Genomic DNA, 40,755 nt, shown 5'->3' with positions numbered 1-40,755 from the left:
GACAACACCTCCCCCACACCAAACTTGTCCGCCGCCACACCCAACCCAACCGGCGCCAGACGCAACACCCCCGACACCGGAAAACCCGGACCACGGAGCGAGAAATGCGTCCACAGCCGCCACCCGCCCGCGGGCAGAAGTACGGTTTCAGACATGGCTGGACTACCTCCCAGGTAAGAACGTCGGAGAGCACACCGGCGACTCGGTGACCGGTGGTGTGTCGGATCGCGCCGGGCGATCCGGGACGGCGGACGCGGGACGTGGTGGCGGATCAGCCGGCCGGAATGCCGGCCGTGCACCACTCCAGGACCGCGCGGGCGCTGTGGTACTTGTTCTCGGCCTGCCGGAACGCGATGCTCGCGGGTCCGTCGAGGACCTCCGCGGTGACCTCCTCGCCCCGGTGGGCGGGCAGGTCGTGCATGAACAGCGCGTCGGGGTTGGCGGCCATCACGGCCGGGCCGACCTGGAAGGGAGCGAACAGGCGCCGCCAGTCGGGGTCGGGCTTGGCGGTGCCGGTGGTCTGCCAGCGGGTGGTGTAGACGACATCGGCGGGCGGCAGCCCGTCCATGTCGTGCCGCTGCTCGACCCGGGCGCCGGTGGTCTTGGCGTTGACGGCGGCGCGTTCGAGATAGCGTCCGGCCACCCCGTATCCGGGCGGTGTGCGCAGATACAGCTCGGTGTCCCGGTAGCGGGAGAGCGCCAGGGTGAGCGCGGACGCCGTGTTGTTGCCCTCCCCGATGTAGAGCACCCGCAGGCCCTCGACGCGGCCGAACGTGCCCAGGAGGGTGGTGAGATCGGTGAGCGCCTGGGTGGGGTGCTCGTCGGCGCTCATCGCGTTCACGACGGCCATCCGGCGCTGGTCGGCGTAGGCGCGGAGCTCGGCCTCGCTCCCGGCGGTACGGGCGACCAGTACGTCGATCATCCTGGACAGCACGGCGGCGGTGTCCTCGACGCTCTCCCCGGTGTTCTCCTGGAGGTCGCCGGGGCCATAGGTGATCAGCCGCCCGCCCAGCCGCAGGGTGCCCGCCGAGAAGGCGGTACGGGTACGGGTGGAGGTCTTGCGGAACAGGACGCCGACGACGGCGTCGTGCAGCGGGCGCGCGTCCTCCAGCTCCCCGTCCGCGTACTGGACACCGCGCCGGACGATACGGTCCAGCTCCTCGGTGCTGAGATCGTCGATGGAGATGATGTGACGGCGGGTCGGGTGACTCATCGGGTCCTCCCTGGTCTGCGGTGGTTGGCGCGTTCGCGATGTGTGACGGGTCTCGGTACCTGACGGGTGCCGGTACGTGACGGGGGCGCGGCGGGTGGCGTACAGCGGTGGGTAAGACCGCCGTTCCGCCTCACCGCACGCGCAGCCCTTCGTGCAGCACCGCCAGACCGAGGTCGAGCCGGTCGGCGTCGATGGTCAGCGGGGGCATGACCTTGATGACCTCGTCATGGCGTCCGCACAGCTCGACGATGAGGCCGTGCTCGAAGGCGTACCGCTGCGCGGAGCGGGCCCGCTCGGGACCCCCGGCGCCGCCGGTGTCGATCCCGAGGACCATGCCCCGGCCGCGTACGGCCAAGGCCGGGTCGAGCGCGGTGAGTTCGGCGCGGAACCGGCCCAGGCGCCGCGCCGCGCGGGCCACACCCGCCTGGAACGGGCCGTGCTGCCACAGCTCGCAGCCGGCGGTCGCGGCGACGAAGGCGAGCTGGTTGCCGCGGAACGTACCGGTGTGCTCACCGGGCTCCCACACATCGAGTTCGCGCCGGAAGAGGGTCAGCGAGAGCGGAAGCCCGTAGCCGCCGATGGACTTGGAGACGGTCACGATGTCGGGGACGATCCCGGCGTCCTCGAAGCCGAAGAACGTGCCGGTACGCCCGCAGCCCGCCTGGATCTCGTCCAGGATCAGCAGAATGCCGTGGCGCTCGGTGAGCGCGCGCAGCCGCCGCAGCCACTCCCTGCTCGCCGGGTAGACGCCGCCCTCCATCTGTGTCGGCTCGACGATCACCGCGGCGGGCAGGTCCGTACCGGACGACGGGTCCGCGAGCAGCCGCTCGATGAAGCCGATGGAGTCGAACGGGCCGAGGGGCCCGTCCTCGTACGGTACGAAGGTCACGTCCTGGCCGCTGACCCCGCCGGCCCGGCGGGCGCGGCGGCTGCCGGTCACCGCGAGGGAGCCCCGGGACATACCGTGGTACGCGCCGGAGAAGGCGATGAGTCCGGTGCGTCCGGTCGCCTTGCGGGCCAGTTTGAGCGCGGCCTCCACGGCGTCGGTGCCGGTGGGCCCCGCGAACTGCACCTTGTAGTCGAGACCGCGCGGGCGCAGGACGAGCTCGGCGAAGCGGGCCAGGAACTCGCGCTTGGCGACGGTGTGCATGTCCAGGCCGTGCATGATGCCGTCGGAGGCGAGGTAGTCGGTCAGCCGACGCTTGATGAAGTCGTTGTTGTGTCCGTAGTTCAGACTGCCCGCGCCGCAGAAGAAGTCGATGAAGGTGCGGCCGTCCTCGGTGTGCAGTTCCGCTCCCTTGGCCCGCGAGAAGACCACGGGGAAGGTGCGGCAGTACAGCCGGACCTCCGACTCCAGGTCCTCGAAGACGGAGATGTCGGGGGACACGGGACGGTCGGTGTGGTCGAGGGGCTGGTGGAGGGGGACGGTGGTCGTCATGTGGGTCCTCTCGGCTTCGGATGGTGCGGCCGGCCCCCAGGGTGTGTCCGGCGGCGGGTCGTGGGGTCGGTCAGCGGCCCGCCCTGCGCCGGGCGGTGAGCACCGGCGCGGTACGGCCGGCCGGCACCCGGGGGTAGCCGTCCAGGGCCGCGGCGAGGGCGGCGACGGTCGTGTGGTCGAACAGGGCCCGCACGGGGACGTCGATACCCAGCTCACCCCGCAGCCGTACGGAGACCCGGGTGGCGAGCAGGGAGTGCCCGCCGAGCCGGAAGAAGTCGTCGTGGGCGCCGACCTCCGGCGTCCCGAGGACCGTCCGCCAGACATCGGCGATGGTCTTCTCCTCGGGGGTGCGCGGCGGCAGATGCCCGAGTTCCGTGTCAGGCAGCGTGGGTGACGGTGCGTCAGGCAGGGGGAGCGCCTTGCGGTCGATCTTTCCGGTGACGGTGGTGGGCAGTTCGTCGAGGACCATGAAGGACGTCGGGACCATGTAGTCGGGCAGGGTCGTCAGCAGCCGCTCGCGCAGCTCGTCGTGGCCGGGGGCCGGATGGCCGTCGCGGGTGACCAGATAGGCGGTGAGCCGCGGCTCGCCGGAGGCGTCCGGGGTCGGGTGGACGACGGCCGCGCGGATCGCGGTGAGGGACAGCAGGGCGGCCTCGATCTCACCGGGTTCCATCCGGTGGCCGTGGATCTTCACCTGGTGGTCGGCGCGGCCGAGGATCTCCAGTGATCCGTCGGGCCGCAGCCGCCCCAGGTCCCCGGTGGCGTAGAGCCGGCCGCCGGGCCCGGTGGCGTGCGGGTCGGGCAGGAACACCTCCGCCGTCTGCTCCGGCCGGTCGTGATAGCCCCATCCGACGGACGCGCCACCGATATGGATCTGACCCGTCCCGCCGGCCGGTACCGGCTCCAGTCGCTCGTCGAGGAGCCGTACGGTGCAGTTGTCCAGGGGGGCCCAGTCCCGTACCCGTTCGCCGGGGCCCAGCCGCGCCATGGTCGCCCATACGGTGGTCTCCGTCGGCCCGTACAGATCCCGGACGCGGGCGCCGCGCGCGGTGAGTGACCGGACGAGGCCGGGAAGGATCTTCTCGCCGCCGGAGAGCACGGTCAGCGCGGGCGGCGGCGCCCAGCCGGTGTCGGTCAGCATCCGCAGGACGACGGGGGTGGCCTGGAGCACGGCGGGGCATACGGAGTCCATCAGACGGATCAGCCGCTGCGGGTCCCTGGCCTGCTCCGGGTCCGCCATCACCAGCTGCGCGCCGGTGATCAGCGGCAGGCACAGCTCCAGCAGGGACGGGTCGAAGGAGAGGGTGGTCACGGCCATGACCGGCATCCCGGGCCTCAGACCGAGCCGGTGCGGCAGCGACAGCAGGAAGTTGGTCAGCGCGCGGTGCGCGATCATGACGCCCTTGGGCGTACCGGTGGAGCCCGAGGTATGGAAGATGTACGCCTGCTCGTGCGGCCGGGCCGGCCGGGCGGGGCGCGTGGCAGGCTTGGTGTCGATCTCCTGACGGTCCCGGTCCCCGTCCAGCAGTACGGTCCGTACGCCCGTGCCGGCCAGCCGGCCGGCGAGCGCCCGCTCGGTGATCACCAGCGGGGCGCCGGTGTCGGCGATGAGCCGGGCCAGCCGCGTGTCCGGGTGCAGGGGGTCGAGCGGCTGGTACACCGCGCCCGCCTTGAAGACGGCGAGCAGCGCCACGGCGAGTCCGGCGCCCCGCGCGAGATGGACACCGACGGGAGTGCCGGGACCGGCGCCCCGCTCCCTGAGCAGATGCGCGAGCCGGTTGGCCCGTGCGTCGAGCGCGGCATAGGTCAGCTGGGCGTCCGCCGCGCGCACGGCGGGCGCGTCGGGCGTGGCCGCGGCCTGGCGCTCGAACAGTCCCGCCATGGTCAGTTCCGGTACGGGCCGTACGTCCCCCGCGCCCTGGGCGAGCAGCCGGCGCCGCTCCTTGGCGGGCAGCGGGGAGATGCTCCGGGTGGTCTCGGCCAGCGGCGCGTCGGGGGCGGCGAGGAGACCGCGCAGCAACTCCTCGTAGCCGTCGGCGAGATGCCGCATCGTGTCGGCGTCGAAGAGCGCGGTGGCGTACTGCATCCGTCCGGAGAGATGTCCCTCGGGGCTTCCGATGAGATCCAGCACCAGGTCGAAGGGGGTACCGCCGGCGGGGGTGGAGACCAGCTCCGTCTCCAGGCCGGGCAGTTCGGGCCGCTCCGCCTCGCCCCCGAGGAGCAGGAAGGAGACCTGGAAGAGGGGGTTGCGGGACAGATCGCGTTCCGGGGTGAGTTCGGCGACGATGTGCTCGAACGGGGCGTCGGCGTGCGAGAAGTCCGCGAGCGTGGTGTCCCGCACCCGGCGCACCAGCTCGCCGAAGGTCGGGCGTCCCGACAGATCGGTGCGGAGCACCACCGTGTTGACGAAGAGCCCGATCAGCCCCTGGAGTCCGGGTGCGCCCCGGCCGGCGACCGGGGTGCCGACGGCGAGATCGGTCTGGCCCGTGTACCGGCCGAGCAGCGCCTGGAAGGCCGCGAGCAGCACCATGAACCGGGTGGCGCGCCGGGACCGGGCGAACGCGTCGACCGCGCTGACCAGTTCGGCGGGGAGCCGGAACCGGGTGATCCCGGCGTCGCCCCGCCAGACCTCGGGACGGGGGCGGTCGGTGGGCAGTTCCAGCGGCGTGAGGCCGTCGAGCCGGGCGCGCCAGTAGTCGGTACGGCCGGACAGGCTCTGTCCGGAGAGCAGTTCGCGCTGGCGGGCCGCGAAGTCGGCGTACTGGAAGGGAGGTTCCGGCAGCGCGGCGGGCTCGCCGGAGGTGCGCTCCCGGTAGTACGCGGCGAGTTCCCCGGTGAGAACGCCCCAGGAGGTGAAGTCGAAGGCGATGTGGTGCACCACCACCAGGAGGAGATGGTCGCCGGGTGCCATGCGGGCCAGGGTGAGCCGCAGCGCGGGCGCCGTCGACAGGTCGAGCGGGCGGCGCAGTTCACCCTCGACGAGCGAGCGGAGCCGCTCCTCCCGGTCCTCGTCGGGGACCTCGGTGAGATCGACGCGGCCGAGCGGGACCGCCGTCCCGGCGACGACCTCGGGCACGGGCTCCCCGTCGGCGGGGAGATAGCGGGTGCGCAGTATCTCGTGGCGGCGGACGACATCGGCGAAGGCGCCGGTGAGGGCGGGGATGTCCAGCTCGCCGCGGAGCCGCAGGGCCAGCGGGAGGAGATGGTCCGCGGAGCCGGGCCGGAGCTGGTCGAGGAACCACAGCCGCTGCTGCGAGAACGATGTGGTCCGGGACGTGGTCCGGGTGCCGTCGGCTGAGCGGCTGTCAGCGTGGTCCACCGGCTGCCTCCATGGGTCGGGGTGTCTGCCACGTCCGTCATGGCCGTGGTGGCACAGCGAGAGCTTGCTTGCCGCGCCGGGCACGGCAACAGGGAAGGAGTGGCAGCGGTCCGCCGCCGGGCTTGCTGCGCTTATGTCTCTGTGCGCCGGGGGCGCGGAGCGGGCACGCTCGGCCGCGCGGGACGCACCGCCTGACGCACCGCCGGAGGCGCCCCCAGAGGCACCGCCCGGACACACCGCCGGACGCACCATCGGACGCACCGCCCGGACGGCCGGTCCGCGGGTCCCGGCCGGCCGGCCCGCCGGAGCGGACCGGCTCAGATCAGACCGGTGCGGACGCCGTACGCCACCGCGTGGGCCCTGGTGCGTACCTGGAGCCGGGCCATCAGGTCGTAGATGACGTTCTTCACCGTGTGCTGCGAGCAGGCGAGGCTCCGGGCGATGGCCGCGTTGCCGTGTCCTTCCGCCACCAGCGCGAGCACCCTCGTCTGACGCACCGTCAGAGGCGGTACGACGACGGGATCCCCCGGTTCGGGCGGGTACTGCTCGGCGCCACCGCCGCTGAGCAGCCGTACCAGCACGCCGGACGGCAGCCGGCCCTCGCCGTGGTACGCGGAGCGCACCCCGGCCGCCAGCCGGGCCGGGGTCGCCTCCGACGACTGGAGCATGGCCACGGCCCCGGCCCGTACGCCACGCAGCACACCGGCGGCCGTGAAGGTGTCGGCGACGACCAGCAGACGGCGGTGTGCCGCGTGGCGGTCCGGGGCCGGGCCCGCGTCGAGCGCCTCGTCGACCGTGCGCGCGGCGGCCACCAGGACCGTCTCCGGGGAGGGCGCCGTGGCGCGCTCGATCCCGGCCCGGCGCAGTGCCGCGGCGACCGGTTCGCCCAGGGCGGGACCCGGCGCGCAGAGATAGACGCGGAGCCGGTCCCGGTGGAGCGGCGGCGGCAGGGGCACCGGGACGCCGGGGGCCGGTATGTCCCGCAGGAGCAGGCGCAGTTCGGCGGCGAGCGGCGCGGGGGCCACCGTGGGGGCGCTCACAGCAGACCCGCCCGCAGCGCGTAGGCCACCGCGTGGGCGCGGTTGCGGAGCCGGAACCGCTGGGTGATGTCCCGCATCACCGTCGTCACGGTCCGGGTCGAGTAGCTCAGCTCCTTGGCGATCTCCCCCGTCTCGCGGCCGTCCGCGACCAACCGCAGCACCGCGCGTTCCCGGTCGTCGAGACCCCAGCCCGCGATATGCGGACGGGCGGGTCTCCCGCCGGACGCGTCGGCGCTCTGCTCCAGCAGCCGGTCGAGAAGATCGGGCGGCACCGTGCTGTCGCCGCCGGCGGCGGTGAGGACGGTACGCACCAGACGGTCGGCGCTCGCCTCGCGGCGGCGCAGCAGTCCACGGGCGCCCGCGGCGATGGCGTGCAGGGCCTCGGCCGGGGTGAGATCGGTGGCCACCAGCACCACTTCGGGCCGGTGCGGCTCGCTCCGGACGGCCCGGACCATGTCCATCGTCTGGTGGGCCACCTGGTCCACCATCAGAACGGTCACCTGGGCCGCTTCCCGCGACAGCACCAGGGCGACATCCGGGCTGCTGTGCAGGGCGCTCCTGGCGCCCGCCTCCAGCACCGGGTCCAGTGCGACCACACTGACAGGCATCGGTTCACCCATGGGGTACTCCTCGTCTCCGTACGGTGGGTGGCTCGAAACGTAGCTTCGGCGCGGGAGGCGGCCCGTCACATCGGTGGCGGTCCCCCGCATTCACGGGAATGCCGGGACACGGCCCCGGAAAGGCGCCGCGACCGGCACCTCACCCGGTGTGGCCGGGGGACGGTCCGTACGCGCCGGGACACGGCCCCGGGGTACGGGAGCCGCCCGCGCGCGGACCGGTGGGCGGCCCGTTCCCGGGCCTGGCGCGGCGGGTGGGGGAAGCGGGGCGAAGAGTGGGTAGCCGAGGCGCGGAATATAGGGGATCCGCCCCCATGCCGCCCGGGTGCGGTTCTGTCAGGGTTGCCGATGTGACCTCCTCCGCCCCCCTCTCCGCCGCCGCCCCGGGACTCCCCCGCCGCTGGTGGGCGTACGGCCTGACGCTGCGCGAGCGGCTGGCCCTGCCGCACGCTCCCGTCCCCGCCGGACCCGGCGGGACGGACGGGCACCATGCCCTGACGGACGGGCACCGCGCGCTGTCGGAACTGGAGCAGGCGTGCTGGAGCACACGGCTGGGCGTCCTGGGGATCGGCCCGGACCTGGCCGCCGCCCTCGCGGGGGAATCGGCGGAGCGGCTGGGCGCACGGGCGGACGAGCCGGACTGGGCACTGTTCATCGAGAAGGCCCTCGCCTCGGCGCCGGACACACCGCACACGGACACACCGCGCGCCGAGGGCTCCGACGTGTTCGTCCCGCTCTTCCGTCCGCTGGTCGACGCGGCGGTCCACGCGATGACCGGGAAGCGCGGCCCCCTGGACCGCGCCGTGGCCGACACCGCCGCGCTGACGGAGGGGTTCGCGGACCGGCTCGGACAGCAGCTCGCCCGCCGGGCCGCCCGTACGCTCGCCGCCGAACTCGCCGCCGCGCGCAAGGCGGGACTGCTGACGGGCACCCGCCCCGAGGACCGCTTCGCCGACTTCCTGCGGCGGACGGGCGGCGCCCGGGGACTGGCCCGGCTCTTCGCCGGCTATCCGGTGCTCGCCCGGCTGCTCGCCCAGACCTGCCAGTTCGCCGCCGACGCCGTCGCGGAGCTGCTGACCCGGTTCGCCGCCGACCGTACGACGATCGTCGCGGAGCTGCTCGACGGATCCGACCCCGGACCGCTGCTGGCCCTGGACCTGGGGCTCGGGGACACCCATGAGCGTGGCCGGTCGGTGGCCCTCCTGCGCTTCGCGGACGGCTCCACCGTGGTCTACAAGCCGCGCCCGCTCAACCAGTACGCCTTCCTCGACCGGATGGTGGAGTGGCTCAACGGCAAGGTGCCGGGGCTCGGCCTGCGGACCGCCGCGACGCTCGCGCGGGACGGCTACGGCTGGCTCCAGTACATCGGCCATCTCTCCTGCTCGTCCGTCGCGGACATCCACCGGTTCTACCGGCGCCAGGGCGCGCTCCTGGCCCTGGTGTACGCGGTCGAGGGTTCCGATCTGCACTACGACAACCTGGTGGCGCACGGGGACCAGCCGGTGCTGGTGGATGTCGAGACGCTGCTGCACGCCACCCTGGCCGAGCCGACGACCGCCGGACCCGATCCGGCCTCGGCCGCGCTCGCCGCCTCGGTGCACCGGACCTGTCTGCTGCCCCAGCTCATGGTCGGCGAGCTGGGCGCCGTCGACATCTCGGCCGTGGGCGGTGCGCCGGACGACAGCGGCCCGCACGCGGAGATCGCCTGGGAGGGCGCGGGAACGGACACGATGCGCCTGGTGCGCCGTCCCGTCCCGTTCACCGGTGGGCGCAACCGGCCGCTGCTGGCGGGCAAGGACGTCGCGGCGGGCGAGTACGGAGCCGCTCTGCTCGGCGGCTTCCGCGCGGGCTACGACGCGATCGTCGCCCACCGGGACGAACTGCGCGCCCCGGACGGGCCGTTGACACGCGAGGGCGCCGCCGGGCCCGGCCGGCTGATCGTACGGCCGACCCAGCTCTACGCGACACTGCTGAAGGAGTCGCTCCACCCGGACGTCCTGCGCGACGCGCTGGACAGGGACGCGCTGCTGTCCCTGCTGTGGGCGGAGTCGTCGGACGACCCGGCCGGACAGCGGGTGATCGAGGACGAGATAGCCGATCTGTGGTGCGGGGACATTCCCGTCTTCTTCCACCGGCCGACGGGTCCCGAGGTGTGGACGTCCCGGGGCACCAGGATCTCCGGTGTGCTGGACACCTCGGGCATCGCCGCCGCCCTGGGGAAGATCGGGGCGATGGGCGAGGTCGACCGCCACGACCAGGAGTGGATCATCTCCGCCTCGCTGGCCACCGCGGGGCCGTCGTCGGGCAGCCGGCACAGACCGGCCGGGGCGCCGGCGAGGACCACACCCGCCGCCGTGCCGGAGCCGTCGGTACTCCTCGCCGCCGCGTCCGGGATCGCCGACGAGATCGTGGCCCGTGCCGTGCACGGACCGGGCCCCACGGATCCCCGGTCCGGACACGGAGGGCCGGACCGGGGACAGGACCAGGCACGGGAACAGGGACGGGACCAGGGGCGGGCCAACTGGATCGGTCTGGAACTGGTCGACGACGCCCACTGGGCCGTACTGCCGATGGGCGCGAGCCTGGCGCAGGGGTACTGCGGAGTGTCGCTGTTCCTCGCCCAGCTCGGCCGGCTGACCGGCTCGTCCCGCTACACCGACCTGGCGCGGAAGGCGCTCGCCCCGGTGTCCGCGCTGGTCGCCGCGCTCGCCTCGGACCCCGGACTCAGCAGGACGGTGGGACCGGGCGCGTTCCACGGTCTCGGCGGAATCTGTTACGCCGTCGCCCGGCTGACCACCCTGCTCGGCGAGAGCGACAGCGACAGCAAGGGCGGGAGCGAAGACAGGGGCGAAGGCAAGGGCGAGGGCGAGGGCGGGGGAACGGACGAGCGGAAGACGGGCAACGGGGAAACGGGCGCCACTCTGCGTACCGCCGTGGCCGCGCTCGCCCTGTCGGTCGACGACACCCCCGGCGCCGAGGTGTCCCTCGATGTCTCGACCGGTCTCGCGGGTGCGCTGGCCGCCCTGCTCGCCGTACACGAGGAACGCGGGACGCCCGAGGCCGCCGCCCACGCGGACCGGATCGCGGAGCTGCTGCTCTCGCACACGGACCATGGGCGCCGTGGTACCGGCACACCCGGATTCGCCTTCGGCGACGCGGGGATCGGCTGGTCCCTGCTGCGCTACGCCGCCGACGGTGACGGTGACGGTGACCGCCGGGCGTACGCCGAGGCGGGGCGGCGGCTGCTGGACTCCGCGCTCGCCGCCGCCGAACGGAACGCCGCCGAGAACGTCCCGGAGGATCTGAGCTGGTGCTCGGGGCTCTCGGGCACGGTCCTCGCGGCGGCCTCCTTCGAGGAGAGGTCCTCGGCCCGTCTCGACGCGGCGGTGCGCGTGCTCGGCGCGCAGGTGCCGCTCACCGACCACAGCCTCTGTCACGGCGATCTCGGCACGGTCGAACCGCTCGCCGTGCTCGCCGCGCGGGGCCATCCGGAGGCCGGAACGGCCCTGGCGCGCCGCGCGGGACTCACCGTGGGCGCCTTCCAGTACGGCGGCCATCTGTGCGGCACTCCCGGCCGGGTCCACTCCCCCGGTCTGCTCACCGGGCTGTCCGGCATCGGATACGCCCTGCTCCGCCTGGGGTTCGCCGACCGCGTGCCGTCGGTCCTGCTGCTCGGCCCCACACCGTCCCCGCTCCCCGTCACGCCGGGCAACGACACCCCGGCCGTGTGACCCACCACCAGAACGGCTCAGTGACCACCCGCACCGTCCTCATGCCACAGAAGGGATCCATCATCATGACCACGTCACCGCAGGACACCCGGCACCCCGCCGAGGCCGGCTCCGTAGCGCCCGAGCACTCCCCGGAGCCGGCCGACACGATCAGCCTGGCCCGCAGGAACCTGGCCTGCGCCCGGGTCCGGGTCCTGGCCGGACTGACCCTCGGCAGCGGCATCGTGATCACCCTGAGCGGTTTCCACACCAGCGTCTCCAGCCCCGGCTGACAGGCCCCGTGGCGGGATCCGCCCGCCAGTACGCCCCCTTCGCCCGCCAGGACGCCCTCTTACGGAAGCGGCCCGACCGCTACGATCCTTACCCATGCATGCGCGTGCAGCCGAAGTCGTAGGTCGTGACAGTGAACTCACGCTCATCGAGGAGTCGTTGCTCAGCAGCCGGCAAGGGCGCGGCCGTGCCCTGTTCCTCGTCGGTGAAGGAGGAATAGGGAAGTCCCGGCTGGTCGCCGAGGCGACGGGCGCGGCCCTCGGGGCCACCATGCGGGTTCTGCGCGGGCGGAGCGGCACCATCGGACCGATGGTGCCGCTCCGCCCGCTCACCGAGGCGCTGATGCCGCTGTCCCGGGCCGGTGAGCCGCTGGACAAGGCGGCGCTCGGTCCCTACCGGGCGGTGCTCGGCCGGCTCATTCCGGACTGGCGGGGCGACACCCAGCCGGACCAGAGCTCGATGGTCGTGCTCGGCGAGGCGGTGCTGCGGCTGCTCGTGGCCGTCGGCGGGGGCAGCGGCAGCGTGCTGATCCTGGAGGATCTCCATGACGCCGACACCGAGACCCTCGCCGTCGTGGAGTATCTGATCGACAATCTGGAGCAGTTGCCGGTCGTGCTGCTGGCGACCGTCAGGGCCGAACCGAGCGACGCGCTGGGGCTGGCGAACTCCGCGGAGCGGCGCGGGACGGGGACCCTGCTCCGGCTGCCGCCGCTGTCCAGACCCGATGTCACCCGGCTGATCGCCTCGTGCCTGGACGCCGATCCCGAGCGGATACCGGCCGATGTGCTGGAGCTGGTCTGGCGCGACAGCGCCGGCAATCCCTTCCTCGCCGAGGAGCTGCTCCAGGGGATCATCGGCGACGGCTCGCTGGTACGGGACGGCGAGGACTGGCGGCTGACCGGCGATCTGCGCCGTACCGTACCGAGCGCCCTGGTCCAGGGCGTCATCCACCGTACGGACCGGCTGGGCACCGAGGGGCGGATGCTGATGTCCGCCGCGGCCGTGCTGGGACGGCGGTTCCCGCTGTCGGTGCTCCAGCGGATGACCGGTACCGACGACCGGAGCCTGCTCAGCCATCTCCACGCCGGGGTGGCCGCGCAGTTGGTCGTACCCGACGAGCCCGCGCCCGACTGGTACGCGTTCCGCCATCCGCTGACCGCGGAGGCCCTGCTGACCCAGCTCACACCCACCGGCCGGGCCGGTCTCTGCGAGCGCGCGGCGGACGCGGTCGAGACACTGCACCCCGGTCTTGAGGGCGACTGGTGCCCGCTGGCCGCGTCGCTGCGCTCGGACGCCGGGGACGCGCCGCGCGCCGGACGGCTCTTCGCCGAGGCGGGGCGCCGCGCGCTGGCGGACGGCGCGGTCGGCTCCGCGGTGGCGCTGCTCGACCGGGCCGAGCGGCTGCTCGCCACGGGCCCCGACACCCTGGCCCGCGCGGAGGCGCTGGAGGCACTGCTGCCCGCCCTCGCCGAGACCGGCGATGTGGAGAGGGCGCTGAGCCTCGCGGACAGTCTGCGGGAACTGGTCGGCGGCGGACTCGGCGCCGCCCGGCTCGCGGCCCTGCACACCCGGCTGGCCCAGGTCGCGCATGTGGCGGGCCGGTGGGCCGACGGCAACGACCAGATCGCCAGGGCCCGTTCACTCCTCGGCCCGGAGCCGGACGAGGTGTACGCCGCGCAGATCGATGTGGTGGCGGCGCATCTCACCCTCGACACACCGGGACCGAACCGTATCCAGCGCGCGGGAAAACTGGTCAGCCGGGCGATCGACGCGGCGGAGCGGCACGATCTGCCCCTGGTCGCCTGCCAGGCCTGGGAGCTGCTCGGCGTACTGGCCAGGGAGCGGGATCTGAGCGAGGCCTCGGCCTGTCTGCAACAGGTGCTGGAGACGGCCGACCGGCACGGTCTGCCACTCCAGCGGATGTACGCGCTCACCCGTCTCGGCGGTATCCACTGGCTGGCCGCGGGGGACACCAGGACGCTGGCCGAGGCCAGGGAGGAGGCCCAGCGGCTCGGCGCCGTCCCGGTCGTCTACGCGATCGACGGGATCCTCGTCCTGAACGGTGTGCTGCTCGGCGAGTTCGCCGGGGCACGGGAGCTGAGCGAGGAGTGCCTGACCATGGCGACCCGGCTGAGGCTGACGCCGGTGGCCCGCTATGTGCTGATGGCCAGAGCCGCGCTCGCCGCGCACCAGGGCGACCGCGCCGCGATGGACCGGACCGTGGCCGAGTTCCGGCGTATGGGCGGCACCGGCTCCCAGGAGGAACCCCTGCTCCTCGGTCTCGCCGGGGTGTTCTGCGCGCTGCTGGAGGAGGACCGGCCGCGGGCCGTCCGGGAGTTGACCGAGGTACGCACCCTGACGGCGGAGAATCCGACCACCTTCCATCTGGACGGCCGCCATGGGGTCGGGCTGCTGCTGGACGTACTGGCCGGGACGGCCGGCCGGGAGCGGTTCCGTGAGGTGGCGCGCGCCTCGGCCGCGCAGATGCGCTGGAACCGTCACTTCGTCCTGCTCGCCGACGCCGTGCTCCTCGGCCGGGAGGGCGAACCCTCGGCCGCGACGGAGGCCGCCCAGGAGGCGCGGGAGACCGCCGCCGCCCATCCCAACGCGCTCCACCTCGGGCTCCGCCTGGTCGCGGAGGCGGCCCACACCGATGGCTGGGGCGAGCCGGAGGCCTGGCTGCGCGAGGCGGAGCACCACTTCCAGCAGGCCTCGATACCGGCGGTCGCGGGCGCCTGCCGCGCGCTGCTGCGCCAGATCGGCGCTCCGGTCCGTCAGCACCGGGCCGGCAGCAGCCGGATCCCGGCCCCTCTGCGTACCCGGGGGGTCACGGTCAGGGAGTACGAGGTCTTCCAGCTCCTGGCGGAGCGGCTGAGCAACAAGGCCATCGCCACCCGTCTCTACATCTCGCCGCGCACGGTCGAGAAGCACATCGCCAGCCTGATCACCAAGACCGACCAGCCGAACCGCTCGGCGCTCTGCGAGCTGTCGGCCTCGCAGTAGGTCCTCCCGGCTCGCAGTAGGTCCTCCCGGACAGGGCGCTCAGCCGGCGGAGGGGCGGGGCCGCTCCCGCCCGCCCCTCTCCGGTACGTCCCGCTCCCGCCCGTCCCTCTCCGGTACGTCCCGCCGCTGTACGTCCCCCTCGGGCGCCGTCCAGCTCGCGAGCAGCCGGAGGGCCTGCTCGGAGGGTGAGCCGGGTTCCGCGGTGTGGAGGCCGAGTGTCTGCTCGGGGTCGGCGGCGGGGGTGAGGGCCTCGTACTCCAGATCGAGATCGCCGACCACGGGGTGGTGGTAGCGCTTGGTGCCATGGGTACGGCGCAGGACGTCATGGTCGGCCCACCAGCGGCGGAAGTCCTGGTCCCGGAGGGAGAGTTCACCGATCAGCTCGGCGAGGAGGGGATCGTCGGGATGGCGTCCGGCGTACAGGTGCAGGCTCGCGACGGAGCCCCTGGCCGAGGACTCCCAGTCGAGGTAGAGCTCGCGGGCGCTCTCGTCGAGGAACAGGTAGCGGACCATGTTCCGCTCCCGGTGCGGCAGCGCGTCGAAGTCGGTGAACAGGGCCCGCGCCAGCCGGTTGGTGGCCAGGACGTCCATACGGCGGCCGAGGACCATCGCCGGGGCGTCGCCGACGGTCTCCAGCACCCGGTACAGCCCCGGCCGTACCCGCTGCGGCGGCAGCGGACGGCGGCGTGCGCGGGTGGGCCTGGCCACGGCGTAGAGATGGCCGCGCTCCGTGTCGTCCAGCCGCAGCGCGCGGGCGACGGCGTCGAGCACGCTCTCGGAGACGTTCGTCGTACGCCCGCGCTCCAGACGTACGTAGTAGTCGACGCTCACCCCGGCGAGCTGGGCGACCTCCTCCCGGCGCAGCCCCGGCACCCGGCGGGTACCGGGCTGCGGGGAGAGCCCGGCCTCCTCGGGGGTGATCCTGGCCCGCCGGGAGCGCAGGAACTCCCGCAGTTCCGTATTGCCCCCGGCACCGGCACCGCTGGAGAAGTCGCTCATGCCTCCAGGCTAGGACGCTGCGGGCCCGTGGCCGGGGCCGAGAGGGGTACTGCCGGGCCCCCGGTCGGCCGGGGGCCCGGCAGCCCCGCGTGCGGGGTCGTACGGTCGGTGATCGGTCGGTGACCGGTCGGTGACCGGTCGGTGACCGGTCGGTCATCGGTCAGAGATACGCCCGCTCGGCGAGGGCCGTGCGGAGGCGTGCATGTGTGTGCGCGCGTGCGGGGGCACCGGCCGTGCCCCGGGTGGTGTGTCCCGTGTGCCGCGCCGGGGTCACCAGCCGCGACGGTAGTAGGGGGCCGAGCGGGCCGGGGCCGGGGTGTACTCACTGCGCAGGCGTGCCACCAGGTCCCGTCGCAGATCGCGGTCCTCGTCCGTCTCGACGGCCATGTCCAGCTGGACGATGTCCACCCCGGCGGCCCGCAGCCAGCCGATACGCTCCGCCACGCTCTGTGGTGAACCGATGAACGCGGCGGCGAGTGAGCGGCGGACATACGCGGTCACCTGCTCCGCTCCCCGGCGGGGATCCGAGCGGCCGCGTTCCAGATCCCTGTCCAACTGGACCGCCCGCTGCCAGCGGGCGCTGTCCGGGCCCGTCGTCAGCCGGATGGCGTCCCGGCCGATGGACCGCGCCCGCTCCGCCGCCTCCTCGTCCGTCGCGGCCAGCACCAGTGTGATGTGACGCCAGATCCGCAGGGACCGGCCGTGCGCCGCCGCCGCCGACTTCGCCCCGGCGATCCGTCTGCGGGTCACCGACAGCGGGCCGGGGGCGACCGCGTACACCTCGGCGAACCGCGCGGCGAGTTCCACGCCCTCGGGTGACGAGCCGCCGAAGGAGAGCAGTTCGGCGCGCGGTCGCGGCCAGAGACCGGATCCCGCGTCCCGCACCGAGTAGAACTCGCCCTCGAAATCGAAGCGCTGACGCTCCGTCAAAGTCCTGGAGAACAGCTCCAGATACTCCCCCGCCCGCCGGTAGCGCTCCGTCTTGGCCAGGCCGTCGCCGTCCCGGGCGACATCCGCGTCGCTGGATCCGACGATCACATGGGCCGAGGCCCGCCCGCCGGAGAGCCGGTCCAGCGTGGCGAGGGCGCGGGCCGCGGCGGTGGGGGCCGTCGTACCGGCCCGGTGCGCCACGGCTATCCGTAACCTGCTGGTGGCCGCCAGCGCCCAGCCGGCCACCAGCCAGGGATCCGGCCAGGAACTCGACTGGGTCACCAGGGCGCTGTTGAGTCCGTCCTCCTCGTTCTCCCGGGCGGCACGCGCCACATGGCCCGGGTCGGCGTCGCGCTCCGGCGGGTCCGGTGCGAAGCGCAGCGCCTGTCTCTCACGAGGAGTACCACCAAGGACCGGGGCGGCTCTTACACCGCCCCGCAGATCGAGTTCCATACGAATTCCTCCCCCATCTCGCCGGAAGCGTCCAGGGCGCGAGGCGCCCGGTGCTCAGCGGCCGACCGGGCCGAGCCGGGCCAGCGTGTCCAGCAGCCTGGCCCTGCTCACGAACACCTCGGGCGGCAGCGACACATAGAGCTGAATCGTGGTCACACCCGGCCGACTGTAGCGCAGGATGCGCTCACGGCACTCCTCAGGAGAGCCGCTGATGAACAGCCCGTCGACCACCTCGTCCGGGAGCGCCTTCTGCGCCGTCTCGGGGTCTCCCGCCGCCCAGGCCTGGTGCGATGCCCGAAGCAGCTCACCGTGGCCGAGCCATTCGTGGAACTTCCGGTACGGCTCCCGGTTGAGGATCCAGGCGAGGAACGGCCGGGTGGCGCGGTGCGCGTAATCGGTGTCCTCGGTTGGACACACGAACACCTTCACCACCAGTTCCTTGCCGGGCGGCTGCGGTCCGACCGCGTCCAGCACCTTCGGGACGTCCTCGGGGAAGAGCAGATTGGAGATGGCCCCGTCACCCTCGGTGAACCCCAGCCGCAGCATGCCGGGCCTGAGCGCGCCGAGGATCACCTTGACCGGTTCCGCCGGCGGATGCGGCAGCCGGTAGCCGGTGATGGAGAAGGTGTCGAAGTCCCCGGCGATGTGTTCCCCGCGCAGCGCCCGGGTGACGAACCGCAGAACGTCCCGGGTGCGTTTGAAGGGTTCGTCGAACGGGATGCCGTTGATGTCGGTGACATGGGCGGGCACCGAGGCGCCGAGCCCCAGCAGCAGCCGCCCGGGGGCGAGTTGGGCCAGGGTCGCGGCGGTCTGGGCGAGGACGGCCGGCCCGCGGGTGTGCACCGGTACGATCCCGGTCGCGATCCGCAGGGACGGTGACCACGCGGCGGTCGCCGCCAGCGGGGTGAACGCGTCGGTGCCGCCGCCCTCCGCGCTCCACACGTCCGTGTAGCCGAGGTCGGGCAGCCGCTCCACCAGGAAGCGGTGCCGGTCGATGGTCAGTCCCGGCAGGGGCAGGGTGATGCCCCATTTGGCCGGCGGGGCCACAACGGGATGGTGGTGGGGTGACTGCTGGTGGAGTGGCTGCTCGGCGGTCATGGAACCGGCCGTCCTTTCATGCCGTACGGGGGTCGCTTGCCGTGCCGTACGGGGGTTACTTGCCGACCCGTACCGTGGTGAGGTCCAGGAACCAGGACTGCGGCTGCACCAGTCCGCGGACGGTGGGCGCGAGTGCCCGCGGATTGCGGTCATTGACGACGAAGAGCCAGGGCGCGTCCTCGGTCACCTCGGCGAGGGCCCGCCGGTAGTCGGCCTGCCGCCTGTCCTGATCGGGTGAGCCTGCCGCCGAGGCGAGCAGCGCGTCCACCTCGGGATCGCTGTAGTGGCCGGTCCAGAACGGGCTCCCGCTGCCGATGAACAGCGGGAGCAGCGCCTCGGACTGGAAGAGCGTGGTGGACTGGGCGATGGCGTCGGAGCCGAGCGCCACCTCGCCCTTCGCCTCCGCGCCGATCAGCGTCGACCAGTCGGTGGTACGCAGCTCCACCTCGATGCCCACGGCGGCCAGATCCCGTTGCAGCGCCTCGGCGATCGGCACCGGCAGCAGATTGCCCGATCCCCCGGTGGGAACGGTCACGGAGGTGCGGAACCCGTCCGCGTATCCGGCCTCCGCGAGCAGCCCCTCGGCCTTCGCCGGGTCGTAGGAGTAGGTGTCGCCGGACTTGTCGTACGCGAGCGTCGCCCGGGGGGCGGCCTGGTAGGCAGGGTCGGCGGTGCCGTGCAGCAGTTTCTCCGCGATCGCCTCGCGGTTGATGGCGTAGTTGGCCGCCTGCCGGACCCTGACGTCCTTCCAGGGACCCTTCGCCGTGTCGAGGATCCAGTACCAGAGGTGGTCGTAGCTGTTGGTGACCACCTTCACCCCGTCGGCCTCCAGGCTCTCGATGTCGTCCGGGTTGGGGTACTCGATCCAGTTGACGGAGCCCGAGCGCAGCGCGGCGGTACGGGCGGCGGCGTCCGGCAGCGCCTTGACGATCAGCTTGTCGAGCTTGGGGGCGCCCCGCCAGTACGTCTTGTTGGCGACGAGTTCGATCTGCTCGCCCGGCTTCTGGGACTTGAAGGCGAAGGGACCGGTTCCGACGGGGTGGCGGGAGAAGTCGGCCGAACCGGTGGCCCGGACCGCGGTGGGGCTCGCGATCAGCACATGGGCGAGGTCCTCGGGGAAGTGCCCGTTGGGCTCCTTGGTGACCAACTCGATCCGGTCGGCGCCGAGTTCGCGGTAGGCGGTGATCCCGCCCGCGTACTCGCCGGCCGCGGCGCCCAGGGCGTCGGTGTAGTACTCGCTCTTCTTGTCGAGATAGCGGTCGAGGTTGAAGACGACCGCGTCGGCGTCGAACGGTGTGCCGTCCTGGAAGGTCACGCCCTTGCGCAGGGTGAAGGTCCAGGTCTTCCTGTCGGCCGCGACCTTCCAGGAGGTGGCGAGCGCGCCGGTGACGGGCGGCGGCCCGTCCGTGGTGGACAGGTCGTAGCGGGTGAGGCCCTCGTAGAGCTGGAAGCTGACCAGCCGCTTGCCCTCGAACCCGGCGCCGCCGATCACGGTGTCGGTGTTCGGCAGCTTTCCGGTCGCGCCGATGACCAGGGTGCCGCCCCGTCCGGAGGCTCCCGTACCGCTTCCGGACCCGGAGCCGGGCGCGCAGCCGGAGACGGTGATCAGCAGGGCACCGGCGGAGAGCAGGGCTCCGGTGGACAGGGCCGTTCTCGTCCGGGCGCGGTGGTGGTGAGGATGGCGGTGCGTCATATCGGTCCTCTGTGTGCGGGATTCCGTGGATCGGGGTCGTGGGTCGGCGGGGTCGATGGATCGGCGGGGTCGTGGGTCGGCGGATCGGCGCGTGATCGGCGTGGGCCGGTCAGAGCGGCGCGGAGGGTTCGACGGCGGCGTCGAAGGGGGTGCCGGAAGTGGTGTCGGAGGGGGCGGAGCCGGAGATGGTGGAGCCGAGGGCGGCTGGGCCGGGGGCGGCGGCCGTGCCCGCGGCAGCCGTATCGGACGGGACCGCCGCCACGGTGGCGGCGGCGAGCAGCGCCCGGGTGTACGGATGGCGGGGCGCCGCCCAGAGGTCCGCCGCCGGGCCCTCCTCCACCACCCGGCCCCGCCTCAGCACCACCACCCGGTGGGCCAGCCGGCGGACCACGGCCAGATCGTGGGAGATGAAGAGATACGCGAGCCCCCGGCTCTCCTGGAGCTCGACGAGCAGATCCAGCACCTGGGCCTGGACGCGGAGATCGAGCGCCGAGGTCGGTTCGTCGCAGACCACCAGGTCGGGGCCGGTCGCCAGCGCGCGGGCCACCGCCACCCGCTGGAGCTGCCCCCCGGACAGCTCTCGCGGATAGCGCAGCGCCAGCGCCGGATCGAGCCCGACCCGGCGGAACAGCTCGGCGGTCCGGTCGGAGCGTTCGCGCCGGGGTGTGCCCTGGGTCCGCAGGGCGAAGGCCACCGCCTCACCCGCCCGCAGGGCCGGGTTCAGGGAGCCGCGCGGATGCTGCGGTACGAACTGGAGCCGGGCGCGTACGGGCCGGGCGGACCGGCCGCGCAGCCGGTACGGATCGTGCCCGGCGAACCGTACGGTGCCCGAGGTCGGCGCGAGCAGACCGAGGCTCAGCCGGGCGAGGGTGGACTTCCCCGAGCCGGACTCGCCGACCAGTCCGACCGTCTCGCCCGGAGCGACGGTCAGCGAGACCCGGTCCAGGGCGGGCCGGGCGTCGGCGCGCTCGCCGCCCGCGGCACGCTCGGCCGCTCCGGTGCCCGGGTAGTGCTTGGTCACTCCGGTGAGGGAGAGCAGGGCCTCGGTCATCGGCGGTCTCCCTCCCCCGGCACGGCGGCGGCTCCCGCCCCGGCGGCCACCAGTTCGGCCGCGTAGGGGTGCCGTGGGCGGGAGAGCACCTGGTCCGCCTCCCCCGACTCGACGATCCGGCCGCCGCGCATGACGGCGACCCGGCCGCCGATCCGCCGTGCCGCAGTGAGGTCATGGGTGACCATCAGCAGAGCGATCCCGTGTACGGCGCGCAGGGACGCGAACAGATCGAGGATCTGCGACCGGACCACCGCGTCCAGGGCGGTGGTGGGCTCGTCGGCCACCAGGAGTCCCGGGGCACAGGACACGGCCAGGGCGATCGCCGCCCGCTGGCGCAGTCCCCCGGACAGTTCGTGGGGGTAGCTCCGGGCGATCCGGTCCGGTTCGCCGATCCCGGCCCGTTCGAGCAGACCGGGCACGGCCGCGCGGGCGGCTCCGCGCCCGGTGGCGATGCCGTGGCGCAGCAGTACCTCGGTGAGCTGGGAGCCGATCCGGCGCAGGGGGTCCAGCGAGCCCGTCGGGTCCTGCGGTACGTATCCGATGCGCCGGCCGCGTATCCGGGACAGGGCGCGCTCGTCCAGCGGGCGCAGATCGGTGCCGTCGAGCTCTACGCGCCCGGTGACCTCGGCCCCGTGGCCGGGCAGTCCGAGGACCGTTCTGGCGACGGTGGTCTTGCCGCTGCCCGATTCACCGACGAGGACCAGCGCGCCGCCCGGTTCGACGGTGAGGGAGACACGGTCGACGGCGAGGACAGGACCGGCCGGTCCCGGGTAGCGGACGGTCAGTTCCGTGACGGAGAGCGCCGGCGCGCTCGCCGGGAAGAGGCTCATCGGACGGCCTCCGGGCGCAGCGCCCGGCTGTCGCCGGTCCGGGCGCGCAGGGCGTCGCCGAGGGTGTTGAAGACCACCGAGACGGCCAGGATGGTGACGGCGGGCAGGACCGCGACGCCGGGGTGGGTCAGCAGGGCGGGCCGTGATTCGTCGAGCATCGCGCCCCATTCGGGGTCGGGGGGTGCCACCCCCAGTCCGAGGAAGGAGAGGCCGGCCGCGTAGACGATGGCCAGGCCGACGAGCGACGAGCAGTAGACCAGTACGACGGGGGCGACGACCGGGGCGACCTGACGGAGCACCACGGCGGTCCGGCCCGCGCCGCTCACCAGGGCCGCCTCCAGATACTCGGCGGTGCGGATGCGCCGTACCTCGGTGAAGGAGACCCGGGCCACCGCCGGGGTGAGCACGAAGGACAGGGAGATCACGGTGGTGCTCAGTCCGGGTTCCAGCAGGGAGGCGACGGCGATGGCGAGCAGTACCCCGGGGAACGCGTAGAGCACGTCGAGCGTACGGAGGAGGACCTGCTCGGTGACCCGTCCGGCGAGACCGGCGACCGCGCCCAGGAGTGTGCCCGCCACGGCCGCGACGGCCACCGGCAGCAGCCCGCCGATCAGGGACGGGCGTACGGCCACGATCAGCCGGCTCAGCATGTCGCGGCCCTGGGTGTCGGTGCCCAGCGGATGGCCGGGTGTCCAGAGACCGAGCAGCCGGTCGTCCAGGGATCCGGCGGCCGGGTCCTGAGGGGCGAGCCAGGGCCCGGCGACGGCCAGCAGCAGAAGAACGGCGGCGAGCCCCGCGGGCACCAGCAGCCCCGGCCCGTACCGTCCTGGCGGTGTCCTCTTCCCTGCCTTCCGCGCCCCTCGTGCCTCCCGGGCCTTCTCCGGCCGCTGTTCCTTCGGTGCCTTCCGTGTTGTTCCCCGCGCTGTCCGCGCCGTCGCGGTTACCGGTGTCATCGCGCGCTCCTGACCCGGGGGTCGATGAGCGCGTGCGCCGCGTCGACCAGGATGTTGATACCGACGAACGCGACCGCGACCAGCAATACCCCGCCCTGGACGAGCGGGAGGTCCCGCGCGGTGAGCGCGTCGTACAGCAGCCGCCCGACTCCGGGCCAGGCGAAGAGGGTCTCCACGAAGACCACCCCCTCCAGCAGATAGGCGAGCTGGAGCCCGCCGATGGTGAGCAGGGCGGGAGAGGCGTTGTGGACGCAGTGCCGCAGAACAGCGGTCCTGCTGAGACCGCGGGCCCGCAGGCTGTCCGCGAGATCCGAGGTGAGCACGGAGCCGAGCGCGGTACGGAACACCCGGGCGGTGAGGCCCAGGGGGACGAGCGCGGCGGCGGTCGCGGGCAGCACGAGATGGCGTACGAGATCGAACGGGCCGCCGCCGCCGAAGACATCGTGGGTGCCGCCCGCGGGCAGCCAGCGCAGCCATACGGCGAAGACGGCGATCAGCAGCAGCGCCACCGAGTACTGGGGGGCGGACACCGCGAGCGTGTTGAGCGCGGAGGACAGCCGTCCCAGCGCTCCGCGGGGGCGCAGGGCCCCGAGCGCGCCGAGCACGGTCCCTCCGGTGACGACCAGCGTGAACGCGACGGCGGTGAGCAGCAGGGTCTGGCCGAGCGCGGGCAGCAGCACTTCCGCCACCGGGCGCTGGGCGGAGATGGAGACACCGAGGTCGAGATGGAGGGCGTGCCAGAGCCAGTTGGCGTACTGGACCGGCACCGGCTCACCGAGGCCGAGCCGTTCCGTCAGCTCCCGCCGGGACTCCGGCGGGGCGCCGGGCCCCAGCAGGGCGCCGACCGGGTCGCCCGGGATCAGGGCGACCGTCAGGAAGACCACGACCGTGACACCGAGCAGGGTGGGCACGGCCAGCAGCAGCCGGCGCAGCAGGAAGCGCCTCACCCGTCGGCCCGCCGGGCGAGGACACCGGGGCTGCCGGCGGCGGGCGGGCGTGGGTGGCCAGACATGAGCGGTCCTTCCAGGAGATCGGGGTGGCGGCGCGGCACGGGTTCGGTGGCACGGTCCCGGGGTGGCCGGTACGGCACCGCCGTCAGGGCCGGTGCGGAACCGCCGCCGGTGCCCGTCCGGAAGGTCCGTTCGCGTGGAACGGCTACGGAACGGCCACGGAACGGCCCGGTGCGGCCGTGGTGCGGCCACGGTCGTCGGAGCCCCTCGGCCGCGGGGGTTCGGTCGGAGGGATGGACCGGCACGGGGCCGTCAGGCCCGTTGAGGCCGGACCGGGCCGCCGTGTCGAAGAATGAGGGATGTCAACACCGTCAGCCAGGCAGCGGTTCATGCTGATACCGGAGGTCATAGGATCCGGCGGACCCGGTACACGCCTGAGTGTGACCGGTGCTGCCCTGGCCGATATTGACCCACAGCAAGCCCCTTACTAGGCTGTAAATATGGCTATTCCGCGCACCGACTTCACCTTGGTCGGTATCGGCGGCTCATGGCACCGCAGGTGCTTCGACGAGCTGTGTAGCGCCCTCGTACGGCGCTGACCTTCGGCTCTTCCCCGAACAGCGGCGCCCTCTCCTCCTCCTGCCGGGCCCCTTCCGTCCCTCAGCCCAGGTCACCGCCGACCTGATGGCAGGCCGCCGACCTGATGGCAGGCCAGGGATACGCGGAGAACTCCGGCGTCACCGTCGTATCCGAGGGGAACGCAGCGCGATGCCATGCCACTTCCGAGAACGTGCTCCCAGAACGACCGCCTCCCGCCGCCCGAGGGGTGGCCCGTCATGGAACTCCTGACCGAGGCGGACCCCGGCGCCGGGTGCGGCCGGCGGCAGTCGGCGCGCCGGGCGTCCCGCGCGCTGCTCGGGCGGACGGGTCCCGAGGCGCTGCACAGCGAGATCGACAATCCGCTCGATCTGATCGCGGGCCATCAGATGCTCGCCGAGCCGGAGGACCGCAGACCGGGCCCGGCGGTCCCGCCCCGGCTGAATCCGGCGCCCGCGGGCTGCACCTGCGGACATCCGCTGTGCGCGGAGTCCGCCCATCGCGAGACGCTGCCCACCCGGGTGTTCCTGGTGGAACGTCATCCGGTGGCGTGCGCGGGACTGCGCAGCGTGCTGGGGCCGGTGCCCGACATGGCGGTGGTCGGCAGCTCGGGCAACCCTGACCGCGCGCTGGAGGCCGTACGCCGGATCCGTCCCGATGTCATCCTGCTCGGCGGCGGTGACACGCTGGGCGACGATCTGTCCGCGGTGGTCCGGCTGCGCGGTCCCGAGGGCTTCCCGGGCGCGCGGATCCTGCTGCTGCGGCGGGCCGAGAGCACCACGGAGGCCAGCCGGATGCTGCTCGCGGGGGCGAGCGGCTGCTTCCCGCTCGAACTGGCCGAGGACCGGATCATCAGCACGGTGTCGATGGCGGCGGCCGGGGCGACGGTCTTCCTGCCGGCGCCCCCGCCGGTCCAGGTCCATCCGGCCAGTCTGGCGGGCCACGCGGGCGAACCGCTGCCGCAGCACTGCGGGCTGACGGGGCGTGAGCGCCAGGTGCTCGCACAGCTCGCCCGGGGTCTGAGCAACGCGGAGATCGGCCGCGAACTCGCCCTCGCGGAGGCGACGGTGAAGAAGCACCTCACCCAGGCGATGCGCAAGACGGGCCAGTCGGACCGCCTGCGCGCGGCGCTCTACGCCCACCGCCACGGCCTGGAGGGCTGACCCGGCCCCGGGACCGGTGCGGTGACCGGTCCCGGGTCACGGTCCCCGTGCCGCCGCCGCACACCCGCCGCACACCTGGCGCGCGGCCTCTTCCCGTGTCCGGACGCGTACCGCAGCGCGAACGCGCGCCCGCCGGGGCGAGAACACATACGGCACGCACGGCACGTACGGCACCCCATGCGACCGGCACCCCCCTCGGAGGGACCCAACTCCCCGGCGACGGGCGACCTTTGGAGCATGCCGCGTGGGCTGATCGTCGCCGTTACCGACTCCGTTCGGGGCTTCTGGGCGCCCCGGCGCCGTACCTAGCGTTACGGGCGGACCAGGAGCTTCCCGGTCCTCACCCCACGCCTGGCCAAGGAGATCCCGATGAGCGACGCGGCCGAAGGAGGCATCGCCCGCGCCGGTTCGCGCGACACCGCCGCGCACGGTGCCGGTACGCCGCCCGAGACGGAATCCGCCGACAGCGCACGCGCCCGGACGACGGTCCTGCCGGACCCCGGCACATCCGGCGCCGAGGGCGCTACCGGCGCCGTACGACCCGAGAAGTCCCGCAATCCGTACCGCTCGATGCCCGACGCCGAGCGTTCCGCCCTGTGGCGGCAGCGGCTCCACGAGGCCGAGGCCGGTCTGACCGGACTGCTCGCCTCGCTCGGCGACGAGGTCCATCTCACCGACTGGTTCGCCCTCCAGGCCGAACTCTTCGCCGATCTGCCGGACGCCCGCACCGCCCCGGCCGCCGAATGGCAGCGTGTCTTCTTCCGGGGCCAAGCCCTGATGGAACGTTTCCTCGTGGCCCGCTACGGCGAGGCGATCCTCGCCGACTGGGCCCGCGCCAACGCCGGGGTGCACCGCCAGGTGGAACCCGATCACGGCCGGGGCGCCGGCGATCCCGTCCACCGGATCGCCCGTCAGGCCGAACTCTACGGTTCCGACTACGAGTTCGACGACGAGTTCGGTGACGGGTCCCACGACGGCACCGCGCCGACGACCCCCGCGCACGCCGCGCTCACCATCACCCACTGCGCCATCTGGGACTACCGCGAACAGGCCCGCCGCAACGGGGTACGGCTCACGCTGGCCTCCCCCTGCACGTACTGCACCGAGGCCCTGAGCGCCAATATCCGCGCCAAGGGCTATGTGCCCGCGCACCAGTTGCGCACCGGCCCCACGGGACACGGCTGCCGCTGGGAGGCCACCGCGCCTTCCGCCGCCGCTGCCGCGCCCTCCCCCACCGACGAACTCCAGGAGCCCTGATGTGCGGAGTCACCGGCTGGATCGACTGGGAAACCGATCTCCGGAACGAGGAGGCGACGCTCCGGGCGATGACCGGGACGCTCGCCTGCCGCGGTCCCGACGACTCCGGCGTCCTGCTCTCCCGGCACGCCGCCCTCGGCCACCGCAGGCTCGCCGTCATCGCGCCCGACGACGGCGCCCAGCCCATGGGCACGACCGCGGGCGACGGACCGCGCACCGTGCTCACCTACAACGGCGAGCTGTACAACTACCCCGAGCTGCGCCGGGAGTTGCGCGCGCTCGGCCATGAGTTCCGTACCCGCTCCGACACGGAGGTCGTCCTGCGGGCCCATCTCCAGTGGGGAGCCGACGCGCCCCGCCGCTTCAACGGCATCTTCGCGTACGCGCTGTGGGACGACCGCCGCCAGGAACTCCTCCTGGTCCGCGACCACTTGGGCGTCAAGCCGCTGTACTGGCATCCGCACGCCTCCGGGGTGCTCTTCGGCTCCGAGCCCAAGGCCGTACTGGCCCACCCGCTCTTCCACGCCGAACTCGACGCCGAGGGCATCGCGGAACTGTTCGCCCTGCCCGCCGCGCCGACCGCGGGCCACGGCGTCTTCCGGGGACTGCACGAGGTGCTCCCCGGCCAGACCGTCACCGTACGGCGCGGCGCGACCCGTACCGCCCTCTACTGGCGGCCCACCGCCCGCGCGCACCCCGACGACCCCGCGACCACCCGTGAGACCGTACGGGCGCTGCTCGCCGACACCGTCGAACGCCAGCTCCTCAGCGATGTCCCGCTCTGCACCCTGCTCTCCGGCGGTGTCGACTCCAGCGCCGTCACCGCACTCGCGGCGGCGGCCCGGGAACGCGCGGGCCACTCCAAGGTGACCAGCTTCTCGGTGGACTTCCCCGGCAGCGCCGACCGCGCCCCGGACGCCTGGCGCACCAGCGCGGACGCGCCCTTCGTCCAGGCCGCCGCCGAGCACATCGGCACCCTCCACACCTCCGTGCTCATCCCGGACGACGATCTGCTGGACGCCCGTGACGCCGTACTGCGCGCCCGGGACCGGCCCGGCTGGGGCGAGATGGACGCGTCACTGCATCTCCTCTTCCGCGAGGTGCGCAGACGTTCCACGGTGGCCCTGTCCGGCGAGGCCGCCGACGAGATCTTCGGCGGCTACCCCTACTTCCACGATCCCGCGGCGCTCGCCGCGGACACCTTCCCCTGGCTGCACGGCCGCACGACCCCGGCCGCGCTGCTCCGGCCCGAGGTGGCCGCGGAGGTCAGACCCGAGGAGTACACCGCCGAGCAGTACCGCCGCTCGCTGGCCGACGTACCGCGGCTGGAGGGCGAGGAGGGCGCCGACCGCCGGATCCGCGAGATCTTCCATCTCGCGCTCACCCGCTGGCTGCCGCCGCTCCTGGAACGGGTGGACCGGGTCAGCATGTCCGTCGGTCTGGAGGTCCGGGTGCCGTTCTGCGACCACCGGCTGGTGGACTACGTGGCGAACGTGCCCTGGGCGGTCAAGACGCCCGGCGGCCGGTCGAAGGGCCTGCTGCGGGACGCCGTCCGCGATCTGCTGCCCCAGCAGGTCGCGGACCGGCCCAAGAGCGGCTATCCCTCCACACCCGCCGTGCGCTACACGGAGGTGCTCACCGCCCGCGCGCACGAGCTGCTCGCCGACACCCAGGCGCCGGTCTTCGACCTGGTCGACCGGGAGACCGTACGCCGCGCGCTCGCCGAGGGCCGCCCCCTGCCCAGCCCGCGCACCGCCCCCAATCCGGTCGGCGGACTCGACCATCTCGTCCAGGTCGACGAGTGGCTGCGCGCGTACCGGGTGAGGCTGCGGTGAGCCCCGCCCGCCGGCCCGCCCGGAGCGCCGAGGCGGAGGCGTACCGGGGCGCCTCACGGCGCTGGACCACCGGGGTCGCCGTACTCACCGCGCGCTCGGGCGAGGACGTCTTCGCCAAGACGGTCTCCTCGCTCTGCACGCTCTCCCTGGAGCCGCTGCTGATCAGTGTGGCGGTCGACGCCCGCAGTCCGCTGGCCGCGGCGGTACGCGCCAGCGCCCGGTACGCCGTGTCCGTACTGGGCGCGGCCCAGGAGCCGCTCGCCCGGCGGTTCGCCGCTCCCGGCGCCGGTCACGCGCTCGGTTTCTTCACCCATGCCCCGATGCGCGAGGACACCGGGGCGCCCGTCCTGGAGGACAGCCTGGCCTGGTTCGACTGCCGGCTGCACAGTGTCCTGCCCGGCGGCGACCACGCCATTCTCGTCGGCCGGGTGGTCGCGGCGGACGTCGGTCAGGGCGAGCCGCTGCTGTACCACGACGGCCGGTACCGCACCCTCCACCACCAACCGATGACGTCGACAGGAGCCCGCGCATGACCCGACTGGACACCTCGGCGCCGGGGAGGGGTCTGCTCACCGGCGACCGCTACCGGGCCGAGCTGAACGACGGCCGCGAACTGTATCTGGACGGCACGCGCGTCACCGACCCCGCGGCGCACCCCGCCTTCGGGCCCGCGGTCGACGAGCTCGCCCGGCTGCTGGACCTCCAGCACGATCCCGCCCATCACGAGCTGCTGACCTGGAAGGACCCGGACACCGGAGCGCGGCTCGCCCGTGGCTACCAGCCGCCGCGCACCCTGGAGGAGCTGCGCGTACAGCGGCGCAGCGCCGAGTTCTGGCACGCCGAGTCCCTGGGGCAGCACGGCCGTTCGCCCGCCTTCATGGCGTCCATCGCGGTCGGCGTGCACGACTTCCGCCATCAGCTGGAGCAGGCGCGTCCGGGGTTCGGCGCCAACGCCGAGGCGTGGTACCGCCATTGCGCGGCCAACGACCTGGTGCTCTCGCACGCCCTCGGCGATCCGCAGATCGACCGCTCCACCGATCCGGTCGACGACCCCGATCTCGCCCTGCGGGTGCTGGAGGAGAACGACCGGGGCATCGTCGTGCGCGGGGCCAAGCAGCTCACCACGCTCGCGCCCCTCGCCCACGAGGTGCTCGTCTATCTGTCGGCGTCCTTCACCCAGCGCCGCGGTGAGCAGTTCGTGGTCTGGTTCGCCCTGCCGCTCAACACCCCCGGTCTGGTGACCCTGTGCCGCGAACCGCTCGGCGGCAGCGCCTGGGGGCACGCGCATCCGCTGGGCGCGCGCTTCGACGAGCAGGACGCCATGCTGTTCTTCGACGATGTGACCGTGCCCTGGGACCGGGTGTTCCTGCTGCGCGACGGTGAGCTGGCCCGGCGCGGACTGGGCCGGATCAACGCCTGGAGCGCCTATATCGGCCATGTCCGCTACCGGGAGCGGCTGCGTACCCTGCTGGCCACGGCCACCCTCGTCGCCGAGAGCATCGGTGTGGACGGCTTCCGCAACATCCAGGAGGACCTGGGGCGGCTGGCCGGGTACGCCGAACTCACCGAGCTCTTCCTGGACGCGGCCGAGGCGCGGGCCACCGTCACCGACAGCGGTCTGCTGGCTCCCGGGGACACCGCGGCCAGCCGGGTCTGGTCCGCGGAGGTCGCCGAGAGCGCGGTCGCCATCGTGCGCGGGATCGGCGCCTCGGGACTGCTGATGCAGCCCACCGAGAACGATCTCGCGCACCCCCGGCTGCGCCCCCATCTCGACCGGTACATGCGCGGACGCGGTATCGACGCGGACCGCAAGTCCCGGCTGTTCCGGCTCGCCTGGGAACTGACCGGCGACGCCTTCGGACAGCGCCAGCATCTGTACGAGTACGTCCACCGGGGCGATCTGGCACGCAACCGCATCAATCTCTACAAGCGGTACGACCAGAGCTCCGTCCGGGAACGGCTCGAACGGCTCATCGACGAACCCGCCCCGTCCGCCGCTCCTCAGGAGGTCAGTCCGTGACCGCGTCCGCCACCGAGATCCAGGCCCGTACCCTCGCCGGTTACGCGCACGCCAGCGCGCTGCGGCAGGTCCATGACCGCGACTGGGTGCTCGACCGGGTGACCGGCGAGCCCGAGGTGCTGCTCGATCTCGGCAGCGGCATCGGCCAGTTGCTGCACGAGGCACTGGGGCGGCATCCGTCCCTGCGGCTGGCCGTCGGCCTGGAGCGTTCCGAGCACCGTATCGCCGAGGCCGCGGAACGGCTGCGGGCGCACGGCGACCGGGTCCGGCTGCACCAGGCCGATCTGACGGCGCCGCCCGAACTGCCCGACCGCGCGGACGTGGTGACCATGACGTCGGTGCTGCACTGGCTGTACCCGGACGAGGAGCGCACGCTCGACTGGATCAGCCGGCAACTCACCCCGGACGGGGTCTTCCTGCTGACCACCTACCATCCGGACCGGGACGCGCACGGACTGGGCGGCGAGGACGACATCGTCCGGGACGCGCTCGTCGCCCTCGGCGCCGAACGGGACGCGGTGCCCTCGCTCTTCTCCGGCGGCGGGGTGCTGCCCATCGCGACCAGGACCCGTACGGGCGCCGATCTGGGCGCGCTGCTGGAGCGGTTCTTCCACGTCGACTCCTATCTGGAGCGCGACGCGGTGGTCACCGTCGAGAGCGAGGGCCAGTACGAGCACTTCCACGCGGCGACCTTCGGCGACTACTACGCCCGGCTCGTCGAACCGGCCCGGCGGGCCGCGTTCTTCACCGCGGTCGGCGAGAGCGCCTGGCGGCGCCAGCGCGAGCGGGGCCGGGTCAGCGGGATGCCCGTACGGCTCTGGCGGCTCGCTCCGCGCCGGTGAGCGTCCGACTACGCTGAGCGGGCGGGCACTTCGACGGGCCCGCCGACACGCCGTCCCGTCCGGCCGAGGAGCCACGATGTCAACTCCCCTCCCCAGCGCGAAACTCGGCGCGTTCCTCCGAGCCCACCGAGAGCTGCTCAAGCCCGCCGACGTCGGGCTGGTGGCCACCGCCCGCAGGCGCACCCCCGGGCTGCGCAGGGAGGAGGTGGCCTCGCTCTCGGGGGTGGGGCTGGCCTGGTACACCTGGCTGGAACAGGGCCGGGTGACCGCTTCCCGGCAGGTGCTGGGGGCGGTCACCCGGGCGCTGCGGCTCGACGCGGCGGGGCAGCGGCACGCGATGCGGCTGGCGGGGTATCACGATCCCGCGCTCTCCGCCGACGAGGACGGCGGCAGCGGTGAGCTGGCCGCCGCCGTCCAGCCGGTGCTGGACTCCTGGACGGCCAGTCCGGCCGTCCTGCTGGACCGGTACTTCGATCTGCTGGGCTGGAACGCCGCGTGGGGAGCGCTGTGGGGCAGCCCGGAGACCGTCCCCGCGGACCGCCGCAACCTGATGTGGCTGATGGTGGCCGACCAGCGGCTGCGGACGGTGCTGCGGGACTGGGAGCCGCTGGCCATGAATGTCTTCCAGCACTTCCGCGCGCAGGCGGGACCCGCGCTGGAGGACCCCCGGACCGACGAGGTCTACCGGCGTCTGGACGAGGACGCGCCGGAGCTCCGCCACTGGTGGGGATGCCACTCGGTGGCGGAGCTGACGGCCCGTACGGTCGTCGTGGAGCCGGCCGGGATCGGCGGGATCGAGCTGTCGCTCTCCTCCTTCCACCCGGTGGACGACCCCAGCGCGCTGGTGCTTCTCTTCACACCGGCGTCCGCCACGGACCGCGCCCGGATGGGGGCCCTCACCGAGCGGCCCCTCCGGTCCGTCGATCCGGGCGCGGGAGCGGGGCGTCAGGCCGGCTGATCCTGTCCGGGGATCGGATCCGCCGGTTCGTCCCGCCGTACGGACTTGCGCGCACCCGCGCCGACGGTGAGCGCGCCCAGCGCCGCGAGGAGCGCCAGACCGGTGCCGATGACCAGCGTGCCCGTGGCGACCTCGGTGAACGAACCCACGGCCCAGGCGCCGATACCGGTGCCCGCGTACATGGTCGAGGTCAGCCAGGCGCTGGAGGTGGCGCGCAGCTCCGGGTTGACGGTGCCCGCCAGCGTCTGCTGGTCGGTGACGAAGCCGCCGCTGGCCACGAACCACAGGGTCACCCCGGCGAGCGCGAGCACCAGTCCGGGACCCCACGCCGACAGGGTGATGCCCGCCGCCATCAGGACTCCCCACAGGGGCAGCAGCGGCACCTGGCTGCCCCCGGCGGCGCGGGCCCGGTCGCCCAGCCGGCCGCCGAGCAGGGAGCCGGCCACACTGCCCGCCCCGACCAGGATGCCGACGAGTCCGAGTTCCGAGACGGACAGGTCGAAGCGGTCGACGAGCAGGGCGCCCAGGAAGGTGTAGGCGCCCAGATTGGCCGCGTGGAAGACCGTGTTGACGGTGAGCGCCTTGCGGAGCGTCGGATCGCTCCAGCCGGCGAGCACGGCCCTGACCGCGCCGACCTCGGCCGGGCGGCTGGCACTCGCGGGGAGCTGGCGCAGCAGCAGCGGCAGCGCGAGGGCGGTGGCCACGGCCATGGCGAGGAACGCCGAGCGCCAGCCCGCCCATCCGGCGAGCACCGCGCCGAGCGGTACGCCGATCACCTGGCCGCAGGAGAAGAGCGCCATACCGAGGCCGAGGGCCCGGCCGCGTACCCGGTCGGGCGCGGTCTCGGCGATATGGGCCCAGATCGCGGGCCCCGCGGCGGCGGCGGCGAGACCGGCGACGGCGCGGGAGACGACCAGCAGCGCCAGCCCGGTGGAGAGCGCGGCGATGGCGTTGGACACGAGGAAGAGCGCGGCACCGGCCACCAGGGTCCGCCGCCGTCCGAACCGGTCGCTGAGCAGGCCGAGGAACGGCGCGCAGATCGCGTACACGAGGACGTACGCGGTGACGCTGGAGGCCGCGGCGGCCTCGCTGACGTCGATGTCGTCCGCGATGGTGGGCAGGAGGGGAGAGACCAGGAAGGTCTCCGTGCCGAAGAGGAAGAGCAGGGCGAAGACCCCGGCGTACCGCAGTCGGTCGAAGGTCTCGGATGCGGTGTCGGGGTCGTGCGCGTCCGGGGGACCGCTCAAGGGGATCACTGCCTTTCGGGCGTCTGTGGGGAGTCCCGGCGGCCTGCGGGGGGCCGTACGGGAAAGCCACGCGCGGCTCCGGTGGCGGCAGGGACCGTCCGGCCCCGCCATGCTGCTCGGGACGCACGGTCTCAACCAGGCAGGCGTTCATCCTGTGACCCCGGGTCACAGTCACGGTCGGCCGCGTCCGAGGAGAGCGGTAATCGGTTCGGTCCGTGGCGGAGAGCGGTTGAGGGCGGTGGAGGGCGAGGCCCCCCACCGTTGTTCTCACGTCCGGACGTCGGGTCGGGAAGTCAGCCGAGAGGCGCCGCGCCGGCGGCGCTCGCTCCGGCGGGCACGGGTGAGGCGAGAGGCTCGGACGGGGTGACGGGCTCGGGCAGGGTCATGAGCTCGGGCGGGACGAGGGGCTGGTGCGGGACGAGGGGCTGGTGCGGGGTGACGGTCCGGTGCGGGGTGATGGCCATGACCGTCTCGGTGACCGCGATACGGCCGCCCAGTCGCGGCGGTTCCAGCCGGCCGGGATCGCCCGTCAGAAGCAGACGTACCGCGGCCCACGGGAGGTTCACTCCGGCGAAGGCGGTCTGGAAGAGCCCGGCGGAGGCCCGTGGATTGGCTTCCAGCAGGACCGGCCGGCCGTGCCAGTGGCGCAGTTGCACATTGGAGAGATAGGCGAGCCGGAAATGGCTCACCAGGCGCTGGGCGATGGCGGTCAGGGCGGGGGCGTCGAGCAGATGGCGGTAGCGCCCGTCCTTGGACCGGGCGACACAGGTGACCATGGCGCCGCCCGGGGCCGAGAGGCAGTCGATGCTCACCTCCGGATCGTCCAGGTAGGGCATCACGATGAACTCGGGGACCTTCTCGCCCTGGTCCGCCGCCCGGTCGAGGGCGTCGGCCACGGCGCCGACGGAGGCGACGGGCCGCGCCGGTGCCAGCAGGTCCTTCATATGCAGGGGTTCGTCGTCGAGAATGCGGAAGCCGAACGCCGAGAACTCCCCGGCGGGTTTGATACAGGCAGTGCTGCCCGCCTCGGCTATCTGCCGTGCCGCCGCGCGGAGTTGCTCGCCGTCGGAGACGATCCACCAGGGCGGTACGGGGACGCCGATCGCCTGGGCGGCCTCGTAGGTCAGACTCTTGCTGGTCAGTGTGTCGACCGCGGCGGCCGGTGAGCACATGAGCTTGGTGCCGGCCGCGGCGAAGGCGTCGGCGTAGGGCGCGAGCGCGTCCAGGCGCCGGGGCGGTATCAGTACGTCGATGGAGTGCCGGCGGCAGAAGTCGAGGGCGAACTCGGCGTAGGCCGCGTTGCTCACCCGGTGGGGTTCGACTTCGCTGACGTCGCAGGCCGCGAGCGCGGGAGCGTGCCGGCTGATGTTGGTGCCGTAGACAAGGACATCGGTGGCGTCGGGGTTCTCACGCAACATCCGCGCCACCTCGGTGGCGGCGACCCCCGCGCTGCTGAGCCAGATGCGAAGTGCTATCGGGGACGCTCCCCTCGGACAGGGCGACATGGCCACGCGGCACGGGTGACCAGGCCGGGGGAAGTCCCCCGGTGCCGGAGATCCACGGCCTGCGCGGCGGTGCGCAATCGGGTGTGTAGAGCGGATGATAGCCCGGATGGGCTGCGGTTTTGCGCGTACGCGGATTGGCGGGAGAACCGCGCGGCCCCGCATGATCCACTCCGGCGGGGCCACGCGTCCACGCTGCCCCCCGCGATGGTCGCCAACCGGTCGTCGAACCGCGGAACCGCTGATGAGTGGGATGATTCACGGTGTCACCGGAGCGACGGAAGCCCGTGGTCCGGTTTCGGCGCGGTGCCGGGTGCCGAGGAGGCAGGGAGGAGTCGCTGATGCTGTTCCGTCAGTTGGAGTACTTCGTGGCGGTGGCCAGGGAGAGACACTTCGCGCGGGCGGCCGAGTCCTGCTACGTGTCACAGCCCGCGCTCTCGGCGGCGATCGCCAAGCTCGAACGCGAGCTGAACGTCACGCTGATCAACCGGGGACACAACTACGAGGGCCTCACCCCGGAGGGCGAGCGGCTCGTCGTCTGGGCCAAGCGGATCCTCGCCGAGCAGGACGCGTTCAAGGCCGAGGTGGCCGCCGTGCAGTCGGGCATCACCGGGACGCTGCGACTGGGCACGGAGCCCACGGCCTCGACGACCCTGGCGCTCCCGGTCGCCGCGTTCTGCGGGGCGCACCCGCTGGCCAAGGTCCAGGTCCGCTCCCGGCTGTCCGCGAGGGAACTCCACCGCCAGCTGCGGGAGTTCGAGCTGGACGCGGCGATCGCGCACTTCGCCCCCGAGGACCGCGAGAGCCTGCAAGTGGTGCCGCTGTACCAGGAGAGATATGTGCTGCTGGCGTCGGGCGACCAGCTGATGCCCCAGACCAACACCATGACCTGGGCGGACGCGGCCCAGCTGCCGCTCGCGCTGCTGACGCCCGACATGCGTATCCGCCAGCTCATCGACAACGTGTTCGCGGACAGCGGGGTCGTGGTGACCCCTCAGGTGGAGACGGACTCGGTCGCTTCCCTGTACGCGCATGTGGGCGTCGGCGACTGGGCGAGCATCGTGCCGCACACCTGGCTGCGCGCCATGCCGGTGATCGGCAGACCGAGGGCCGTCCGCCTGGTCGCCCCGGACGCCAGGGCGCAGGTCTCGGTCGCGATCCACGCGGCGACCCCGGGATCGATCGCCGCCCGCGCGTTCGTGAACGCGGCGACGGGTCTGTCACTGGACGAGTTCTTCGACCAGCCGCTCCCGGCCGAGCACCGCGTCAGATAGAGCCGGACGCGCCGGGGGATCGGGGCCGGTCCCGAAGGCCGGTCCCGGCACCGGGGAACCGCCCGGCCGGGCGGAGCGGACCAGCGGCACACTCGCGGCCGAGAACCCGGCCCCGGACCGTCAGCCGGGGGCCTGCCCGCCCCTGGTCGCCCCCGGCCACGGCCCCACGGCGAAAGAACCGTACCGGTGCCGCGGAACGGCCCGTCCGGCCCGACCGACCGTCCGGCCCGACCGACCGTCCGCGCCGACCGGACAGAGCGGGCCAACCGTCCGGGCCGAGAGCACCCGCGACCGAAGGCCCCGCGCCCCCGGTCGCCGACCGGCTCCCCGCGCTGTCATTTCGCTCGCGCGTAGAGGTTCTCCACCGCCCGCCGGTCCAGTCCGCCCTTCGCCGTGTGGGGCAGCGTCCCGACGATCTGGAGCCGGTCGGGCACCTCGGTGGCCGACAGCCGGTCGCGGCAGTACTGGAGGATCTGCCCGGACCCGAGCATCTCGCCCTCGCGTACGACCACGACGGCGCCGGTCCGCTGCCCGTAGTGCGCGTCCGGGATGGGGAACACGGCCGCCTCCGCCACACCGGGACAGCCGGCGAGCACGTCCTCGACATGCTCGGGCGAGATCTTCTCGCCGCCGCGGTTGATGAGGTTCTTGATGTGCCCCGTGAGGAACAGATACCCGTCCTCGTCCAGCGAGCCCAGATCACCCGTGCGGAACCAGCCGTCGGTGAAGCTCTCCGCCGTCTCCTCCTGGTCACCCAGATAGCCGCGGGTGACGGTGGGACCCTGCACCCACACCTCGCCCTGGGTGCCGACCGGGCACGTACGCCCGTTCCGGTCGACGACACGCAGGCCCACTCCGGTCGTACGCCCGACGGATCCCTGTTTGAGGGGTCCCCGCTCGGGCAGGGGCTCGCTGGTCGTCTGGTGCGTGGTCTCGGTCATACCGTACGCGGAGAGCAGCGGCGCCCCGAGCGTGCGCTCCAGCGCCCGCTGCGTCGCCGCGTTGAGCGGGGCGCTGCAACTGCGGACGAATCTCAGCGGCGCGATCTCCGGGCCCGGGTACTCCGCCGCCGACCGGTCCAGGAGGATCTCGTGGATGGTCGGGACCGCGGTGAACCAGGTGGCGCCCGCGGCCCGTACGTCGTCCCAGAACGTGTGGGCCGAGAACCGCCCCCGCTCCGGCAGCAGCACACATCCCCCGCTGGCCAGGGTGGCCAGCAGGGCCGCGAACAGTCCGTGGCCGTGGAAGAACGGCATCACCGCGACCGTCGCGTCACCGGGTCCCAGCTCGTAGGTGGCACAGATGCCCCGCACCGAGGCGGCCACATTGGCGTGGGTCAGCGGGACCATCTTGGCCCGGTCGGTGGTTCCCGAGGTGAACAGCACCAGGGCGTCGTCGCCGGTCGGCCCGTCTCCCGCGCCCCGTACGTCCCGCACGCCCCGCGCTCCTCCCCCGGCCCCGTCCGTTTCGAGCGCGGCCGTCGCCGTCCCGGCGCGGGAGACATCCACGCGCACCGTCCACGACGGTGCGACATCGACCCGCGCGACGGGTTCGGCGCCGGTCGCGAGCGGACCGGCGAGGATCGCCCGCGCCCCCAGCGCGTCGAGCCGCGCGGACATCTCCGGCCCCGACAGGGCGGGATCGACCGGGGCGACCACAAGGCCGGCCCGCGCCGCGCCCAGGAGCGCCACGACGAACTCGGCGGTGTTGGCGCAGACGAGCCCCACCGCGTCGCCGCGCCCCAGCCCCGCGGTGCCGAGACGCGCGGCCATCTCGTCGGCCAGGGCGGCCAGGGTGCCGTAGGACAGGTCCACCCGGTTACCGGCGACGGTGACGACGAGCGCCCGTGCGCCGGGACAGTCACGCGTCTGTCTGTGCAGAAGGTCGACGAGACCCGTGACCGCCGGGGGCCGGTACCGGTTCGTGTCGCACACGGACGCCGTAGTGGGAACGGCCATGACCACCACTCCTCGCTCTGGAACTCATACCGGATCTGAGGAATCTGAGGAAACCGTCACTGTGAGACTGCGCTGGCGCGAAGTGTGCGTCCAATACGCGCTGGTGAACAGTCGATAGCGAACGTCTATCAAGGGAGTTGCCGCTCATCCCGGGCCTCCGCGACCAGCATCAATAAATGCTGTTTATCGGCTAGTCGCCGATAGGTCTTGGACGCGGACACGCACGCCGAACAAGGTGGGACGAGAAGCCGCACAGGCATGACCGCCCAAGGAGGACCTCGGAGCCATGACCGCCCCTTCCGCACTGGAGACCGCGTCGACCGCCGACGTTCCGGCCGAGGCCGAGCTCACCGACGGGTACCACCTGGTGGTCGACGCACTCAAGCTTAACGACGTCGACACCATCTACGGGGTGGTCGGCATCCCGATCACCGACCTGGCCCGCCTCGCGCAGGCCCAGGGCATCCGCTACATCGGGTTCCGCCACGAGAGCAACGCCGGTCACGCGGCGGCGGCGGCCGGTTACCTCACGAAACGGCCGGGCGTCGCGCTGACGGTGTCCGCGCCGGGCTTCCTCAACGGACTCGTCGCGCTGGCGAACGCCACCACGAACTGTTTCCCGATGGTGCAGATCTCCGGCTCCAGCGAGCGTCATCTCGTCGACCTCAAGCAGGGCGACTACGAGGAGATGGACCAGCTCGCCGCCGCGCAGCCGTTCGTCAAGGCCGCGTACCGGGTGAGCCGGGTCGAGGACATCGGCCGGGGTATCGCCCGCGCGCTGCGCACCGCGATATCGGGCCGGCCCGGCGGTGTGTATCTCGACATCCCGGCCGCGGTGCTCGGCTCCATCATGGACGCGGAGGAGGGCGCCAGGACGCTGAGCCGTCTCGTCGACCCCGCGCCGCGCCAGCTCCCCGCCCCCGAGGCGGTGGACCGCGCGATCGAGATCCTGGCGGGCGCTCGGCGTCCGCTGGTGGTGCTCGGCAAGGGCGCCGCGTACGCGCAGGCCGACGAACGGATCCGCGAGTTCATCGAGTCCACGGGGATCCCGTACGTACCGATGTCGATGGCGAAGGGCCTGCTGCCGGACAACCACCCGCAGTCGGCCGCCACCGCCCGTTCACTGGCGCTGCGCAAGGCCGATGTCGTGGTGCTCCTCGGCGCCCGGCTGAACTGGCTGCTCAACCACGGCGAGGCACCGCAGTGGAACCCGGACGCCAAGTTCATCCAGGTGGACATCGAGCCCAAGGAGCTGGACAGCAACCAGCCCATCGCCGCGCCGCTCGTCGGGGACATCGAGTCGGTGCTCGAAGTGCTCGCCGAGCGGACCAAGCCCGGCCAGATCGCGGCCCCCGCCGCCTGGCGGGAGGAGCTGGCGGCGCGCTCGGCGCAGAATATCGCCAAGATGGCGGAGCGTCTCAAGGCCGACCCGCATCCGATGCAGTTCATGGGCGCCCTCAAGGCCGTACGTGACGTGGTGCACGAGCGTCCCGAGACGTACATCGTCAACGAGGGTGCCAACGCGCTGGACATCGCGCGCAATGTGATCGACATGCAGGTGCCGCGCCACCGCCTCGACAGCGGTACATGGGGTGTCATGGGCATCGGCATGGGCTACGCGATCGCCGCCGCCGTCGAGACCGGCCAGCCGGTCGTGGCCGTGGAGGGCGACAGCGCCTTCGGGTTCAGCGGTATGGAGCTGGAGACGGTCTGCCGCTACAAGCTGCCCGTCGTCACCGTCATCATGAACAACGGCGGTGTCTACCGAGGCGACGACATCAACCCGGCGGAGACCGGTGACCCGTCGCCGACGACCCTGATGCTCCAGGCGCGCCACGACGTGATGATCGAGGCGTTCGGCGGCAAGGGCTACCGCGCGACCACACCCGCCGAGGTCACCGCCGCGCTCACCGAGGCACTGGCCTCGGGCGGCCCGGCGCTCATCGACTGCGCGATCGACCCCTCGGCCGGCACCGAGAGCGGTCATATCGCGCACCTCAACCCGAAGGGCATCACCGTCGGCAACATCACGCCGGCGAAGAAGTAGGCGTGACGCGCCCCTGAACCCCTCGCGAACTCCGCACACCGCACACTCCACCCTCGCACGAGATCTTTCACGAGAAGGAAGCCATCATGAGTGAAAAGCCGCTCGCCGGAATCAAGGTGATCGACTTCACCGGGGTCCAGGCCGGTCCCGCGTGCACCCAGATGCTCGCCTGGTTCGGCGCCGACGTCATCAAGGTCGAGCGCCCCCAGGGCGGCGACGTGACCCGCAACCAGCTCCGGGACATCCCCGACCTCGACGCGCTCTACTTCACCATGCTGAACAGCAACAAGCGCTCGCTGGCCATCAACACCAAGACCCCTGAGGGCAAGGAGGTCATGGAGAAGCTGATCCGCGAGTCGGACATCCTGGTCGAGAACTTCGCACCGGGCGCCATGGACCGTATGGGTCTCAGCTGGGAGCACATCCACGAGCTGAACCCGCGGCTGATCTTCGGCTCGGTCAAGGGC

29 protein-coding genes (1 of these 29 running past the window's edge) are annotated in these 40,755 nt (G+C 73.0%); 13 read left to right on the top strand and 16 right to left on the bottom strand.

Features of this window, described 5'->3' with window-relative positions; genetic code table 11:
* Positions 1–271: 271 nt before the first annotated feature.
* From ACWGDX_RS09250 to ACWGDX_RS09230, 5 genes are all read right to left on the bottom strand, one after another.
* Entirely contained in the window at positions 272–1,213 is a 942-nt protein-coding gene (locus ACWGDX_RS09250) for an ornithine carbamoyltransferase (protein ID WP_453623765.1), read from the bottom strand.
* Between the two features lie 130 nt (positions 1,214–1,343).
* Positions 1,344–2,651, bottom strand: a complete 1,308-nt coding sequence (gene ectB, locus ACWGDX_RS09245) for a diaminobutyrate--2-oxoglutarate transaminase (RefSeq protein ID WP_453623763.1) — start codon at positions 2,649–2,651, stop codon at positions 1,344–1,346.
* A 70-nt stretch (positions 2,652–2,721) separates the two neighbouring features.
* Positions 2,722–5,970 carry a non-ribosomal peptide synthetase gene (locus tag ACWGDX_RS09240; protein WP_453623762.1) on the bottom strand — a complete coding sequence of 1,083 codons (3,249 nt, stop codon included), beginning with the start codon at positions 5,968–5,970 and terminating at the stop codon, positions 2,722–2,724.
* Positions 5,971–6,287: 317 nt separating this feature from the next.
* On the bottom strand, positions 6,288–7,010 hold the full coding sequence (locus tag ACWGDX_RS09235; RefSeq protein WP_453623760.1) for a helix-turn-helix transcriptional regulator: 723 nt from the start codon (positions 7,008–7,010) through the stop codon (positions 6,288–6,290).
* The gene (locus tag ACWGDX_RS09230) at positions 7,007–7,630 is read right to left on the bottom strand and encodes a response regulator transcription factor (protein ID WP_363084094.1); all 624 of its coding nucleotides are present in this window, start codon (positions 7,628–7,630) and stop codon (positions 7,007–7,009) included. The genes ACWGDX_RS09235 and ACWGDX_RS09230 overlap by 4 nt, the downstream gene beginning before the upstream one ends.
* A 347-nt stretch (positions 7,631–7,977) precedes the next feature.
* Between ACWGDX_RS09230 and ACWGDX_RS09225 the strand changes: the two genes are divergently transcribed.
* The 3 genes from ACWGDX_RS09225 to ACWGDX_RS09215 all read left to right on the top strand — a co-directional run bounded on the left by ACWGDX_RS09225 (position 7,978) and on the right by ACWGDX_RS09215 (position 14,631).
* The gene (locus ACWGDX_RS09225) at positions 7,978–11,358 is read left to right on the top strand and encodes a type 2 lanthipeptide synthetase LanM family protein (RefSeq protein ID WP_453623758.1); all 3,381 of its coding nucleotides are present in this window, start codon (positions 7,978–7,980) and stop codon (positions 11,356–11,358) included.
* A gap of 65 nt (positions 11,359–11,423) precedes the next feature.
* Positions 11,424–11,630 (top strand): hypothetical protein, encoded by a 207-nt coding sequence (locus ACWGDX_RS09220; protein ID WP_453623756.1) that lies wholly within the window; start codon positions 11,424–11,426, stop codon positions 11,628–11,630.
* 94 nt (positions 11,631–11,724) lie between these two features.
* On the top strand, positions 11,725–14,631 hold the full coding sequence (locus ACWGDX_RS09215; RefSeq protein ID WP_453623754.1) for an AAA family ATPase: 2,907 nt from the start codon (positions 11,725–11,727) through the stop codon (positions 14,629–14,631).
* 39 nt (positions 14,632–14,670) lie between these two features.
* On the opposite strand, the gene ACWGDX_RS09210 is transcribed toward ACWGDX_RS09215, so the two are convergent.
* From ACWGDX_RS09210 to ACWGDX_RS09175, 8 genes are all read right to left on the bottom strand, one after another.
* Complete coding sequence (locus ACWGDX_RS09210) at positions 14,671–15,630, bottom strand: helix-turn-helix transcriptional regulator (protein WP_453623752.1); 960 nt, start codon at positions 15,628–15,630, stop codon at positions 14,671–14,673.
* Positions 15,631–15,900: 270 nt separating this feature from the next.
* A complete protein-coding gene (locus ACWGDX_RS09205) occupies positions 15,901–17,013 on the bottom strand; it encodes an LLM class flavin-dependent oxidoreductase (protein WP_453623750.1) in 1,113 nt (370 codons plus the stop codon).
* Positions 17,014–17,067: 54 nt separating this feature from the next.
* Positions 17,068–18,111, bottom strand: coding sequence for an LLM class F420-dependent oxidoreductase (locus ACWGDX_RS09200; RefSeq protein ID WP_453623748.1), 1,044 nt, complete (start codon positions 18,109–18,111; stop codon positions 17,068–17,070).
* A gap of 55 nt (positions 18,112–18,166) precedes the next feature.
* Complete coding sequence (locus ACWGDX_RS09195) at positions 18,167–19,804, bottom strand: ABC transporter substrate-binding protein (RefSeq protein ID WP_453623747.1); 1,638 nt, start codon at positions 19,802–19,804, stop codon at positions 18,167–18,169.
* Positions 19,805–19,913: 109 nt separating this feature from the next.
* Positions 19,914–20,855 (bottom strand): ATP-binding cassette domain-containing protein, encoded by a 942-nt coding sequence (locus tag ACWGDX_RS09190; RefSeq protein ID WP_453623745.1) that lies wholly within the window; start codon positions 20,853–20,855, stop codon positions 19,914–19,916.
* Positions 20,852–21,685 carry an ABC transporter ATP-binding protein gene (locus ACWGDX_RS09185; RefSeq protein ID WP_453623743.1) on the bottom strand — a complete coding sequence of 278 codons (834 nt, stop codon included), beginning with the start codon at positions 21,683–21,685 and terminating at the stop codon, positions 20,852–20,854. The genes ACWGDX_RS09190 and ACWGDX_RS09185 overlap by 4 nt, the downstream gene beginning before the upstream one ends.
* Entirely contained in the window at positions 21,682–22,638 is a 957-nt protein-coding gene (locus tag ACWGDX_RS09180; RefSeq protein ID WP_453623741.1) for an ABC transporter permease, read from the bottom strand. Before ACWGDX_RS09180 ends, ACWGDX_RS09185 begins: the two co-directional genes overlap by 4 nt.
* Positions 22,635–23,585, bottom strand: a complete 951-nt coding sequence (locus tag ACWGDX_RS09175) for an ABC transporter permease (RefSeq protein ID WP_453623739.1) — start codon at positions 23,583–23,585, stop codon at positions 22,635–22,637. The genes ACWGDX_RS09180 and ACWGDX_RS09175 overlap by 4 nt, the downstream gene beginning before the upstream one ends.
* 839 nt (positions 23,586–24,424) lie before the next feature.
* On the opposite strand from ACWGDX_RS09175, the gene ACWGDX_RS09170 reads away from it, so the two are divergent.
* From ACWGDX_RS09170 to ACWGDX_RS09140, 7 genes are all read left to right on the top strand, one after another.
* Entirely contained in the window at positions 24,425–25,348 is a 924-nt protein-coding gene (locus ACWGDX_RS09170; RefSeq protein ID WP_453623737.1) for a response regulator transcription factor, read from the top strand.
* A gap of 369 nt (positions 25,349–25,717) precedes the next feature.
* Positions 25,718–26,605, top strand: a complete 888-nt coding sequence (locus ACWGDX_RS09165; RefSeq protein WP_453623735.1) for a hypothetical protein — start codon at positions 25,718–25,720, stop codon at positions 26,603–26,605.
* Positions 26,605–28,440 (top strand): asparagine synthase (glutamine-hydrolyzing), encoded by a 1,836-nt coding sequence (gene asnB, locus ACWGDX_RS09160; protein WP_453623733.1) that lies wholly within the window; start codon positions 26,605–26,607, stop codon positions 28,438–28,440. The genes ACWGDX_RS09165 and asnB overlap by 1 nt, the downstream gene beginning before the upstream one ends.
* Positions 28,437–28,973, top strand: a complete 537-nt coding sequence (locus tag ACWGDX_RS09155) for a flavin reductase family protein (protein ID WP_382862585.1) — start codon at positions 28,437–28,439, stop codon at positions 28,971–28,973. The genes asnB and ACWGDX_RS09155 overlap by 4 nt, the downstream gene beginning before the upstream one ends.
* The gene (locus ACWGDX_RS09150; RefSeq protein ID WP_453623731.1) at positions 28,970–30,460 is read left to right on the top strand and encodes a 4-hydroxyphenylacetate 3-hydroxylase family protein; all 1,491 of its coding nucleotides are present in this window, start codon (positions 28,970–28,972) and stop codon (positions 30,458–30,460) included. The genes ACWGDX_RS09155 and ACWGDX_RS09150 overlap by 4 nt, the downstream gene beginning before the upstream one ends.
* On the top strand, positions 30,457–31,302 hold the full coding sequence (locus ACWGDX_RS09145; RefSeq protein WP_453623729.1) for a class I SAM-dependent methyltransferase: 846 nt from the start codon (positions 30,457–30,459) through the stop codon (positions 31,300–31,302). Before ACWGDX_RS09150 ends, ACWGDX_RS09145 begins: the two co-directional genes overlap by 4 nt.
* 76 nt (positions 31,303–31,378) lie before the next feature.
* Positions 31,379–32,260 carry a helix-turn-helix domain-containing protein gene (locus ACWGDX_RS09140; RefSeq protein WP_453623727.1) on the top strand — a complete coding sequence of 294 codons (882 nt, stop codon included), beginning with the start codon at positions 31,379–31,381 and terminating at the stop codon, positions 32,258–32,260.
* On the opposite strand, the gene ACWGDX_RS09135 is transcribed toward ACWGDX_RS09140, so the two are convergent.
* Together ACWGDX_RS09135 and ACWGDX_RS09130 are read right to left on the bottom strand one after the other, a co-directional pair.
* Entirely contained in the window at positions 32,248–33,507 is a 1,260-nt protein-coding gene (locus ACWGDX_RS09135; protein WP_453623725.1) for an MFS transporter, read from the bottom strand. The genes ACWGDX_RS09140 and ACWGDX_RS09135 overlap by 13 nt on opposite strands.
* A 293-nt stretch (positions 33,508–33,800) precedes the next feature.
* A complete protein-coding gene (locus ACWGDX_RS09130) occupies positions 33,801–35,012 on the bottom strand; it encodes an ATP-grasp domain-containing protein (protein WP_453623777.1) in 1,212 nt (403 codons plus the stop codon).
* A gap of 338 nt (positions 35,013–35,350) precedes the next feature.
* On the opposite strand from ACWGDX_RS09130, the gene ACWGDX_RS09125 reads away from it, so the two are divergent.
* The gene (locus ACWGDX_RS09125) at positions 35,351–36,283 is read left to right on the top strand and encodes a LysR family transcriptional regulator (RefSeq protein WP_066942956.1); all 933 of its coding nucleotides are present in this window, start codon (positions 35,351–35,353) and stop codon (positions 36,281–36,283) included.
* Positions 36,284–36,618: 335 nt separating this feature from the next.
* Here the strand turns inward: ACWGDX_RS09125 and ACWGDX_RS09120 are convergent, their stop codons facing one another.
* Complete coding sequence (locus ACWGDX_RS09120; RefSeq protein ID WP_453623723.1) at positions 36,619–38,241, bottom strand: FadD7 family fatty acid--CoA ligase; 1,623 nt, start codon at positions 38,239–38,241, stop codon at positions 36,619–36,621.
* A 286-nt stretch (positions 38,242–38,527) separates the two neighbouring features.
* Between ACWGDX_RS09120 and oxc the strand changes: the two genes are divergently transcribed.
* Positions 38,528–40,288, top strand: a complete 1,761-nt coding sequence (oxc, locus tag ACWGDX_RS09115) for an oxalyl-CoA decarboxylase (RefSeq protein WP_453623721.1) — start codon at positions 38,528–38,530, stop codon at positions 40,286–40,288.
* Positions 40,289–40,374: 86 nt separating this feature from the next.
* Positions 40,375–40,755, top strand: the 5' portion of a protein-coding gene (gene frc, locus ACWGDX_RS09110; RefSeq protein WP_453623719.1) for a formyl-CoA transferase. The gene runs 876 nt beyond the window's last position; the window shows 381 of its 1,257 coding nt (coding positions 1–381); its start codon is at positions 40,375–40,377; its stop codon lies off the right edge, out of view.

Source organism: Streptomyces sp. NPDC055025 (genome assembly GCF_053608565.1).
The sequence above is the reverse complement of the archived record's forward strand: the minus strand, read 5'-3'. Positions and strand labels throughout refer to the sequence as shown.

What these genes read in the sequence shown, in the direction of transcription:
- ACWGDX_RS09140 (WP_453623727.1), top strand. Translation starts at nt 31,379, where the DNA reads ATGTCAACTCCCCTCCCCAGCGCGAAACTCGGCGCGTTCCTCCGAGCC.
- ectB (WP_453623763.1), bottom strand. Translation starts at nt 2,651, where the DNA reads ATGACGACCACCGTCCCCCTCCACCAGCCCCTCGACCACACCGACCGT.
- ACWGDX_RS09200 (WP_453623748.1), bottom strand. Translation starts at nt 18,111, where the DNA reads ATGACCGCCGAGCAGCCACTCCACCAGCAGTCACCCCACCACCATCCC.
- asnB (WP_453623733.1), top strand. Translation starts at nt 26,605, where the DNA reads ATGTGCGGAGTCACCGGCTGGATCGACTGGGAAACCGATCTCCGGAAC.
- ACWGDX_RS09250 (WP_453623765.1), bottom strand. Translation starts at nt 1,213, where the DNA reads ATGAGTCACCCGACCCGCCGTCACATCATCTCCATCGACGATCTCAGC.
- ACWGDX_RS09130 (WP_453623777.1), bottom strand. Translation starts at nt 35,012, where the DNA reads ATGTCGCCCTGTCCGAGGGGAGCGTCCCCGATAGCACTTCGCATCTGG.
- ACWGDX_RS09125 (WP_066942956.1), top strand. Translation starts at nt 35,351, where the DNA reads ATGCTGTTCCGTCAGTTGGAGTACTTCGTGGCGGTGGCCAGGGAGAGA.
- ACWGDX_RS09220 (WP_453623756.1), top strand. Translation starts at nt 11,424, where the DNA reads ATGACCACGTCACCGCAGGACACCCGGCACCCCGCCGAGGCCGGCTCC.
- ACWGDX_RS09165 (WP_453623735.1), top strand. Translation starts at nt 25,718, where the DNA reads ATGAGCGACGCGGCCGAAGGAGGCATCGCCCGCGCCGGTTCGCGCGAC.
- ACWGDX_RS09180 (WP_453623741.1), bottom strand. Translation starts at nt 22,638, where the DNA reads ATGACACCGGTAACCGCGACGGCGCGGACAGCGCGGGGAACAACACGG.
- ACWGDX_RS09120 (WP_453623723.1), bottom strand. Translation starts at nt 38,241, where the DNA reads ATGGCCGTTCCCACTACGGCGTCCGTGTGCGACACGAACCGGTACCGG.
- ACWGDX_RS09195 (WP_453623747.1), bottom strand. Translation starts at nt 19,804, where the DNA reads ATGACGCACCGCCATCCTCACCACCACCGCGCCCGGACGAGAACGGCC.
- ACWGDX_RS09210 (WP_453623752.1), bottom strand. Translation starts at nt 15,630, where the DNA reads ATGAGCGACTTCTCCAGCGGTGCCGGTGCCGGGGGCAATACGGAACTG.
- ACWGDX_RS09170 (WP_453623737.1), top strand. Translation starts at nt 24,425, where the DNA reads ATGGAACTCCTGACCGAGGCGGACCCCGGCGCCGGGTGCGGCCGGCGG.
- ACWGDX_RS09205 (WP_453623750.1), bottom strand. Translation starts at nt 17,013, where the DNA reads ATGGAACTCGATCTGCGGGGCGGTGTAAGAGCCGCCCCGGTCCTTGGT.
- ACWGDX_RS09190 (WP_453623745.1), bottom strand. Translation starts at nt 20,855, where the DNA reads ATGACCGAGGCCCTGCTCTCCCTCACCGGAGTGACCAAGCACTACCCG.
- ACWGDX_RS09230 (WP_363084094.1), bottom strand. Translation starts at nt 7,630, where the DNA reads ATGGGTGAACCGATGCCTGTCAGTGTGGTCGCACTGGACCCGGTGCTG.
- ACWGDX_RS09215 (WP_453623754.1), top strand. Translation starts at nt 11,725, where the DNA reads ATGCATGCGCGTGCAGCCGAAGTCGTAGGTCGTGACAGTGAACTCACG.
- oxc (WP_453623721.1), top strand. Translation starts at nt 38,528, where the DNA reads ATGACCGCCCCTTCCGCACTGGAGACCGCGTCGACCGCCGACGTTCCG.
- ACWGDX_RS09150 (WP_453623731.1), top strand. Translation starts at nt 28,970, where the DNA reads ATGACCCGACTGGACACCTCGGCGCCGGGGAGGGGTCTGCTCACCGGC.
- ACWGDX_RS09185 (WP_453623743.1), bottom strand. Translation starts at nt 21,685, where the DNA reads ATGAGCCTCTTCCCGGCGAGCGCGCCGGCGCTCTCCGTCACGGAACTG.